General features: G+C 52.6%; 49 protein-coding genes and 1 pseudogene (2 of these 50 only partly in view). 19 read left to right on the forward strand and 31 right to left on the reverse strand.

The genetic code is table 11. The annotated features are described in order from the left end of the window. The 6 genes in view from lptD to apaH are tightly spaced (at most 53 nt apart) and all read left to right on the forward strand, a layout consistent with a single transcriptional unit that may run on beyond the window. Window positions 1–1972: the 3' portion of an LPS assembly protein LptD gene (lptD, locus tag OGY71_RS21460; RefSeq protein ID WP_003829601.1), read on the forward strand. It extends 386 nt beyond the left edge of the window; 1972 of the gene's 2358 nt are visible here — the last part of the coding sequence; its start codon lies beyond the left edge, outside the window; it ends in the stop codon at window positions 1970–1972. 53 nt (window positions 1973–2025) lie between these two features. After that, window positions 2026–3312 (forward strand): peptidylprolyl isomerase SurA, encoded by a 1287-nt coding sequence (gene surA / locus OGY71_RS21465; protein ID WP_003829603.1) that lies wholly within the window; start codon window positions 2026–2028, stop codon window positions 3310–3312. Further along, window positions 3312–4304 (forward strand): 4-hydroxythreonine-4-phosphate dehydrogenase PdxA, encoded by a 993-nt coding sequence (gene pdxA / locus OGY71_RS21470; protein WP_003829605.1) that lies wholly within the window; start codon window positions 3312–3314, stop codon window positions 4302–4304. The genes surA and pdxA overlap by 1 nt, the downstream gene beginning before the upstream one ends. Continuing rightward, entirely contained in the window at window positions 4297–5118 is an 822-nt protein-coding gene (rsmA, locus tag OGY71_RS21475) for a 16S rRNA (adenine(1518)-N(6)/adenine(1519)-N(6))-dimethyltransferase RsmA (RefSeq protein WP_003829609.1), read from the forward strand. Before pdxA ends, rsmA begins: the two co-directional genes overlap by 8 nt. Before the next feature lie 2 nt (window positions 5119–5120). Continuing rightward, window positions 5121–5498 carry a Co2+/Mg2+ efflux facilitator ApaG/CorD gene (gene apaG, locus OGY71_RS21480; protein WP_003018867.1) on the forward strand — a complete coding sequence of 126 codons (378 nt, stop codon included), beginning with the start codon at window positions 5121–5123 and terminating at the stop codon, window positions 5496–5498. A gap of 10 nt (window positions 5499–5508) precedes the next feature. After that, a complete protein-coding gene (apaH, locus tag OGY71_RS21485) occupies window positions 5509–6357 on the forward strand; it encodes a bis(5'-nucleosyl)-tetraphosphatase (symmetrical) ApaH (RefSeq protein WP_003829612.1) in 849 nt (282 codons plus the stop codon). Window positions 6358–6453: 96 nt separating this feature from the next. On the opposite strand, the gene folA is transcribed toward apaH, so the two are convergent. The 9 genes from folA to OGY71_RS21530 form a co-directional block, all read right to left on the reverse strand. Continuing rightward, complete coding sequence (gene folA / locus OGY71_RS21490; protein WP_003018873.1) at window positions 6454–6933, reverse strand: type 3 dihydrofolate reductase; 480 nt, start codon at window positions 6931–6933, stop codon at window positions 6454–6456. 198 nt (window positions 6934–7131) lie between these two features. Further along, window positions 7132–8994: a glutathione-regulated potassium-efflux system protein KefC gene (kefC, locus tag OGY71_RS21495; protein ID WP_267392159.1), complete on the reverse strand. Its 1863-nt coding sequence runs from the start codon at window positions 8992–8994 to the stop codon at window positions 7132–7134. Continuing rightward, on the reverse strand, window positions 8987–9517 hold the full coding sequence (gene kefF, locus OGY71_RS21500; protein ID WP_003829618.1) for a glutathione-regulated potassium-efflux system oxidoreductase KefF: 531 nt from the start codon (window positions 9515–9517) through the stop codon (window positions 8987–8989). The genes kefC and kefF overlap by 8 nt, the downstream gene beginning before the upstream one ends. A 211-nt stretch (window positions 9518–9728) precedes the next feature. Further along, the gene (locus tag OGY71_RS21505) at window positions 9729–9962 is read right to left on the reverse strand and encodes a YgdI/YgdR family lipoprotein (RefSeq protein ID WP_003018880.1); all 234 of its coding nucleotides are present in this window, start codon (window positions 9960–9962) and stop codon (window positions 9729–9731) included. A gap of 91 nt (window positions 9963–10053) precedes the next feature. Continuing rightward, the gene (locus OGY71_RS21510; protein ID WP_003829621.1) at window positions 10054–11397 is read right to left on the reverse strand and encodes an MFS transporter; all 1344 of its coding nucleotides are present in this window, start codon (window positions 11395–11397) and stop codon (window positions 10054–10056) included. Window positions 11398–11544: 147 nt separating this feature from the next. Next, window positions 11545–11832 carry a ferredoxin-like protein FixX gene (fixX, locus tag OGY71_RS21515; protein ID WP_000203736.1) on the reverse strand — a complete coding sequence of 96 codons (288 nt, stop codon included), beginning with the start codon at window positions 11830–11832 and terminating at the stop codon, window positions 11545–11547. Further along, a complete protein-coding gene (locus OGY71_RS21520) occupies window positions 11829–13115 on the reverse strand; it encodes an FAD-dependent oxidoreductase (RefSeq protein WP_191221843.1) in 1287 nt (428 codons plus the stop codon). Before OGY71_RS21520 ends, fixX begins: the two co-directional genes overlap by 4 nt. 48 nt (window positions 13116–13163) lie before the next feature. Then, window positions 13164–14105 (reverse strand): electron transfer flavoprotein subunit alpha/FixB family protein, encoded by a 942-nt coding sequence (locus OGY71_RS21525; protein WP_200920814.1) that lies wholly within the window; start codon window positions 14103–14105, stop codon window positions 13164–13166. A 15-nt stretch (window positions 14106–14120) separates the two neighbouring features. Continuing rightward, entirely contained in the window at window positions 14121–14891 is a 771-nt protein-coding gene (locus OGY71_RS21530) for an electron transfer flavoprotein FixA (RefSeq protein WP_149335411.1), read from the reverse strand. Between the two features lie 480 nt (window positions 14892–15371). On the opposite strand from OGY71_RS21530, the gene caiT reads away from it, so the two are divergent. The 6 genes from caiT (at window position 15372) to caiE (ending at window position 22514) form a co-directional block, all read left to right on the forward strand. Beyond that, the gene (gene caiT / locus OGY71_RS21535; RefSeq protein WP_003829695.1) at window positions 15372–16889 is read left to right on the forward strand and encodes an L-carnitine/gamma-butyrobetaine antiporter; all 1518 of its coding nucleotides are present in this window, start codon (window positions 15372–15374) and stop codon (window positions 16887–16889) included. A 34-nt stretch (window positions 16890–16923) separates the two neighbouring features. Next, a complete protein-coding gene (gene caiA, locus OGY71_RS21540; protein ID WP_063941089.1) occupies window positions 16924–18066 on the forward strand; it encodes a crotonobetainyl-CoA dehydrogenase in 1143 nt (380 codons plus the stop codon). A gap of 123 nt (window positions 18067–18189) precedes the next feature. Further along, the gene (gene caiB, locus OGY71_RS21545) at window positions 18190–19407 is read left to right on the forward strand and encodes an L-carnitine CoA-transferase (protein ID WP_286613782.1); all 1218 of its coding nucleotides are present in this window, start codon (window positions 18190–18192) and stop codon (window positions 19405–19407) included. Window positions 19408–19468: 61 nt separating this feature from the next. Beyond that, window positions 19469–21022, forward strand: coding sequence for a crotonobetaine/carnitine-CoA ligase (caiC, locus tag OGY71_RS21550; protein WP_197385298.1), 1554 nt, complete (start codon window positions 19469–19471; stop codon window positions 21020–21022). 54 nt (window positions 21023–21076) lie between these two features. After that, window positions 21077–21862: a crotonobetainyl-CoA hydratase gene (gene caiD / locus OGY71_RS21555; protein ID WP_063941087.1), complete on the forward strand. Its 786-nt coding sequence runs from the start codon at window positions 21077–21079 to the stop codon at window positions 21860–21862. A 55-nt stretch (window positions 21863–21917) separates the two neighbouring features. Continuing rightward, on the forward strand, window positions 21918–22514 hold the full coding sequence (gene caiE / locus OGY71_RS21560; RefSeq protein WP_063941086.1) for a carnitine operon protein CaiE: 597 nt from the start codon (window positions 21918–21920) through the stop codon (window positions 22512–22514). A 76-nt stretch (window positions 22515–22590) separates the two neighbouring features. Here caiE and caiF read toward each other — a convergent pair whose 3' ends face one another. The 5 genes from caiF to OGY71_RS21585 form a co-directional block, all read right to left on the reverse strand. Then, window positions 22591–22986 carry a carnitine metabolism transcriptional regulator CaiF gene (caiF, locus tag OGY71_RS21565; RefSeq protein WP_003829705.1) on the reverse strand — a complete coding sequence of 132 codons (396 nt, stop codon included), beginning with the start codon at window positions 22984–22986 and terminating at the stop codon, window positions 22591–22593. Window positions 22987–23263: 277 nt separating this feature from the next. Then, a complete protein-coding gene (gene carB, locus OGY71_RS21570) occupies window positions 23264–26488 on the reverse strand; it encodes a carbamoyl-phosphate synthase large subunit (RefSeq protein ID WP_003829707.1) in 3225 nt (1074 codons plus the stop codon). A gap of 17 nt (window positions 26489–26505) precedes the next feature. Then, window positions 26506–27654: a glutamine-hydrolyzing carbamoyl-phosphate synthase small subunit gene (gene carA, locus OGY71_RS21575; RefSeq protein WP_003018918.1), complete on the reverse strand. Its 1149-nt coding sequence runs from the start codon at window positions 27652–27654 to the stop codon at window positions 26506–26508. A 455-nt stretch (window positions 27655–28109) separates the two neighbouring features. Continuing rightward, window positions 28110–28931: a 4-hydroxy-tetrahydrodipicolinate reductase gene (dapB, locus tag OGY71_RS21580; protein ID WP_003829711.1), complete on the reverse strand. Its 822-nt coding sequence runs from the start codon at window positions 28929–28931 to the stop codon at window positions 28110–28112. Between the two features lie 268 nt (window positions 28932–29199). After that, complete coding sequence (locus OGY71_RS21585) at window positions 29200–29832, reverse strand: alanyl-tRNA editing protein (protein WP_063941085.1); 633 nt, start codon at window positions 29830–29832, stop codon at window positions 29200–29202. Window positions 29833–29924: 92 nt separating this feature from the next. Between OGY71_RS21585 and OGY71_RS21590 the strand changes: the two genes are divergently transcribed. After that, the gene (locus OGY71_RS21590; protein ID WP_032942336.1) at window positions 29925–30833 is read left to right on the forward strand and encodes a LysR family transcriptional regulator; all 909 of its coding nucleotides are present in this window, start codon (window positions 29925–29927) and stop codon (window positions 30831–30833) included. Here the strand turns inward: OGY71_RS21590 and rihC are convergent, their stop codons facing one another. The 7 genes and pseudogenes from rihC to OGY71_RS21625 all read right to left on the reverse strand — a co-directional run bounded on the left by rihC (window position 30834) and on the right by OGY71_RS21625 (window position 37846). Continuing rightward, complete coding sequence (gene rihC, locus OGY71_RS21595) at window positions 30834–31748, reverse strand: ribonucleoside hydrolase RihC (protein WP_126319298.1); 915 nt, start codon at window positions 31746–31748, stop codon at window positions 30834–30836. A gap of 66 nt (window positions 31749–31814) precedes the next feature. After that, on the reverse strand, window positions 31815–32765 hold the full coding sequence (ispH, locus tag OGY71_RS21600) for a 4-hydroxy-3-methylbut-2-enyl diphosphate reductase (RefSeq protein WP_003018925.1): 951 nt from the start codon (window positions 32763–32765) through the stop codon (window positions 31815–31817). 1 nt (window position 32766) lies between these two features. Continuing rightward, a complete protein-coding gene (gene fkpB / locus OGY71_RS21605; protein ID WP_003829721.1) occupies window positions 32767–33216 on the reverse strand; it encodes an FKBP-type peptidyl-prolyl cis-trans isomerase in 450 nt (149 codons plus the stop codon). A gap of 117 nt (window positions 33217–33333) precedes the next feature. Next, window positions 33334–33831 carry a signal peptidase II gene (lspA, locus tag OGY71_RS21610; protein WP_003018932.1) on the reverse strand — a complete coding sequence of 166 codons (498 nt, stop codon included), beginning with the start codon at window positions 33829–33831 and terminating at the stop codon, window positions 33334–33336. Further along, window positions 33831–36647 (reverse strand): isoleucine--tRNA ligase, encoded by a 2817-nt coding sequence (gene ileS / locus OGY71_RS21615; RefSeq protein ID WP_003829724.1) that lies wholly within the window; start codon window positions 36645–36647, stop codon window positions 33831–33833. The genes lspA and ileS overlap by 1 nt, the downstream gene beginning before the upstream one ends. 37 nt (window positions 36648–36684) lie before the next feature. Beyond that, a complete protein-coding gene (gene ribF, locus OGY71_RS21620) occupies window positions 36685–37623 on the reverse strand; it encodes a bifunctional riboflavin kinase/FAD synthetase (protein ID WP_003829725.1) in 939 nt (312 codons plus the stop codon). A 7-nt stretch (window positions 37624–37630) separates the two neighbouring features. Further along, a pseudogene (locus OGY71_RS21625) lies at window positions 37631–37846 on the reverse strand (DUF2575 domain-containing protein). A 105-nt stretch (window positions 37847–37951) separates the two neighbouring features. Between OGY71_RS21625 and rpsT the strand changes: the two are divergent. Beyond that, window positions 37952–38215, forward strand: a complete 264-nt coding sequence (rpsT, locus tag OGY71_RS21630; RefSeq protein WP_003018940.1) for a 30S ribosomal protein S20 — start codon at window positions 37952–37954, stop codon at window positions 38213–38215. A gap of 58 nt (window positions 38216–38273) precedes the next feature. Here the strand turns inward: rpsT and nhaR are convergent, their stop codons facing one another. Further along, window positions 38274–39173 carry a transcriptional activator NhaR gene (nhaR, locus tag OGY71_RS21635; protein ID WP_003829732.1) on the reverse strand — a complete coding sequence of 300 codons (900 nt, stop codon included), beginning with the start codon at window positions 39171–39173 and terminating at the stop codon, window positions 38274–38276. Window positions 39174–39211: 38 nt separating this feature from the next. After that, window positions 39212–40378 carry a Na+/H+ antiporter NhaA gene (nhaA, locus tag OGY71_RS21640; protein WP_003829733.1) on the reverse strand — a complete coding sequence of 389 codons (1167 nt, stop codon included), beginning with the start codon at window positions 40376–40378 and terminating at the stop codon, window positions 39212–39214. Between the two features lie 248 nt (window positions 40379–40626). On the opposite strand from nhaA, the gene OGY71_RS21645 reads away from it, so the two are divergent. After that, complete coding sequence (locus tag OGY71_RS21645; protein WP_218667641.1) at window positions 40627–43956, forward strand: DEAD/DEAH box helicase; 3330 nt, start codon at window positions 40627–40629, stop codon at window positions 43954–43956. 68 nt (window positions 43957–44024) lie between these two features. Here the strand turns inward: OGY71_RS21645 and dnaJ are convergent, their stop codons facing one another. Beyond that, window positions 44025–45158, reverse strand: coding sequence for a molecular chaperone DnaJ (gene dnaJ, locus OGY71_RS21650; RefSeq protein WP_003829737.1), 1134 nt, complete (start codon window positions 45156–45158; stop codon window positions 44025–44027). A gap of 85 nt (window positions 45159–45243) precedes the next feature. Next, the gene (dnaK, locus tag OGY71_RS21655; RefSeq protein ID WP_003829739.1) at window positions 45244–47166 is read right to left on the reverse strand and encodes a molecular chaperone DnaK; all 1923 of its coding nucleotides are present in this window, start codon (window positions 47164–47166) and stop codon (window positions 45244–45246) included. Window positions 47167–47549: 383 nt separating this feature from the next. Between dnaK and OGY71_RS21660 the strand changes: the two genes are divergently transcribed. Both OGY71_RS21660 and satP read left to right on the forward strand, forming a co-directional pair. Beyond that, complete coding sequence (locus OGY71_RS21660) at window positions 47550–47954, forward strand: DUF2541 family protein (protein ID WP_123268673.1); 405 nt, start codon at window positions 47550–47552, stop codon at window positions 47952–47954. A gap of 364 nt (window positions 47955–48318) precedes the next feature. Beyond that, entirely contained in the window at window positions 48319–48885 is a 567-nt protein-coding gene (satP, locus tag OGY71_RS21665) for an acetate uptake transporter (RefSeq protein WP_003829744.1), read from the forward strand. A 34-nt stretch (window positions 48886–48919) separates the two neighbouring features. Here satP and OGY71_RS21670 read toward each other — a convergent pair whose 3' ends face one another. The 3 genes from OGY71_RS21670 to tal all read right to left on the reverse strand — a co-directional run bounded on the left by OGY71_RS21670 (window position 48920) and on the right by tal (window position 52003). After that, window positions 48920–50227, reverse strand: coding sequence for an MFS transporter (locus tag OGY71_RS21670; protein ID WP_197385304.1), 1308 nt, complete (start codon window positions 50225–50227; stop codon window positions 48920–48922). Window positions 50228–50351: 124 nt separating this feature from the next. Beyond that, window positions 50352–50939 carry a molybdopterin adenylyltransferase gene (gene mog, locus OGY71_RS21675; protein ID WP_003829749.1) on the reverse strand — a complete coding sequence of 196 codons (588 nt, stop codon included), beginning with the start codon at window positions 50937–50939 and terminating at the stop codon, window positions 50352–50354. Window positions 50940–51049: 110 nt separating this feature from the next. After that, complete coding sequence (gene tal, locus OGY71_RS21680; RefSeq protein ID WP_003829752.1) at window positions 51050–52003, reverse strand: transaldolase; 954 nt, start codon at window positions 52001–52003, stop codon at window positions 51050–51052. 273 nt (window positions 52004–52276) lie between these two features. Between tal and OGY71_RS21685 the strand changes: the two genes are divergently transcribed. Next, a complete protein-coding gene (locus OGY71_RS21685; RefSeq protein WP_063941080.1) occupies window positions 52277–53707 on the forward strand; it encodes an alanine/glycine:cation symporter family protein in 1431 nt (476 codons plus the stop codon). 77 nt (window positions 53708–53784) lie between these two features. Then, window positions 53785–54558: a peroxide stress protein YaaA gene (yaaA, locus tag OGY71_RS21690; protein WP_286586521.1), complete on the forward strand. Its 774-nt coding sequence runs from the start codon at window positions 53785–53787 to the stop codon at window positions 54556–54558. Between the two features lie 84 nt (window positions 54559–54642). Here yaaA and thrC read toward each other — a convergent pair whose 3' ends face one another. The 3 genes in view from thrC to thrA are tightly spaced (at most 3 nt apart) and all read right to left on the reverse strand, a layout consistent with a single transcriptional unit that may run on beyond the window. Continuing rightward, window positions 54643–55929, reverse strand: coding sequence for a threonine synthase (gene thrC, locus OGY71_RS21695; protein WP_149281238.1), 1287 nt, complete (start codon window positions 55927–55929; stop codon window positions 54643–54645). A 3-nt stretch (window positions 55930–55932) separates the two neighbouring features. Beyond that, window positions 55933–56862: a homoserine kinase gene (thrB, locus tag OGY71_RS21700; RefSeq protein ID WP_008786144.1), complete on the reverse strand. Its 930-nt coding sequence runs from the start codon at window positions 56860–56862 to the stop codon at window positions 55933–55935. Window position 56863: 1 nt separating this feature from the next. After that, window positions 56864–57671 carry the final stretch of a bifunctional aspartate kinase/homoserine dehydrogenase I gene (gene thrA / locus OGY71_RS21705; protein ID WP_003829761.1) on the reverse strand. It continues 1655 nt past the right edge of the window, so only the last 808 of its 2463 coding nucleotides appear in the window; its start codon lies off the right edge, out of view — the gene reads right to left on this strand; its stop codon occupies window positions 56864–56866.

A 57671-nucleotide genomic window follows, 5' to 3' on the forward strand; every position in this document is an offset into this window, starting at 1 on the left:
TACCAAAGATACCAACATCTGGGAAGGTGATTACCAGATGGTCGGCCGCCAGGGGCGCGGGAAAGCAGACCTGATGAAACAGCGTGGGGAAAACCGTTATACTATTCTGGAAAACGGTAGCTTTACCTCCTGTCTGCCAGGTTCCGATACCTGGAGCGTCGTCGGTAGCGAAGTTATCCACGACCGTGAAGAACAGGTCGCGGAGATCTGGAACGCCCGTTTCAAACTGGGTCCGGTTCCGGTCTTTTACAGTCCTTATTTACAGTTACCCGTCGGCGATAAGCGCCGTTCCGGTTTCCTGATCCCGAACGCAAAATATTCCACCAATAACTATTTTGAGTTCTACCTCCCGTATTACTGGAACATTGCGCCCAATATGGACGCCACCATCACGCCGCACTATATGCACCGTCGCGGCGGGATCATGTGGGAGAACGAATTCCGCTACCTCACCCAGGCGGGTGCGGGCTTGATGGAGTTCGACTATCTGAATTCCGATAAAGTGTACGAGGACGAACATCCGAATGATGACAATTCACGTCGCTGGCTGTTCTACTGGCAGCACGCCGGTGTACTGGACCAGGTGTGGCGTTTCAACGTCGACTACACCAAGGTCAGCGACACCAGCTACTTTAACGATTTCGATAATAAATACGGTTCCAGTACCGACGGCTACGCCACGCAGAAATTCAGCGTCGGCTACGCGGTACAAAACTTTGACGCCACGGTATCGACCAAGCAGTTCCAGGTCTTCGACGCACAAAACAGTAATAGCTACTCTGCGCAGCCGCAGTTAGACGTCAACTACTACCAAAACGACGTCGGTCCGTTTGATACCCGGATTTATGGTCAGGCGGTCCATTTCGTCAATACCAATGACAACATGCCGGAAGCCACGCGTGTTCACCTTGAACCGACGATCAATCTGCCGTTGTCGAATAACTGGGGCAGTATCAATACCGAAGCGAAGCTGCTGGCAACGCACTATCAGCAGACCAATCTGGATTGGTATAACAGTAATCCGAAGAACACTAAGCTGGATGATTCCGCTAACCGCGTCATGCCGCAGTTTAAAGTCGACGGCAAGATGGTATTCGAGCGTGACATGCAAATGCTGGCGCCGGGTTATACCCAGACGCTGGAGCCGCGCGCGCAGTACCTGTACGTCCCATATCGCGACCAAAGTCATATCTATAACTATGACTCCTCCCTGCTGCAATCTGACTACACCGGCCTGTTCCGTGACCGTACTTATGGCGGCCTGGACCGCATTGCTTCTGCCAACCAGGTGACGACGGGGGTCACATCTCGCGTTTATGATGACGCGGCCGTTGAACGTTTTAATATTTCTGTGGGTCAAATCTACTATTTCACCGAGTCACGCACTGGCGATGACCATACAGAATGGGAGAATGACGACAAAACAGGTTCACTGGTATGGGCGGGCGATACCTACTGGCGCATCTCCGATCGTTGGGGTTTACGCAGTGGGATCCAGTACGACACGCGTCTGGATAGCATCGCAACCAGCAATAGCAGTATCGAATACCGACGCGACGAAAACCGTATGCTGCAGTTGAACTACCGTTATGCCAGCCCAGAGTATATTAAGGCCGCTGTACCTTCACGTGATGTAACTAACGCCCAGTATGAAAACGGGATTTCGCAGGTGGGTGCAGTGGCAAGCTTCCCGATCGCCGATCGTTGGTCGATTGTTGGTGCTTACTACTTCGATACCAACGTGAACAAAGAAGCAGATTCAATGTTGGGCTTACAGTACAACTCCTGCTGTTACGCCATTCGCTTTGGCTACGAGCGTAAGCTGAACGGTTGGGATGACAAAATGCAGCACGCGATTTATGACAACACGATCGGCTTTAATATCGAACTCCGTGGCCTGAGCTCAAACTACGGTCTCGGCACGACTCAAATGTTACGTTCGAACATTTTGCCGTATCAAAGCGCTTTATGATCTGATTGATTTACAACGTAATCCGCATTGCGGTTAATTGAAATGGAAAAAGTATGAAGAACTGGAAAACGCTGCTTCTCGGTATCGCCATGATCGCGAATACCAGTTTCGCTGCCCCACAGGTAGTCGATAAAGTCGCAGCCGTCGTCAATAACGGCGTCGTTCTGGAAAGCGACGTCGATGGCTTAATGCAGTCAGTAAAACTGAATGCAGGTCAGGCAGGTCAGCAATTACCGGATGACGCCACGCTGCGTCATCAGATCCTGGAACGTTTGATCATGGATCAAATCCTCCTGCAAATGGGTCAGAAAATGGGGGTGAAAATCTCTGACGAGCAGTTGGATCAGGCTATTGCCAACATCGCCAAGCAGAACAACATGACGCTGGATCAGATGCGCAGCCGTCTGGCACAGGATGGCTTAAGCTATTCAACCTATCGTAGCCAGATCCGCAAAGAGATGACCATCTCTGAAGTGCGTAACAACGAAGTTCGCCGTCGCGTCACTATCCTGCCTCAGGAAGTGGATGCCCTGGCGCAGCAGGTAGGCAACCAAAACGATGCCAGCACCGAGCTGAACCTGAGCCACATTCTGATCCCATTACCAGAAAACCCAACGTCCGACCAGGTTAACGCAGCTGAAAGCCAGGCGCGCTCTGTTGTTGATGAAGCGCGTAACGGTAGTGATTTCGGAAAACTGGCTATTACTTATTCCGCTGACCAGCAGGCGCTGAAAGGCGGTCAGATGGGTTGGGGACGTATTCAGGAGCTGCCGGGTATCTTTGCCCAGGCGTTAAGCACTGCGAAAAAAGGCGATATCATTGGCCCAATTCGTTCCGGTGTCGGCTTCCACATCCTGAAAGTCAACGATATGCGTGGCCAAAGCCAGAGCATCTCCGTGACTGAAGTTCATGCTCGCCACATTCTGCTTAAGCCGTCGCCGATCATGACCGATCAGCAGGCGCGTCTGAAGCTGGAACAAATCGCGGCAGATATTAAGAGCGGTAAAACTACCTTCGCGGCAGCCGCTAAAGAGTTTTCTCAGGATCCAGGCTCTGCCAACCAGGGCGGCGATCTGGGCTGGGCTGCAGCGGATATTTTCGACCCTGCTTTCCGCGATGCGCTGACCAAACTTAACAAAGGCCAGATGAGCGCCCCGGTGCACTCCTCTTTCGGTTGGCATCTGATCGAACTGCTGGATACGCGTAACGTTGATAAAACTGACGCAGCGCAGAAAGACAGAGCTTACCGTATGCTGATGAACCGTAAATTCTCGGAAGAAGCAGCAACCTGGATGCAGGAACAGCGCGCCAGCGCTTACGTTAAAGTTCTGAGCAACTAATGACTCGTGCTCAACGCGTTGTTATCACTCCCGGCGAACCCGCCGGGATTGGCCCGGACCTGGTGGTTCAACTCGCCCAGCGCGAGTGGCCTGTAGAACTTGTTGTCTGTGCGGATGCAGCACTCCTCAATGACCGGGCAGCGATGCTCGGTTTACCGCTTTCACTCCTCCCATACTCTCCAGATACCCCAGCCAAACCGCAATCAGCAGGCACATTGACGCTGTTACCGATTGCGCTGCGGGCACCTGTTGTCGCGGGTCAGTTGGCGGTAGAAAACGGGCAATATGTGGTGGATACGCTGGCTCGCGCCTGCGATGGTTGTCTGCAAGGTGAGTTTGCGGCGCTGATCACTGGCCCGGTTCACAAGGGCGTTATCAATGACGCTGGCGTCCCGTTTACCGGACATACCGAGTTTTTTGAAGAGCGCTCACAGGCAAAGAAAGTTGTTATGATGCTGGCGACCGAAGAGCTGCGCGTTGCCCTGGCAACCACGCATTTGCCGCTCAGAGCCGTTGCCGACGCCATTACGCCCGCCCTGCTTCAGGAAGTGATCGGCATTTTGCATCATGATTTACGCACCAAGTTCGGCATTGCCGATCCGCATATTCTGGTGTGTGGTCTAAACCCGCATGCTGGTGAAGGCGGACATATGGGAACGGAAGAGATAGACACCATCATTCCGGTACTCGATGAACTGCGTGCGCAGGGAATGAAATTAAACGGTCCGCTGCCCGCAGATACGCTGTTTCAGCCCAAATATCTCGACTACGCGGATGCCGTGCTGGCAATGTACCACGATCAGGGTCTCCCCGTGCTAAAATACCAGGGATTTGGTCGCGGTGTGAATATCACGCTGGGCCTGCCCTTTATTCGCACATCCGTCGATCACGGCACCGCACTTGAACTCGCGGGCCGTGGACAAGCAGATGTCGGCAGTTTTATTACGGCGCTTAATCTCGCCATCAAAATGATTGTTAATACCAATGAATAATCGAGTCCATCAGGGCCATTTAGCCCGTAAACGTTTCGGGCAGAACTTCCTCAACGATCAGTTTGTGATCGAAAGTATTGTCTCTGCTATCAACCCGCAGAAAGGTCAGGCTATGGTCGAAATCGGCCCGGGCCTGGCGGCATTGACCGAACCAGTAGGCGAACGTCTGGACAAGCTCACGGTCATTGAACTCGACCGCGATCTGGCAGCACGCCTACAGACACACCCGTTTTTAGGGCCTAAGCTGACGATTTATCAGCAAGATGCCATGACCATGAACTTCGGCGAACTGGCACAAACGATGGGACAGCCGCTGCGCGTATTCGGCAACCTGCCGTACAACATCTCCACTCCGCTCATGTTCCATCTTTTTTCCTATACTGATGCCATTGCCGACATGCATTTCATGTTGCAAAAAGAGGTGGTGAATCGTCTGGTTGCAGGGCCAAACAGTAAAGCGTATGGTCGATTAAGCGTCATGGCGCAGTATTACTGCAATGTGATCCCGGTACTTGAAGTACCGCCTTCCGCATTTACGCCAGCGCCTAAAGTTGATTCAGCCGTTGTGCGTCTGGTGCCTCATACGACGATGCCGTACCCGGTTAAAGATGTTCGTGTGCTGAGCCGTATTACCACCGAAGCGTTTAATCAGCGCCGTAAAACGGTACGTAACAGTCTCGGCAACCTGTTTAGCGTTGAAGTACTGACAGAGCTGGGCATTGATCCGGCGATGCGAGCGGAAAATATCTCTGTCGCGCAATACTGCCGGATGGCTAACTATCTGTCAGAAAACGCGCCATCGAAGGAGAGTTAAACATGATCAATTCGCCCCGAGTGTGCATTCAGGTACAAAGCGTCTACATTGAGGCGCAATCCTCACCTGATGATGAACGTTACGTTTTTGCTTACACCGTAACTATCCGCAATTTGGGGCGAGCGCCTGTGCAGCTGTTGGGGCGTTATTGGTTGATCACTAATGGTCATGGCCGCGAAACCGAAGTTCAGGGTGAAGGCGTGGTTGGCGTCCAGCCCCACATCGAACCCGGCGAAGAGTACCAGTACACCAGCGGTGCGGTGATTGAAACACCGCTGGGCACCATGCAGGGTCATTACGAAATGATCGATGAACAAGGCATCGCCTTTACCATCGATATTCCCGTATTCCGACTCGCCGTTCCAACACTCATTCATTAAAACAATAACTATGGCGACATACCTTATTGGCGACGTTCACGGTTGTTACGATGAACTGGTAGCCTTGCTGCATCAGGTAGACTTTAATTCCGAAAAAGACACCCTATGGCTCACCGGCGATCTGGTCGCTCGTGGACCGGGCTCGCTGGACGTTTTGCGCTACGTGAAATCACTGGGCGACAGCGTGCGGTTAGTATTGGGTAATCACGATTTACACCTGCTGGCCGTATTCGCCGGTATCAGTCGTAATAAACCTAAAGACAGGGTCACATCGCTGCTCGAAGCACCGGATGCCGACGAATTACTTAACTGGCTCCGCCGTCAACCGCTGTTGCAGGTAGACGAAGAGAAGAAGCTGGTGATGGCGCATGCCGGTATTACCCCACAGTGGGACCTGCAGACGGCAAAAGACTGTGCTCGCGATGTTGAAGCCGTGCTGTCGAGCGACTCGTATCCCTTCTTCCTTGATGCGATGTACGGCGACATGCCCAATAACTGGACCCCGGAACTGACCGGACTGGCGCGCCTGCGTTTTATTACCAACGCCTTTACCCGCATGCGTTACTGCTTCCCTAACGGTCAGTTGGATATGTACAGCAAAGAGTCACCGGAAGACGCTCCTGCCCCGCTGAAGCCGTGGTTTGCCATTCCTGGACCGGTCAGTGAAGCGTACAGCATTGCATTCGGGCACTGGGCATCGCTGGAGGGTAAAGGCACGCCAGAAGGCATTTACGCGCTGGATACGGGGTGTTGCTGGGGAGGCGATCTCACCTGTCTGCGCTGGGAAGACAAACAGTACTTCGTGCAGCCGTCAAATCGCCATCTGAACCTGGATCCTGGCGAAGCGGTCAACGCCTGATAGGTTTATGCCTGATGGCGCTACGCTTATCAGGCCTACATCTGGCACAAAAGTAGGCCGGATAAGGCGTTTCGCCGCCATCCGGCACTTACAGTATTAACGACGTTCCAGAATCTCGAAGCAGTAGCTGTGAGAGTTTTGCGCGTCGGCATCGTGGAATTCACTGAACACCGACTCCCAGTCATCCGGTTCGTAGTCCGGGAAATGCGTATCCCCTTCCACTTCCGCATCAATGTGCGTCAGATACAGTTTCTGCGCTTTTGGCAGGAACTGCTCATACACACGCCCACCGCCAATTACCATAATTTCAGGTTCATCGCCGCAGGCCGCAATTGCTTCATCCACAGACTTCACCCACTGCACGCGATCGTCGGTGCCAGGCTTACTGCTGATGACGATATTTTTACGCCCAGGTAACGGTCGCCCGATGGATTCCCAGGTATGGCGTCCCATGACAACCGGCTTGTTTAAGGTATTACGTTTAAACCAGGCGAGATCGGCAGGGAGGTTCCACGGCATGGCGTTCTCCATACCGATGACGCGATCTACCGCTAACGCCGCAATCAGACTGATCATTGAATATTTCCCGGATACAAAAAAATTGTCGCCACTATACGGAAAGCGCAATCTTTCGTCGACTGGCGGAAAGAGGATGAACAGGAAAATTTTCCGTTCTGCTGGCGAACCGACCTATTTAAGGTGGTACGCCAGCATTACAGTAGTTCAAAAACAGTCAATTAGCAGTAAAGTTTGCAGAACATCACATTTTTTACCCTATGCTGACGGTTTCACTTCCGGCTCATCGGCGACGTCGCCCGTATGCTTACCTTCATCCGTGCCTTGCCAGCCATGGCGTTGAATTAACGATAAGTGCTGACGATCTTCCGCAATAATTTCACTCAGCATTGCGCTGGTGCGTTTATAAACGGCCGCGCGGGAAGTCGCGTCATTTTCCCCTTTCACCATCTCCTCTACCATCATGGTATTGAATCGGCGGAATACGTCAGCCCGCTCACGTGCCTCATAGCGCCCAAGCCCGAGACCTTCCAGCGCCAGACGTCCGGTCTTCAATGCACCTTCAAAGGTTTCACGTTCCGGCATATCCACGCCTGCCTGGCGCAGGCGGATGTAATGATCCACGTCGCGCGCACGAGCAATAATTTGCAGATGCGGGAAATGCTCTTTCACCATTTCGGTTAATTGCAGACTGGTTTGCGGATCGTCAATGGCATTAATAATGACTTCAGCTTTCGCCGCCCCGGCAGACTCCAGCAGATCCATCCGGATCGCGTCGCCATAGAAAACCTTCATCCCGAATTTACGCAGCGTTTCGATATGGTCCGGGTCATGATCAAGAACCACCATTTTGACCCCGCTCGACAACAGCAAACGACCGGTTATCTGGCCAAATCGCCCAAACCCGGCGATGATCACCCGCGGTTGCTCCTCATCGATTTCATCGGCTTCGCGCTCTTCCTCAGTCGCCGATTTTTCCAGACGCGTCAAAATCACCAGCAAAATCGGCGTAGCCGCCATCGACAACGCCACCGCCAGCGTCAGCGATTTCGCCCAGTCAGGATCGAGCACATTTGCCATTTGCGCCGCGCCAAACACCACAAAGGCAAACTCACTGCCCTGCCCTAATAATACGGCAAACCAGCGACGCTGCTTGTTCGGCACCTGCAACGGTTTCGCTATCAACCACAGCATGACGGTTTTGATAACCAGGAAACCGACCAGTAGAATGATAATGCGCAAGGGATTATCAATCAGCGTACCAAAGTCGATAGACATCCCTACACCGATGAAAAACAGCCCCAGCAGCAGTCCTTTAAATGGTTCAATGTCGCTTTCCAACGCGTGGCGATACTCAGAGCTTGCCAGCAGCACCCCAGCTAGGAATGCCCCCATCGCCATCGACAATCCAACCTCTTCCAACAGCAGACCGAAGCCAAACACGAGGAACAGCGCAACGGCACTGAACACTTCCCGCAGGCCCGAACGGGCGACAAAACGCAAGGCAGGACGTGTGACATAACGACCTAACAGCACCACCAGCACCAGTGCGCCCGCTACCTTAAGGGCAGACAATGCAAACGCCCCAAGCGTTGTTGATGCGCCACTCGCTGCCAGTAATGGGATCATCGCCACCAGTGGAATAGCAGCGATATCCTGGAACAGCAGCACGGCAAAGGCGCTGCGACCCATTTGCGAAACCATCAGGTTGCGTTCATTCATTGCCTGCATAGCGATAGCCGTAGAGGAAAGCGCCAGTGTCATGCCGATCAGCTCCGCTACCTGCCAGCGCAGACCGAGGAACATACAGAACACACCAATCAGGCCTCCGCAAACCACCATTTGCAATGCGCCGCCGCCGAACACCGAGGCTCGCAGTTTCCACAAACGTTGCGGATCCAGTTCAAGGCCGATAACAAACAGCATCAGCACCACACCGATCTCCGCAAAATGCAGGATGGATTCGGCGTCCGTTACCAGCCTCAGGCCCCATGGGCCGATAATGCACCCGGCGATAAGATACCCCAGTACAGACCCGAGTCCCAGCCGTACGGCGATGGGGACAATTAGTGCCGCCGATCCGAGATAAATCAGCGCCTGTATCAGCGTATGGCTATCCATGGTGTGCCTCCTGCCATTCCATCAGACGCTGTTTGTAGTGACGCGCCTGCGCTTGCAGGGTTTCATCATCACAGATAAACGTACAGTGCATCGCAAACGGCGGTAGCCATTTGAGGCCACAATAAAGTGCCGTCGCCTGTAAGGGTTGAGAAAGCACATCAAATCCGGGATGGGAGCCAATATCGAAGTGGTTTTCACCGCCGCCGGTCGTCACTGCCCACAGCAGATGTTTACCGTGCAGCGCAGTACCGCCATGGCCATACGCCCAGCCGTGCGAAAGGACTTTATCCATCCACAGCTTGAGTAATGGAGGTGTGCTGTACCACTGCATCGGATGCTGCCAGATGATCAAATCAGCGCGTGCCAGCGCATCCTGTTCAGCGGCAATATCGATATTGAAGTCGGGGTAGAGCTGGTAGAGCGAGCGGATCTCCACGCCCTCCAGCGTCCTTGCCTGTTCAAGCATCCGCTTATTCGCATGCGAGTGCTGCGGATAGGGATGCGCATAAATGATGAGGATCATGATTAGCCTGTTTCACTGCATTATTGTAATAACAGTGAGTTTAGTCAGTTAATCCACAGGCTAACAGCCAATATTATTGAGGCCTATACACAAAATCATTCATGTTGCATCAAGGCGGCAAGGGAATGAATCCCCAGAAGCTTACTAAAGTAAGTGACTGGGGTGAATGAGCGCAGCCAACACTGAGGCAACTTGAAGGATGAAGTGTATATTAGTTGTCCAGCTCACTCATATCCTTAACCTGATCGCGGTTAATCTGTTCCGTCTTACCCGTTTGCGCATTTTTATACGACACCAGGCCAGTATCATCATCGACTTGCGGTTTGCCGTCAGTGACGATTGTTTTGCCATCGGTGGTTTTAACCGCCTGGTTTGAGGAACAACCGGCTACGGTAAATAGTGCTGCTGCGGTAAAAATTGAGGTGATCAGGATATGTTTTTGCATGGTGTTCTCCCTGCTTTTCAGTTGTTTTCAGTGATATACCCAGTTAACTGTAGGCTAACTGACTGAGTTGCAGGGAAAATACAGAACACTCCTAATAACTCGCCCTGGTCACGGGCTTACTGCGAATCGTCATTTGACTGGTTTGCGCCAGCGTCAGACCTCGCGTTTCCGGGGCGAAAGCGATGGACACCAGCAGGCCAATCAGCGAAATTCCTGCGCCCATCAGCATGACATTGCTGATCCCGTATTTGGTAATGAACACCGGCAGCGCCCAGGTTGAAACAATGGTGCCAATGCGGCTTAAGGACATAATCACCCCGACGGCAGATGCGCGAATGTCGGTAGGGAACAGTTCATTTGGGTACAGCCACTGAAGATTTCCCGGTCCCCCCGAGAAAAAGGCGTACACGGCAAACGCCAGCACCACCAGCCACGCTCCCATATCAGGAATTAACCCCAGCACGGCCAGCGCCAGCGTCATCATAATAAAGCTGCCAATTAACAATGGCCGACGGCCCGCGCTATTGAGCCAGAACATGGGCGGAATGCACCCCAGCATAAAGCACAGGCTTATCACCACATTGCCCAACGCCGCGCTTTTCCCGGCACCAAGCCCCAACAGTCCAACAATCTGCGGACCAAAGGTATAAATGGCGAACATCGGGATCACCTGACAGGTCCAGATAGCGGCAACAAACAGGACAAACGGGAAATGACGGCGGTTAAACAGCTGCAGGAAGCGCGTCTCCTGCGGCGCCTCTTCGTCGAACACCACCGGTTCGCCGAACAGTTTGATCATCATCGCTTCACACTCTTTCACCCGACCTTTACGCAACAGCCAGCGCGGCGATTCAGGAAGATCGAAGCGCCCAATCAGGATCAAAATACAGGGGATCACCGCGCTGCCCAGCATCCAGCGCCATCCGCCCTCAACATCATACAGCCAGTAACCGACCAGATCGGCACAGGTGGCGCCGACATACCACATCGCGGCGATAAAACCGATGGAGAAAGCGCGCTGGCGGGTATTGGAGAACTCGGTAATCATCGATGTAGCAATTGGATAATCGGCACCAATCACAATGCCGATCAGCACACGCATCACCAACAGTTCAACGGGTGAGGAAACAAACATGGTTGCCGCCGATATCACGCCAATGGCGATAATATCGATGATGAACATTTTTCGCCGCCCGACCTTATCGGAAATGTAGCCAAACAGCGACGTTCCCACAAACAGACCGGCGAGCGTGCCGGCCCCCAGCAGACCAATCCACTGTGCGTCCAGTTTCAACGCTGGCGTGAGCTGTTCCAGCGCCACGCCAATCATCACCAGCACATAACCATCCAGAAATGGCCCACCGCTTCCCCACAGCATTATCCGGCGGTGAATAGAGGTAAATTTGATGTCATCAAAGTTCCTGGGCTGCTGCATAGCGACTTCCTGTTTCAACACGGGCAAAGCGTCATCTGTAGGCCGGATAAGGCGTTTACGCCGCCATCCGGCATTGGCGCCACATGATTGCCGGATGGCGACGCTACCGCGTCTTATCCGACCTACGGGTGCACAACCTCGCACTTATTAGCCGTAGCGAAACTCCACGCCAAATGTCCCGCGCGGGTATTCCCATTTTTCCAACGCTGTATCAAGGCCGAGAATGCGGCACGTTCCGCACTCCAGGCATCCGGCGTAATCAAAACGAACGCTGCCGTCGTCCTGCTTTTTATACAGTCCGGCTGGACAAGCCTTAATCAGTACTTCCAGCGCCTGTTTATCAGGATCGGTTTTGAGAATGATGTGCGGGCTGTCTTCATCCACATTGAACTTATTGACGCCCAGTTTGACGTCCACATTGACGGGAGATGTCATAATACGGTCACTCCTTTCAGGCCATCTTTCATCAGGTTGATGAAGCCCACTTTCTTCGCATGACGCAGGATTTTTTTGCGCATTGGCACCGGAGCGGAACCATCCACGGTGAACAGGTCGCGCGCGATACTGACCGCCATTTCGGGATAGGCGGTAAACATGCGTGGGTTATCAAGGAAAGCGGGAAGCTTCTGATACATGCGCATATCGCGCATTGGACCATCATCGAGATGCTGATGGTATTCGCCCAGCGACTGCTTGCTGAAGTCGTCGCGCTTCATCGCGGAAAGCACCGTTTTCGCCGCCGCTTCGCCTGCAGATATGGCGAGATCCATACCGCGGATAGTAAAGCCGAGGTTCATACACATTCCGGCAGCATCACCGGCAATCAGTACTCCGTCACCCACCAGTTCAGGCTGCATATTCATACCGGCCTCCGGTACGACGTGCGCGGCATATTCCACCAGCTTGCCACCGGCGATAAGTGGGGCAACCGCTGGATGCTGTTTGAAATCTTCCAGCATTTGCGGGACCGATTTTTTAGCATCTTTCAGATGATGAAGCCCGCAGACCAGCCCCAGAGAAAGGGTCGTTTCATTCGTATAGAGGAAGCCCCCGCCCATCAGACCATCGGTCGGTGAACCGGCAAACAGGCAGGCTGCGCCTTCGTTCCCCTGTAACTGGAAACGATCTTCAATTACCGATTTCGGCAATTCGATCAGCTCTTTTACGCCAACGGCAACATGTGATGCCTCAACGCGCCTGGCCATGCCCAGTTTTTCTGCCAACAAAGAATTCACCCCGTCAGCGAGGATCACCACTTTGGCTTCCAGAATATCGCCGTCGGCTTCCACGCCCACGACTTTGCCTTCTCGCTGCACAACGTTATCCACGCGAATACCGGTGATAAGCTGGGCTCCCGCCTCCTCGGCCTGCTCCATCAGCCAGGCGTCAAATTTGCTACGTAAGACGGAATAAGAAACCTGCGACGATACGGCCTCTTCACCATTGCAATAGTCGATGGTCATCGCCCCTTTGTCGGTCATAAAGGCGAGTTTTTCGTGGGTGATGATGCGTTCAATGGGGGCCTGCTCAGCAAAGCCGGGAATGATGCGTTCCAGGCTATGGGCATACATGCGCCCACCGGTGACATTCTTCGCGCCAGCAGAATTGCCGCGCTCGATGACCAGCACCTGTGCACCTTCCCGAGCCAGCACCAGCGCCGCAACCGAACCGGCCAGACCTGCACCCACGATGATGGCATCAAAGATATCTTCGGACATACGTACTCCTGTCAGTGGCAGGATACTTTCGCACCCTGCCCGAATGGTTTAACGCGCCAGAGCCGCCGTCAGCGCAGGCAGGATCTTCAGCGCATCGCCAACGATGCCAAAATCTGCGTACTGGAAGATCGGCGCATTTTTATCTTTGTTGATGGCGAAAATCGTCTGCGCGCCGTTGGCGCCGACCATATGTTGGATCTGTCCGGAGATCCCCACGGCCAGGTACAGTTCTGGTTTGAGCATCAGGTTGGAAATGCCGACGTAGCGTTCGTGCTCCATCCACTTCTCGTTTTCCGCCACTGGACGGGAACAGGCCAGCTCAGCGCCAATCGCCTGGCACAGCGCTTCGGCCAGCGAGATATTTTCTTTGCTACCAATACCGCGTCCCACGCTGACCACCAGACGGGCTTTGTCGAGATCGACGCTGTTGCTCTGACGCGCCTGCGTTGCCGTACGGGTCACGGCGATAGTCGGAGCCTGCCACTGAACGGTGTGCACCTCGCCGCTGCGGGCGGTATCCGGTTGCTGCGCGTCAAACGTTCCGCTGCTGAGTGTGATCACGGCAAACGGTGAAGCGATTGTTTCTGCTCCCATCGCCAGGCCGCCGTAGACCATATGTTTGACCGCCGCTTTTCCGTCCTGTACTTCGACTGCGCTGGCGTCGTTTGAGACTGCAGCCGACAAGCGAAAGCCCAGCTTTGCCGCTAACAGCTTGCCCCGACGCGTATTCGGCAGCAGCACCGCGCCGCCCTCGCTGTGCTGACGAATGGTTTCGACCATCGCATCGGCGTAGTCTTCAACCATACGGTCTTCTGGTTTGCCGCTGAGCAGCCAGACATGATCCGCCCCTAAATGGCATGCCGCCGCGCTGTCCTCATCGCTGAGCACAAACGTGTTAACGTTTTCACCTAAAGCCTGCGCACCATTCATCAGTTCCGGCAGACGAGAAGGGGTATCGCTGAATACCCAGACACTGGAAAATTTGTTCATAACATCCCCTGATAATTAAATGATTTTGCGAAGATTCTCGACAAACGCAGCAATCTGTTCTTCACCGTCACCTTCAATCACAACGCGCTGACGCTCGCGCTGCTTCGGTGCGGCAACCTGTTGTTCGGAATACGCTTGCGCGCCGTTCATCCCAATGTCCTCAGACGACCAGACCTGAACCGGTTTTTTCGCCGCGCCAAGAATGGCTTTCATGGAAGGGATTTGAGGGGTGTTGATGTCGGTAGAGACCGCGATCACCGCAGGAAGCGGAATACTCAGGGTTTCAACTTCATCTTCCAGTTCACGCTCTACCGTCAGCGTGCTGTCGGTAAGAGAGAGGATTTTACTCACGCCGTTAATCGCCGGCACGTTCAGCATTTCGCCCACCAGCAGACCAACCTGCTGAGCATAAAGATCGGAAGAACCGTCGCCGCAAATAAGCAGATCAAAACCTGATTTTTGTGCGGCGGCAGCCAGCGCAGTGGCGGTTTGTTGCGGCAGCGCCTGTTCAAATTGATCGTCAATGACAACAATCAGTTCATCAGGGCCACGGGAGAGCACATCTTTGCGCCCTTTTGCATTGGTCAGCGCTTTGCCGCCGACGCTCATGGCCACAACCTGAGCCTCTCCCACCTGCTGTTTTAACTGGCAAGCCGCTTCGATCGCATTCAGATCATATTGGCTGATTTTGCCATCCGCTTTGCTGAAATCGAGAGTTCCATCAGCATTATTAATCGCAATATCCTGCTCATCAGGTACGCATTTGTAGCAAGTAATTATCTTCATTGCATCTCCAGAAATCATGAAGGAAACGTATTTATATCGGCGGTGTTAAATACAGATATCACGCTCTTTAATTCGGAAATAAAACATTAATCACCAATATTGAAAATGTCACACATTGATATTCGTAACTTTCAATAGTGTTATGCACCTCACCAATATTGAAAGAAACATGTCAATTACGAAAATTTTCAATATTGTTTGCTGGTTCAACAATATTGAACGCCAGTCACTTAAAAAAGTTAAAAAATCAACATTAATATTATGATTAATAAAAGAATTATTTGGATTTTCAGACAAAATAACCAGCATAAAAAAGTGTGACACAGATAACAGAATAGCCGGAAGTGAATACCCATTATGAGTTACTCACTGAGGCGCCCCAGAGGTTAAAAAGTTATCAACAAATCATTAATAACAAATAAACAAACAATCACATACGGGCACGCTAAATAAATTTCGTTTTCACACTGGAATTCACTTATGAAAAATGAAAAGAGAAAGTCGGGAATTGAACCGAAGGTTTTTTTTCCGCCATTAATAATTGTTGGGATACTTTGTTGGCTAACAGTAAGAGATCTTGATGCCGCTAACGTCGTTATTAATGCGGTATTCAGTTATGTCACCAACGTCTGGGGTTGGGCATTCGAATGGTATATGGTCGTCATGCTCTTCGGTTGGTTCTGGTTGGTCTTTGGCCCATATTCGAAAAAGAAATTAGGCGACGAAAAACCCGAGTTTAGTACCGCCAGCTGGATTTTTATGATGTTCGCTTCCTGTACATCCGCCGCGGTGCTGTTCTGGGGTTCCATCGAGATCTACTACTATATCTCTACCCCGCCTTTTGCTCTCGCCCCCAACTCCGTTGGCGCAAAAGAGATAGCTCTGGCGTACAGCTTGTTCCACTGGGGACCGCTGCCGTGGGCAACCTACAGCTTCCTTTCAGTCGCGTTCGCCTACTTCTTCTTTGTACGCAAAATGGACGTTATCCGCCCCAGTTCCACACTGGTGCCGTTAGTTGGCGAGAAGCATGCTAAGGGCTTGTTCGGCACCATCGTCGATAACTTCTATCTGGTGGCGCTGATCTTCGCGATGGGCACCAGCCTCGGTCTCGCTACCCCGCTGGTAACCGAGTGTATGCAATGGCTGTTCGGTATTCCGCATACGCTGCAACTCGACGCCATCATCATTACCTGCTGGATCATATTGAATGCCATTTGCGTGGCCTGCGGCCTGCAAAAAGGGGTCAAGATCGCCAGCGACGTACGTAGTTATCTAAGCTTCCTGATGCTCGGCTGGGTGTTTATCGTCAGTGGCGCCAGCTTCATCATGAACTACTTCACCGACTCGGTCGGCATGCTGCTGATGCATCTGCCGCGCATGCTGTTCTATACCGATGCCATCGGCAAAGGCGGCTTCCCGCAGGGCTGGACTGTTTTCTACTGGGCGTGGTGGGTTATTTACGCTATCCAGATGAGTATCTTCCTGGCACGTATTTCTCGCGGTCGTACCGTACGTGAACTGTGTTTCGGGATGGTACTGGGCCTGACCGCATCCACCTGGATCCTGTGGACCGTCCTTGGCAGCAACACGCTGCTGCTGATGGATAAAAACATTCTCAACATCCCGCAGCTAATTGAACAACACGGCGTGGCGCGCGCCATTATCGAAACCTGGGCTGCTTTACCGCTCAGCACCGCCACCATGTGGGGATTCTTTATCCTCTGCTTTATTGCCACCGTCACGCTGATTAACGCCTGCTCCTACACCCTGGCGATGTCCACCTGTCGCGAAGTTCGTGATGGTGAAGAACCGCCGCTGTTGGTGCGTATCGGTTGGTCCGTTCTGGTCGGCGTCATCGGCATCGTTCTGCTGGCGCTGGGTGGGCTGAAGCCCATTCAGACCGCAATTATCGCCGGGGGATGTCCGCTGTTCTTCGTCAACATCATGGTGACGCTGTCCTTTATTAAAGACGCCAAAGTGCACTGGAAAGACAAGTAATTCTTATTAACCCAATTGATCAAGAGGCTGAAAGATGGATTTCAACTTAAATGACGAGCAGGAACTGTTTGTCGCCGGTATTCGTGAACTGATGGCCAGTGAGAACTGGGAAGCTTATTTTGCCGAGTGCGATCGCGACAGCGTCTACCCTGAGCGTTTTGTAAAAGCGCTGGCGGATATGGGCATCGATAGCCTGTTGATCCCGGAAGAACATGGCGGACTTGAAGCCGGTTTTGTCACCGTTGCCGCTGTTTGGATGGAACTCGGACGTCTTGGTGCACCGACTTACGTGTTGTACCAATTACCAGGCGGTTTTAACACTTTTCTGCGTGAAGGTACCCAAGAGCAAATTGATAAAATCATGGCGTTCCAGGGGACCGGTAAGCAGATGTGGAACTCTGCTATCACCGAACCGGGAGCGGGATCGGATGTTGGCAGTCTGAAAACCACTTATACACGCAAAGATGGTAAGGTTTATCTTAATGGCAGTAAGTGCTTTATCACCAGTAGCGCCTATACCCCGTACATCGTGGTGATGGCGAGAGATGGTGCATCGCCGGATAAACCTGTTTATACCGAGTGGTTTGTTGACATGAGCAAGGCGGGTATCAAGGTCAACAAACTGGAGAAACTCGGTCTGCGCATGGATAGCTGCTGTGAAATCACCTTTGACGACGTTGAACTGGACGAGAAAGACATGTTCGGTCGGGAAGGGAATGGTTTCAACCGTGTGAAAGAAGAGTTTGACCATGAACGCTTCCTCGTCGCGCTGACCAACTACGGTACGGCAATGTGCGCTTTTGAAGACGCCGCGCGTTACGCCAACCAACGCGTACAGTTTGGCGAAACGATCGGCCGTTTCCAGCTGATCCAGGAGAAGTTTGCACACATGGCGATCAAACTGAATTCCATGAAAAACATGCTGCTGGAAGCCGCATGGAAAGCGGATAACGGCACCATTACTTCGGGTGACGCGGCAATGTGTAAATACTTCTGCGCCAATGCCGCGTTCGAGGTGGTAGACACCGCCATGCAGGTACTGGGAGGTGTTGGTATCGCGGGCAACCACCGCATCACGCGTTTCTGGCGTGACCTGCGCGTTGACCGTGTTTCTGGTGGTTCTGACGAAATGCAGATCCTGACGTTGGGTCGTGCGGTACTCAAGCAATACCGATAGAACGACGCAACCTGTAGGCCTGATAAGACGCCTTAGCGTCGCCATCAGGCACTCAATGCCGGATGGCGGCGCGAGCGCCTTATCCGGCCTACATGGACACCCATAAATGCCAGGAGAAAAATGATGAATCATTTACCAATGCCAGCCTTCGGCCCGCTTTCCGGGATACGCGTTGTCTTTTCAGGGATCGAAATTGCCGGTCCTTTCGCCGGACAGATGTTCGCCGAATGGGGCGCCGAGGTTATCTGGATTGAAAACGTCGCATGGGCCGATACCATCCGCGTGCAGCCTAACTACCCGCAGCTCTCACGCCGTAACCTGCACGCCCTGTCGCTGAATATTTTCAAAGATGAAGGCCGGGAAGCGTTTCTGAAGCTGATGGAAACCACCGATATTTTCATTGAAGCCAGTAAAGGCCCAGCCTTTGCCCGCCGCGGTATTACCGATGAAGTGCTGTGGGAACATAACCCGAAACTGGTTATCGCCCACCTTTCCGGCTTCGGCCAGTTTGGAACCGAGGAGTACACCAATCTTCCGGCGTATAACACCATCGCACAGGCGTTCAGCGGCTATCTGATCCAAAACGGCGACGTGGATCAGCCAATGCCCGCCTTCCCGTACACCGCCGATTACTTCTCCGGGATGACCGCAACGACAGCAGCGCTGGCAGCCCTGCACAAAGTGCGCGAAACGGGTAAAGGTGAAAGCATCGATATCGCTATGTACGAAGTGATGCTGCGCATGGGTCAGTATTTCATGATGGATTACTTCAACGGCGGCGAAATTTGCCCACGCATGACCAAAGGCAAAGACCCGTATTACGCTGGCTGCGGCCTGTATAAATGCGCCGATGGCTATATCGTCATGGAGCTGGTCGGCATCACGCAAATCAACGAATGCTTCAAGGATATTGGCCTCGCCCACATTCTTGGCACACCGGAAGTCCCGGAAGGCACCCAGCTTATCCATCGTGTGGAATGCCCTTACGGCCCGCTTGTGGAAGAAAAACTGGACGCCTGGCTGGCAACGCACACCATCGCCGAAGTCCAGGCGCGCTTTGCTGAGCTGAACATCGCCTGCGCGAAGGTGCTGACTATTCCTGAACTGGAAGGCAACCCGCAGTACGTTGCCCGTGAATCTATTACTCAGTGGCAAACAATGGATGGCCGCACCTGCAAAGGGCCAAACATCATGCCGAAATTTAAAAACAACCCGGGGAAAATCTGGCGCGGCATGCCGTCACATGGCATGGATACTGCCGCCATTCTGAAAAATATTGGTTATAGCGAAGCAGACATAAATGAGCTGGTCGGCAAAGGCCTGGCCAGAGTTGAGGAATAAACGCGACGCGCTGACCCCTCGATGGTTAGCGCTCACGCCTGATTTCAGTGGATAAAGCAATATGGATATCGTTGGCGGACAAAACTTACGTCAGATGTGGGACGACCTGGCCGGGGTGTACGGAGATAAAACGGCGTTAATTTTCGAATCCTGCGAAGGAGTCGTTCGGCAGTTTAGCTATGCCTCGCTCAATGAAGAGATTAACCGCACCGCAAACCTGTTCCATTCCTTAGGGATCCGCAAGAGCGATAAGGTCGCATTGCATCTGGATAACTGTCCGGAATTCATTTTTTGCTGGTTTGGGCTGGCAAAAATTGGCGCCATCATGGTACCGATTAATGCCCGCTTGCTGGGTGAAGAAAGTGCCTGGATCCTGCAAAACAGCCAGGTAAGTCTGCTGGTCACCAGCGCCCAGTTTTATCCTATGTACCGCCAGATACGGCTGGAAAATAGCACCCCGCTTAATCATATCTGTCTGATTGGCGAACAGCTTCCGGCTGACGACGGCGTGAGTCACTTTACCCAACTGCAATCCCGCCAGTCCGCCACGCTGTGCTATATGCCCGCGTTATCCATTGACGATACGGCGGAAATTCTGTTTACCTCAGGCACCACCTCTCGACCTAAAGGGGTGGTAATTACCCACTACAACCTGCGTTTTGCGGGCTATTACTCTGCCTGGCAAATTGCTCTGCGTAATGATGACGTCTACATGACGGTGATGCCCGCTTTTCATATCGACTGTCAGTGTACCGCCGCAATGCCCGCATTCTCCGCAGGCAGCACCTTTGTGCTGCTAGAGAAGTACAGTGCCAGGGCGTTCTGGAATCAGGTGCATAGATATAAGGCGACAGTTACCGAATGCATTCCGATGATGATCAGAACGCTAATGGTGCAGCCCGCTGCACCAACCGACAAACAGCATCACCTGCGCGAAGTGATGTTCTATCTCAATTTATCCGAGCAGGAAAAAGACGATTTTACCGAACGCTTTGGCGTCAGGCTGCTGACCTCCTACGGTATGACTGAAACCATCGTCGGTATTATCGGCGACCGTCCCGGAGACAAACGACGCTGGCCCTCCATTGGCCGCGTGGGATTTAGCTATGAAGCCGAAATCCGTGACGATCACAACCGTCCCCTGCCCGCCGGAGAAATTGGCGAAATCTGTATTAAAGGCGTGCCGGGCAAAACCATCTTCAAAGAGTACTACGCGCAGCCGGAGGCTACCGCCAAAGCGCTGGAGCCCGGGGGCTGGTTACATACCGGTGATTCGGGCTATCAGGATGAGGATGGCTATTTTTATTTCGTCGACAGACGCTGCAACATGATTAAACGCGGCGGGGAAAATGTCTCCTGCGTCGAGTTGGAAAATATTATTTCTGCGCATCCGAAAATTCAGGACATTGTGGTTGTCGGTATTAAAGATTCAATCCGTGATGAAGCCATTAAAGCGTTTATCGTCCTTAATGAAGGTGAAACATTAAGCGAAGCCGAGTTCTTCAGCTTCTGCGAAAACAATATGGCGAAATTCAAGGTTCCCTCTTTTATGGAGATAAGAGCCGACCTGCCGCGCAATTGTTCAGGAAAAATAATCAAAAAAAATCTGAAATAACCCTTCCGACAGGAACTCCTCCTGCCGGGAAATCTATTTATCTGGAGATGAGCTATGAGTGAATCATTACATCTGACCCGTAACGGCCCGATCCTGGAAATTACCCTCGACCGACCTAAAGCCAATGCCATTGACGCCAAAACCAGCTTTGCCATGGGTGAAGCGTTTCTTAATTTTCGTGACGACCCGGAATTACGCGTAGCGATTATCACCGGCGGCGGTGAGAAATTCTTTTCTGCGGGCTGGGACTTAAAAGCGGCGGCTGAAGGTGAAGCGCCGGATGCCGATTTTGGCCCAGGTGGCTTTGCCGGTTTAACCGAAATTTTCGACCTCGATAAACCGGTCATCGCTGCGGTAAACGGCTATGCGTTTGGCGGTGGTTTTGAATTGGCGCTGGCAGCGGATTTTATCGTCTGCGCGGATAACGCCAGCTTCGCACTACCGGAAGCCAAGCTCGGGATCGTGCCAGACAGCGGTGGCGTACTGCGTCTGCCTAAGCTGCTGCCACCGGCAATCGTCAACGAAATGGTGATGACCGGCAGACGAATGAGCGCCGAAGAAGCGCTGCGCTGGGGCATCGTCAACCGCGTTGTCAGCCAGAGCGAACTGATGGATAGCGCGCGTGAACTGGCACAGCAGTTGGTGAATAGCGCCCCGCTCGCGATCGCCGCACTGAAAGAGATTTACCGCACCACCAGCGAAATGCCGGTGGAAGAAGGCTACCGCTACATCCGCAGCGGCGTGCTGAAGCACTATCCATCTGTACTGCATTCGGAAGATGCGCTTGAAGGTCCGCAGGCGTTTGCCGAAAAACGCGACCCGGTGTGGAAAGGTCGTTAATGAGCCGATGCCGGATAGCGATTCGCTGATCCGGCAATAAAACCGAGATAAAACGATGAGCTACTACGCCTTTGAGGAACTGATTCCGGTGGTACATCCGGATGCCTTTGTCCATCCCAGCGCCGTGCTGATTGGCGATGTCATAGTGGGTGCCGGAGTTTATATTGGCCCCCACGCGTCATTGCGCGGTGACTATGGTCGCTTGATCCTGGAGGCTGGTTCTAATTTGCAGGATGGCTGCATCATGCACGGCTACTGTGACACCGATACCATTGTGCATGAGAACGGACACATCGGCCATGGCGCAATCCTGCACGGTTGCGTGGTGGGCAGAGATGCGCTGATCGGCATGAACAGCGTCATTATGGACGGCGCAGTGATTGGCGAAGAGAGCATTGTCGCCGCCATGAGCTTTGTCAAAGCCGGATTTCAGGGAGAGGCAAGGCAGATGCTGGTTGGCTCACCCGCTCGCGTATTGCGTGAAGTCACGGACCAGGAACTGCACTGGAAACGGCTAAACACCAAAGAGTATCAGGATCTTGCAATCCGCTGCCACACAGGTCTACACGAAACACTGCCCTTAACGCGGGTCGAAGAAAACCGGCCACGCCTGAAAGGCACAACGGACGTAAAACCCAAATCAGCACAGTAATTGATGCCGGATGCGCTCACGCTTATCCGGCCTACGCGTCAATCACCGTTTATGCCGCCATCAGGCAAACTGATTATTAGCGACGCATACTCTTGGAGAGCATCATCTGCCATTTCTGCTCACGGTTGAGCTCTGTTGGAGGAACGGCAGACAGGCGTGGCGTTTTCGCCATGCTCACCTTTTTCTCCTGCAAATTGTGATTCAGTCGGCTGTAGAGATGAGAGTCAATACTCACGACTTTCACCAGACGCTGGCACTGACAACCCCGACCGGCAATCTGATTAGGGATCATCTTAACTTCACAAACAATTTCTCCCACTTCCGACAGAATATAAGAGAGCGTATTAATTGCTTTGCAGTGCTCGATATCAAAATGGCGGGAAATTTCCTTTGCGGTGATCCAACGATCCTCGGCCATCATCCAGTCAGCAATTAACAAATAAAGCGGTCTTTCAACATATTTTTCACACATAAGCACACCATTTTCACAAATTAAAAATCTGGCTACGGCCTGTCCAAATTAATAAAAACTAAGCCATATTAAAATTGTGGATATAAAGGATAGTATGCGACTTGAATGTTGATTAGTGTGAGCAATATCGTGCTTATTACATTGAAAATGTGGTTACGGAAACGGACTTGTCCAGGAATGACCTTACGCAAGACAAAAAAAGGGTTTCTTTACAGAAACCCTTTCAAAATTATATTACAGGTCTGGTTAGAGCAATATTCACCGGACCTTTTGTTTATTACTTTTTGATCTGCGCGTGCATTTCCTGCACCGATGTTACCTTCTCGGTGGCATCGGCATTCAACGCCATCGCTGTGGCGAAACCGCCGTTCAGCGTAGTGTCATAATGCACTTTGTACTGCAGCGCGCTGCGGCGAATCAGCTTGGAGTCTTCAATCGCCTGACGACCTTCGGTGGTGTTGATGATATAGGTGTACTCGCCATTCTTGATACGGTCCTGAATGTGCGGACGACCTTCATGCACCTTGTTCACCAGACGTGGATTGATACCCGCTTCACCCAGCACAATCGCGGTCCCGTGCGTCGCATCCAGCTCGAAGCCAAACTTCAGCAGTTTCGCTGCCAGGTCCACCACGCGCTCTTTATCGCCTTCGCGAACGGAGAGCAGCGCACGCCCCTGTTTTTTCATGGTGGAGCTGCTGCCCAACTGTGCCTTGGCGAACGCTTCTGCGAAGGTACGGCCCACGCCCATCACTTCCCCGGTAGAGCGCATTTCTGGCCCTAACAGCGGGTCAACGCCCGGGAATTTGTTGAACGGCAGCACCACTTCTTTTACCGAGTAGTACGGAGGGATAACTTCTTTGGTTACGCCCTGCTGTGCCAGCGTTTTCCCGGCCATCACGCGCGCCGCGACTTTCGCCAGCGGTACACCAGTTGCCTTGGAGACGAACGGAACGGTACGTGCCGCACGCGGGTTCACTTCAATCAGGTAAACTTCGTTATTCTTCACCGCAAACTGGACGTTCATCAGACCGCGAACCTGCAGTTCGAAGGCCAGTTTCTGCACCTGTTGGCGCATCACATCCTGAATTTCCTGGCTCAGGGTGTACGCAGGCAGAGAACATGCGGAGTCACCGGAGTGTACGCCCGCCTGTTCGATATGCTCCATGATGCCGCCAATCAGCACCATTTCACCGTCGCAGATAGCGTCCACGTCCACTTCAACCGCGTCATCAAGGAAACGGTCCAGCAGTACCGGCGCATCGTTAGAAACGCTGACTGCGGTCTGGAAGTAGCGACGCAGGTCGGCTTCGTCGTAGACGATTTCCATCGCGCGACCACCGAGAACATACGACGGACGCACTACCAGCGGGTAGCCAATCTCTTTCGCCTTCTCAACAGCCTGTTCGATAGCCGTTACGGTAGCATTCGCCGGTTGTTTCAGCTTCAGACGGTCAACCGCCTGCTGGAAACGCTCGCGGTCTTCCGCGCGGTCGATGGCATCCGGGCTGGTACCGATAACCGGTACACCTGCCGCTTCCAGCGCACGCGCCAGCTTCAGCGGGGTCTGTCCGCCGTACTGTACGATGACGCCTTTCGGCTTCTCGATACGAACGATTTCCAGTACGTCTTCCAGCGTGACCGGTTCGAAGTACAGGCGGTCAGAGGTGTCGTAATCAGTTGAAACGGTTTCCGGGTTACAGTTGACCATGATGGTCTCGTAACCGTCTTCGCGCAGCGCCAGCGAGGCGTGTACGCAGCAGTAGTCAAACTCAATACCCTGACCGATACGGTTTGGACCACCGCCCAGCACCATGATTTTATCGCGGTCAACGGACGGGTTCGCTTCGCACTCATCTTCATAGGTGGAGTACATGTAAGCGGTGTCGGTGGCAAATTCTGCCGCACAGGTATCCACGCGTTTGTAGACCGGGTGCAGATTGTACTGGTCGCGCAGTTTGCGGATTTCCGCTTCGCGAACGCCGGCCAGTTTCGCCAGACGCGCATCGGCGAAGCCTTTGCGCTTCAGTACGCGCAGGAAGTCAGCGTCGAGGCCGTTGATGCCAAGGTCGGTGACTTTTTCTTCCAGACGTACCAGCTCTTCAATCTGCACCAGGAACCAGCGGTCGATGTTAGTCAGGTTGAACACGCCATCGACGGACAGGCCAGCACGGAAGGCATCGGCGATGTACCAGATACGCTCAGCGCCAGCGTCTTTCAGCTCGCGACGGATTTTAGTCAGTGCTTCCGGGTCGTCCAGGCTTACTTTCGGGTCGAAGCCGGTCGCGCCCACTTCCAGACCGCGCAGCGCTTTCTGCAACGATTCCTGCTGGGTACGGCCAATCGCCATCACTTCACCGACAGATTTCATCTGCGTGGTCAGGCGGTCGTTAGCACCAACGAATTTCTCGAAGTTGAAGCGTGGTATTTTCGTCACAACGTAGTCGATGGACGGTTCAAACGAGGCCGGAGTACGGCCACCGGTGATGTCGTTCATCAGTTCGTCGAGGGTGTAACCTACGGCCAGCTTGGCGGCAACTTTCGCAATCGGGAAGCCGGTAGCTTTGGACGCCAGCGCCGAGGAGCGGGACACACGCGGGTTCATCTCGATGACAATCAGGCGACCGTTTTTCGGGTTTACCGCAAACTGGACGTTAGAGCCGCCGGTTTCTACGCCGATTTCACGCAGTACCGCCATCGAGGCGTTACGCATGATTTGATATTCTTTGTCGGTCAGCGTCTGGGCAGGTGCTACGGTGATGGAGTCACCGGTATGGATGCCCATCGCATCGAAGTTTTCGATGGAGCAGACGATGATGCAGTTGTCGTTTTTATCACGCACCACTTCCATCTCGTACTCTTTCCAGCCAATCAGTGATTCATCAATCAGCAGCTCGTTGGTTGGGGAAAGATCCAGACCGCGTTCGCAGATTTCTTCGAACTCTTCGCGGTTGTAGGCGATACCGCCACCGGTGCCGCCCATGGTGAAGCTAGGCCGGATAATGCACGGGAAGCCAACGTCAGCGGCAACCGCCAGCGCTTCTTCCATGGTGTGAGCGATGCCTGAACGTGCGGTGTCGAGACCAATCTTCTTCATCGCGATATCGAAGCGACGACGGTCTTCCGCTTTATCAATGGCATCCGCCGTTGCGCCAATCATGGTCACGCCGAACTCAGCCAGTACGCCCTGGCGTTCCAGTTCCAGCGCACAGTTCAGCGCTGTCTGACCGCCCATGGTTGGCAGCACCGCATCCGGGCGTTCTTTCTCAATAATTTTGCGTACCACTTCCCAGTGAATCGGCTCGATGTAAGTGGCATCGGCCATTTCCGGGTCGGTCATGATGGTTGCCGGGTTGGAGTTCACCAGAATAACGCGGTAACCCTCTTCACGCAGGGCTTTACACGCCTGCGCGCCGGAATAGTCAAACTCACACGCCTGACCGATAACAATCGGACCCGCGCCCAGAATCAGGATACTTTTTATGTCTGTACGTTTTGGCATGGCTCTTTTACTCCTGATTATTTCGCGGACTGACGGTATTGCTCAATTAACTCGATAAAGTGGTCGAACAACGGTGCAGCGTCGTGCGGACCCGGACTCGCTTCAGGGTGCCCCTGGAAGCTAAACGCCGGTTTATCGGTACGATGAATCCCCTGCAAGGTGCCGTCGAACAGTGACTTGTGGGTCACGCGCAGGTTGGCAGGCATGGAGGCTTCATCTACAGCAAAACCGTGGTTCTGTGCGGTGATCATCACGGTATTGTTATCAATATCTTTTACCGGATGGTTGCCGCCGTGGTGGCCAAACTTCATCTTAATGGTCTTCGCGCCGCTCGCCAGCGCCAGCAGCTGATGGCCGAGGCAGATGCCAAATACCGGAATATCGGTTTCGAGGAATTTCTGAATCGCGGTAATCGCGTAGTCGCACGGCGCCGGGTCGCCAGGGCCGTTGGACAGGAAGATACCGTCCGGATTCATCTTCAGAACGTCTTCTGCTGAGGTTTTCGCCGGTACAACCGTCAGGCGGCAGCCGCGGTCCGCTAACATACGCAGAATGTTACGTTTGGCGCCGAAATCGTAAGCCACAACGTGGAAAGGCAGTTCATCGGCAGATTTCGCTTCCGGCAGGTCACCGGCCAGCGTCCAGCTCCCCTGCGTCCAACTATAAGGCTCCGCGGTGGTTACCTCTTTCGCCAGATCCATACCGTTCAGGCCTGGGAAAGCTTTTGCTTTTTCCAGTGCCAGCGCCGCATCCGGGTTATCGCCCGCGATGATGCAGCCGTTCTGTGCACCCTTTTCACGCAGCAAACGCGTCAGCTTACGGGTATCGATATCAGCAATCGCCACAATGTTATGGCGCTTGAGGTAAGAAGAGAGGTCTTCAGTATCGCGGAAGTTGCTGGCAATCAGCGGCAGGTCGCGGATGACCAGGCCTTGCGCATGTACCTGAGAAGATTCTGCATCGGCTTCATTGGTGCCGACATTACCGATATGAGGATAAGTAAGAGTGACGATTTGGCGGGAATAGGAAGGATCAGTGAGGATTTCTTGATAACCGGTCATTGAAGTATTGAAAACGACTTCCCCAACCGCCGAACCTGTTGCCCCTATGGCCCGACCGTGAAACTGGGTTCCGTCTTCCAGAACCAATAGCGCTGACTTAATCAAAACACCCTCCAGAGAATATTCACTCACTTTATTTGCATATTAATTCATTAACACCTCATGAATCAATGCAAATTTGCTTACCTATGGATTTCTGGCAAACGGCGGCATTCTAGAGATAGCCCACGTAAAAGTCTACCCAAAAGGGCAATTTTTATTATTATTTTGCGCCACTGGGATAAATCACACGATTTAACAGGCAAAAAGATCAGCTAACTCGGGGTGGAAAACGCTTGCGGCAGGCAAAGAGTGTAAAAACAGAATGCGGGAGAGAAAAAAGTGGACCATTTGGTCAAAATTTACATTGAGATAACAGGATCACCCAACAAAATACGGAAAAATAACCAATAAAAAGAAAAAACACATTCAGAAGCTAAAAATAAAAGGGCAATAAAATATTGCCCTATGTAATCAAACAATTATGATTACAATAACCACATCACGAAGGGTAATTAAAGCTATAAATTGCGTAAATCAAGCACATCTTTCATATCAAAAAGACCATTTGACTTTGATTTTAGCCAAATTGCCGAACGCACTGCGCCATTGGCAAAAGTCATGCGGCTGGACGCTTTATGCGTGATCTCAATACGCTCGCCAATATCAGCAAACATCGCGGTGTGCTCACCGACGATATCCCCCGCCCGCACCGTGGCAAAACCGATCGTGCCCGGTACGCGCTCGCCGGTGTAACCCTCACGCGAATAGACGGCACACTCTTTTAAATCTTTATCCAGCGCCCCGGCAATCGCCTCGCCCATCGCCAGCGCAGTGCCTGACGGCGCATCAACTTTATGGCGGTGGTGAGCTTCAATAATCTCAATATCGGTGTAATCGCCCATCACTTTCGCCGCCTTCTCCAGCAGCTTAAGCATAACGTTCACGCCGACGCTAAAGTTCGCGGCGAAAACGATCGCAATCTCCTGCGCGGCATCACGAATAGCCTGTTTGCCGGCATCGTCAAAGCCGGTGGTGCCAATCACCATCCCTTTACCGTGCTGGCGGCAAAACGCCAGATGCGCCAGCGTGCCTTCCGGGCGGGTAAAATCGATGAAAACATCGAAATCATCTTTCACCGCGTCAAGGCTGCTTTGCACGGTAACGCCCGTTTTTCCGGCCCCCGCTAATTCTCCGGCATCGCTTCCCAGTAAGGACGAGCCTTCGCGCTCTAACGCGGCACCCAATTGAACACCTTCCATCGCCATGGCGGCCTGGATTAACTGCCGTCCCATGCGGCCACCGGCGCCGGCAATGGCGACACGGATTTGTGCTTCATGCATAGCTATTCTCTTTTATAAAAATTGCGTAAACCGTTTTCAGAGTAACCAGCGCGCCCGGAGGCCGCTAGCTGAAAACACCCATAATTAGAATTTAATGATAAACAGAGGGGAATATCAGTAAAAGACATGATTCATCCCGCAGGATGAATCATTGCTGGAGTACAGGAAAGAAGTCAAACTTACTCAGTATGGCGCAAAATGATGGGAAAACGACGGAAATACGAGCACAAACCAGCCAGTCTGCGTAGATATTTTCGCGAGTGTGGTTTTATGGCACGAGCGTGTAGTTGACGATCATTTGCCCTTTTTTCATCTTCACCTGAGTAATCGTCACCGGTCCAATCTCAGAGAGATGGGCAACATGCGTCCCTCCGCAGGGATAAGCGAGGAGATGACCAAATCCAACCTGCCGCAACCCGTCGGTGAATGTCACTTGTCTGGAGAGATTGTCTGCCTGCCAGGCGTTGATTTTCTCCTGCAGCGATAGCGTATCCGGTAACGTACCGTTTTCACCGGCGGCGAAAGTAATGCGCCCCTCATTGGGCCAATGGTGTGCTTTCACCGGGAGCCAGCCGAACGCTGTACCCGCCAGGCCGATAAGATGTCCTGCCGAGTGCAGGCGGGCGTGCAGTTGACGCAGCGCGGCATCCACACGCAGGTTCACGATGCCGGGGAGGAGCGGTTTTGCCAGGATGTGCACCACATCGTCACCGCGCGCGAGGACTGTTTCAACCCGCTCATCATCAATCCAGCCCGCATCCGCAGGCTGCCCGCCTCCCTGCGGGTGAAAAAGGGTTCTATCCAGTACCACCGAGTACCGTCCATCCGGTTCAGCCGAGCAACTCAGTAAGTTAGCCTGGCCTTCAGTGTTATCGCTGGTGTAATAAAGACGTTCAGTCATGATTGCTCTCCTCTTGATGGGAAGAGTATATTCACTTTACTGACGGCGATAATCCTGCGCTGGTTCAATGCATCTTTGCCTGGTACGCACAAATGAATCCTAACCTTCTTCCCGACCTTGCCACCTTTGTGTTGATTATCGACCAGGGGAGCTTCTCCGCTGCCGCCAAAGCCTCGGGGGCTACGCCTTCCGCTATTAGCCGCAGCGCTTCACGCCTCGAGAAGGCGTTGGGCAGTAAGCTGCTGCACCGTACGACGCGCAAGCTGGCGCTCAGCGAAACGGGCAAAATTGTGTATGCACACGCGCAGGAAATGCTGCATGCGGCGCAAATGGCCGTCGACTCAGGCAGCAGTCGACAAACCATCGCGCAAGGGCAACTGACCCTCAGCGTGCCGAAAGCGGTGGGGCGATTTGTCATTCATCCACTGATGGCCGAATTCTTTACGCGCTACCCGCAAGTGGACGTCTGCCTTCGGCTGGAAGACCGGTATATGGATTTAATCGACGACGGCGTCGACCTTGCACTGCGCATCAGTCAGTCGCCCTCCCCGGGCCTGTACGGGAAACCGCTGATGCCGGTCAGCCATGTGATATGCGCAACCCCCGAATACTTACGCAAGCACGGTACGCCCGAGCACCCGCAGGCACTGCGAGAGCATAGCTGTATCAGTCTTGGCGAGACACCTGCGGATTCACGCTGGAAGTTTCGACGCGGTGAGCGCATGGAGACCATTCAGACTCATGGCCGCTACGCCGCCAACCACACAGGTGTACGTCTGGACGCGGTAAAAAAGGATCTGGGAATCGGCAGCCTGCCACTGTTCACCGCCAGCGAGGCACTCGCCAATGGCGAGATTGTCCAGGTACTGCCAGAATGGGAATTTATCAGCGACTACAGCGGGGAACTGTGGCTGCTATGGACGCGCAATCAACATATGCCCGCCAGAATGCGGGCGATGATTGATTATCTCAGTGAGAAGGTGCCGTTGCACAACACCTGATTACAGCGCGCGGGCAAATACCTCTGCCACCCACTGCTGGAAACCTTCAACGTTCAGGCCCAGCGCAACCTGCGCATTTGCCGGATGCCCCAGGCGCCCTTCGATGTCCACCACCGTCGTACCCGAGGTATATTCGCCCTGGGTTTCAACCGCCACGAAACACGACTGCAGGGTAAACAGTTCCGGGCGCACCAGCCAGGCAATAGCGCACAGATCGTGCATTCGCAGCCCCGTATTCATACTGCCGCTACGGTAATGGCTAAACAGCGCATGCAGCATTTTCCCCGTCTGGTTAAGCTGGGGGAGCGTCGCCAGATAGTCCGGGGCGAGCATAGCCTGATTAGTGACATCCAGCCCACACATCACAATCTCCAGCCCACTCTGGAAGACTTTCGCGGCGGCCTCGGGATCGATAGCAATATTAAACTCGGCGTTGGGTGTGAAGTTCCCGCGTCCGGCAGAGCCGCCCATAATCACCAGACGCTGAATGTTGAATACGCATTCAGGATAATGGGTCAGCAGCAGCGCAATGTTGGTCAGCGGGCCAATTGCCACCAGCGTCACGGGCTGCGGGGCATGCATCAGCGCATCGCGAATCGCCTGGAAGGCGGGTTTTGCCATCGCCTGGCGGTCGTGTTCGACAAATTCATACCCTTCCATACCGGACTCGCCGTGCACGGAAGCGGCATCACGCAGCGGCCGTACCAGCGGCATTGATGCCCCCTGCGCCAGCGGAACATCCGCATTCCAGAAGTGCAGCAGTTGCAACGCATTACGGGTGGTTTTTTCCACCGACACATTGCCTGCTACCGTGGTCATCAGTTGCAGATCCAGCTCAGGGGCAAACAGCGCGGCGGCAATGGCGGCGGCATCATCAATGCCGGGATCGGTATCAAGAATGATCGGTAAGCGCATGGTTTCTCCATAAAAAAATGCCAGACGTTAAGTCTGGCATCTTCTCATAATCGTAACCGAAAAGACTTACTCTACTTCACGAACATCCACACGCAGCTCTTTCGGCACTTCGAAAACGATGTTCTCTTCGCGGCCTTCCAGTGGGATCGCTTCCCCACCGCCAAGCTCTTGCAGGCGAGCAATCACATTTTGCACCAGGATATCCGGCGCCGAGGCTCCGGCCGTCACGCCCACACACTTCGCTTCTTTCACCCACGCTTCCTGGATGTCGGTCGCATCGTCAATCAAATACGCAGCTTTCCCCATGCGCTGGGCCAGTTCAGCCAGACGGTTGGAGTTAGAGGAGTTCTTCGAGCCGACCACCAGCACAACATCAGCCTGTTCCGCCAGCGCGCGAACCGCTTCCTGACGGTTGGTGGTGGCATAACAGATATCGTCTTTGCGCGGCCCGACAATTTTCGGGAAGCGTTGACGCAGCGCATCAATAACGTCAGAAGTGTCGTCAACGGAAAGCGTTGTCTGCGTCATGAAGGATAATTTGCCTTCATTTTTCACATTCAGTTTCAGCACATCATCCGGTGATTCAACCAGATACATTCCCCCTTGCGGGTTGCTGTACTGACCCATTGTGCCTTCAACTTCCGGGTGCCCGGCGTGACCAATCAGAATGGATTCTTCGCCACGACGGCTGGCGCGGGCAACTTCCATATGCACTTTCGTTACCAACGGACAGGTTGCATCAAAAACCGTGAGGTCGCGGCCTTTGGCTTCGTTACGCACCGCCTGAGACACGCCGTGAGCGGAAAAAATCAGGATCGCGCCATCCGGCACTTCGCTGATTTGCTCAATAAAAATAGCGCCGCGCTCGCGCAGGCTATCCACCACATAGCGGTTATGCACCACCTCGTGACGGACATAAATCGGCGCGCCATAAATAGCCAGCGCGTTTTCCACAATGCTGATAGCGCGGTCTACGCCAGCGCAAAAACCGCGCGGGTTGGCCAACAGGATCTGCATTTTACGCCTCCAGTGCCGGTTCGATTTCCAGCACTTCAATATCAAAATGAACGGTATGCCCGGCCAGCGGATGGTTGAAATCAACCGTGATCGAGTCACCGTTGATTTCGCGGATCACACCAGGCATCTCACTGCCGTCCATTGCGGTAAAGAGCATGATAGCGCCAATTTCTGGCTCGCCCGCGTCCATAAATTCCCGACGCGAGAAATACTGAATTAAGTCCGGGCTTGACACGCCAAAGGCGGCATCCGGTTCCAGAGCAAAAGTGGTTTTATCACCTTCTTTTAGCCCCAGCAGGTGTTGTTCCAGTCCTTCAGACAGAGAACCGTCACCCAGGCGAAACAGCGCAGGCTTGCCGTTATTGCGGGTTGACTCTGCGGTTGAGCCATCGTCGAGCTTAAGGGTGAAGTGCACCAGCACCGCACTGTTACTCTGTACTGATTTAGACATGCAGGTTGCTCTTTAAAATTGCTGCCGCCTGTTTGCCCGGTGGCGCTACGCTTACCGGGCAAACAAGGATCGCAGTATATTGTAGGCCGGATTAGCATAGCGCCATCCGGCATTTTTTTATGCGGCTTTTTTCTCTTTCGACGGCAGGAAGCCTTCGAGCACAATCAATGCCGCGCCGATACAGATAGCAGTATCGGCCAGATTGAAGGTCGCGAAATGCCAGTCGCCGACGTAAAAGTCAATCATATCAACCACGAAGCCGTGCCACAGGCGGTCGAACAAGTTGCCCAGCGCACCGCCAATGATTAACGCATACGCGATGTTGTTCAGCTTCTGCGTCGCCTTCGAGCGATACATCATCACCATCAGGATGACGCAAATACCGATGGCGATGCCGGCAAAGAACCAACGTTGCCAGCCGCCGCTGTCAGCTAAGAAGCTAAACGCCGCACCGTAGTTACGCGCGTAGTGCAGATTAAGCGACGGAAACAGCGACACCGTATCCCCCAGAGCAAAGTTCTGGAGGATCAGGTATTTGCTGCCTAAATCGATAATCAGCACGACTACCACCAGCCACAGCCAGCGTAGTCCTGTTGAACAAAGAGGCTTACTCATCAGGCAAACTTACGTTGTTCGCCATCACCGGCGATGTTGCTGACACAGCGTCCGCAGATATCTGCATGTTCCGCCACCTGGCCGACGTCGGTAGTGTAATGCCAGCAGCGCGGGCATTTCTCACCTTCGGCTTTGCTCAGTACGATTTTCAGACCTTTGAGCAGTTCGCTCTGCTGAGCATCAGCAGGAGCCGCTGCATAATCCGCAACCGTCGCACCAGAGGTCAGCAGTACAAAACGCAACTCTTCGCCCAGCGCGGTCAGTTTCGCCGCCAGCTCAGGTTCAGCGTACAGGGTCACTGCCGCTTCCAGAGAACCACCGACTTTCTTATCCGCACGTGCCTGTTCGATGACTTTGTTCACTTCGCCACGCACTTTCAGCAGCTCGTCCCAGAAGGCATCGTTCATCGCCTCGGTTTCGCCTAGGCCAAACAGACCTTCGTACCATTCACCGGTAAAGACATACTTCTCACGATCGCCCGGCAGGTAGCCCCAGATTTCATCGGCGGTGAAGGACATGATCGGCGCCATCCAACGAACCAGCGCTTCAGCGATATGGAACAGCGCAGTCTGGCAGCTACGACGCGCCACGCTGTCCGCTTTCGCGGTGTACTGACGGTCTTTGATGATGTCGAGGTAGAACGAACCCATTTCGACGGAGCAGAAGCGCATCAGGCGCTGTACCACCTCGTGGAAGTCATAGGCTTCATAGGCTTTCAGGATTTCGTCCTGCGCCGCTTGCGCACAACCTACCGCCCACCTGTCCAGAACCACCATCTCTTCCGGTTTCACCATGTCTTTAACCGGATCAAACCCATTCAGGTTCGCCAGCAGGAAGCGCGCGGTGTTACGGATACGACGATAGCTGTCGGCAGCACGTTTCAGAATTTCGTCAGAAACGGCCATTTCACCGGTATAGTCGGTTGAAGCCACCCACAGACGCAGAATATCCGCGCCCAGTTTGTTCATCACATCCTGCGGAGAAACGGTGTTACCGATAGACTTGGACATCTTACGGCCCTGACCATCAACAGTGAAACCGTGGGTCAGTACCTGGCGATAAGGTGCTTTGCCTTTCATGGCGGTGGAGATCATCAGAGATGACATGAACCAGCCACGGTGCTGGTCAGAGCCTTCCAGATACATATCTGCCGCATGGCCCGCAAACTCAGGACGCACGTCCACGACGGAGGAGTGGGTTGAACCAGAGTCGAACCACACGTCCAGCGTATCCGGGACTTTGACATACTGGTCAGCTTCGTCGCCGAGGATATCTTTCGGATCGAGATCCCACCACGCCTGGATGCCGTCAACTTCAACGCGTTTAGCCACTTCTTCCATCAGTTCGATAGCGCGCGGATGCAGCTCTTCGGTGTCTTTGTGAACAAACAGAGACATCGGCACACCCCACGTACGCTGACGAGAGATACACCAGTCAGGACGGTTAGCAACCATCGATTCAATACGCGCCTGGCCCCAGTCCGGGATCCACTGCACGCCTTTGATCTCTTTCAGCGACTGCGCGCGCAGGCCTTTCTGATCCATACTGACGAACCACTGTGGGGTCGCGCGGAAGATGATCGGTGACTTGTGACGCCAGCAGCATGGGTAGCTGTGCTGCATCTTCTCAACGTGCAGCAGCGCACCTTTTTCGCTCAGCAGCGCAACGATTTTGTCGTTGGCTTTAAAGACGTTCACGCCGTCCAGATCCGGATAGGTACCCGCCAGGTATGCGCCGTCCGGGCCAACCGGGTTAGCGATTTCCAGACCGTATTTCTGGCTGATGACGTAGTCATCCGGACCGTGACCGCCAGCGGTATGAACCGCACCGGTACCCGCATCCAGCGTAACGTGATCGCCAAGGATAGCCGGTACATCGAAGCCCATAAACGGATGGGTAAAGCGCAGCAGTTCCAGCTCAGCGCCTTTAACGGTGCCGAGAATGGTGTATTCAGCCGCGCCAATACGCTGCATAACGCTTTCAACCAGATCTTTCGCCAGAATCACAGCCTGGCCGTCAATCTGCACCAGCGCATAGTCAAAATCAGGTGCCAGAGAGATTGCGCGGTTCGCCGGTAACGTCCACGGGGTAGTGGTCCAGATAACCAGAGAGATCGGGCCGTTGACGTCAGAAACGCCAAATTTCGCTTTCACCGCATCCTGATCGGCAGCGTGGAACGCTACGTCGATGGACGGGGAGGTTTTGTCATAATACTCAACTTCCGCTTCCGCCAGCGCGGAACGGCAGTCAACGCACCAGTGCACCGGCTTCGCACCTTTGTGCAGGTGACCGTTACCGATGATTTTACCCAGCGCACGAATGATGTTGGCTTCGGTTTTGAAGTCCATGGTCAGGTACGGATGCGACCAGTCGCCCAGTACGCCAAGACGGATAAAGTCTTTACGCTGACCGTCAACCTGGGTCGCTGCGTATTCGCGGCACTTGGCACGGAACTCAGCGGCGGTAAACTTCTCGCCCGGTTTGCCGTATTCCTGCTCTACTTTCAGCTCGATCGGCAGACCGTGGCAGTCCCAGCCCGGAACGTAAGGCGAGTCATAACCCGTGAGTCCTTTGGACTTCACGATAATGTCTTTCAGAATCTTGTTAACCGAGTGACCAATATGAATGCTGCCATTCGCATAAGGAGGGCCATCATGCAGAATGAAGGTTTTTTTGCCTTTTTTGGCCGCACGAATGATGCCGTACAGGTCATCATCAGTCCAACGCGCCAGCATTCCCGGTTCGCGCTTGGCGAGATCGCCGCGCATCGGGAACCCTGTTTCCGGCAAATTCAGGGTTGATTTATAGTCACTCATCAGATTCTCGGTTCCGTATTTAAAACTCGTATAGGCATTAAGCCGGTTTTGTTAGCCCAAAAAATTCACGGGCAGTCAACTCATCACGCGCAATCTGCGCTTTTAGCTCATCCAGCGAGGCAAATCGCTGTTCGCTGCGTATTTTTTTACGCAGTACTACATCTATATGGCGACCATACAGGTCCATTACAACGTCCAATAGATGCACTTCCAACTGTTGGCGTACGCCTGCTACCGTCGGGCGGGTGCCGATGTTGGCGACGCCGGGTAAAGGTTTGTCACCCAGTCCCATCACTTCAACTGCATAAACCCCTTTCACCGGGGAAACCTGGCGACGCAGCGGTAAGTTTGCCGTCGGAAAACCGATGGTGCGCCCTAATTCATCACCGTGAACGACACGTCCTGAGATAGTAAAAGGATGCCCAAGCAGGCTTTCGGCCAGTTGCAGGTTATCTTCTGCCAGCGCCTGACGTACCGCGGTGCTGCTAATGCGCACACCGCCTTCGCAGAAGGTTTGGGTGCTGGTGATATCAAAACCATACTCAGCGCCCGCTTCCTGTAATAACAAGAAATCGCCCGCACGGCTAGCGCCAAAGCGGAAATCATCACCAACGGCAAGAAATTGTACACCAAGGCGCTTAACCAGCAGATCGCTGATGAAGGTCTGCGCCGTTAATGCCGCAAAGCGCCTGTCAAAACGCACGCACAGCACGTAGTCCACGCCGCATTCCGCCAGATAACGCAGTTTTTCGCGCAGGCGAGTGAGGCGCGCAGGTGACTTGTCGGTCGCAAACAGCTCTAGCGGCTGCGGCTCGAAAATCATCACCATCACCGGTAAATTGCGTTTGCGCCCTTCTTCCCGTAAACCCTGCAGCAACGCACGGTGACCACGGTGCACGCCGTCGAAATTACCAATAGTCAGCACACACCCATGCGGGGCCTGACTGAGATTATGTATGCCTCGTATCAGCTTCATGTCTGGCTCAAAACAGTGAAAATCGTGAAAGTATACCCTGTACCGCGGTCAACGTTAACCGGCGATTGTTTCTACGAAACAGAAAGAGGATTGTTTTCATTGTTATGAAACAAATTGCAGACCTTCACGGGCACGCCAATGCAATTTTTCTCGTGGAAAAGCTGTATTCACGCCACGCAAGCTGGTAGAATCCTGCGCCATCACTACGCAACGAGTGCTGCAATTTAAACGGCGCTTATTTGCACAAATCCATTGACAAAAGAAGGCTAAAAGGGCATATTCCTCGGCCTTTGAATTGTCCATATAGAACACATTTGGGAGTTGGACCTTGGCTAATATCAAATCAGCTAAGAAGCGCGCCGTTCAGTCTGAAAAGGCCCGCAAGCACAACGCTAGCCGTCGCTCTATGATGCGTACTTTCATCAAGAAAGTATACGCAGCTATCGAAGCTGGCGACAAAGCTACTGCACTGAAAGCATTTAACGAAATGCAACCAATCGTGGACCGTCAGGCTGCTAAAGGTCTGATCCACAAAAACAAAGCTGCACGTCATAAAGCAAACCTGACTGCACAGATCAACAAACTGGCTTAATCGCCTGCTTGTTGTCGCTTTGTGAAAAAACCCGCGCAAGCGGGTTTTTTTATGTCTGTCATTTGTTCGTTGGCGTAAAGAGCGCCGAGTAGTCCGCATTGCAGATACGCTGCACCGCCGGATGCTGGATCATCCTTTCCGCAAATATGGCGTGATACTCTTCCATCACATTTTCTACGCGGCCAATTTCAACAATAGAATCATCGGCATAGAAATTGTGCGAATACAGCGTAGGTGCAACAAAAATAGCATTATGCGTTGCCCCAAACGCTTTCATCAGCGCAGCGTCATCAAACTCACCGAGGATTTCGACATTCAATCCTTGTGAGTTGATCCAGTTCAGCAGCTTACGTCCGAGCATCGAACGGCGCCCTGGGATCAGCAACCGACGCTCCTCAAGGCAGGCCGGGAATGGTTTTTCAGGCAGCGGTTTGGTGCACCAAAAACTCACGCTGCACTCGCCTATCCGCACTGAGAACAACCCTTCCTGCTGCGTAGAATCGATCGGGCAGTCGGAGATGATCATATCCAGCTTATGTTGGCTGAGTTGATCCAACAGCATCTCATGCGTTGATTCAAAACAACGCAGATGGATTTGTTCATCTTCAACCACAGCGGCATCCAGCACGCTGCTGACCAGCTGCTTCGATAGCGCATCCGCCACGCCGACATCGAACAGCAAATTAGACTCTTTGCGGTAGTTCACGATATCCAGCATTTCCTGGCTTAAGGTAAACATCTTATCCGCGTAACGAAAAACCAATTCGCCTAACTCACTGGGCTCCAGCCCACGCCCCTTCCGCTTAAACAATTTTCCCTGTAAGCGTTCCTCAAGCGCTTTAATCTGCCCGGTAATGGTCTGCGGTGTCAGATAAAGCGCTTCTGCTGCACCAACCACTGACCCTTCTTTATAGACATGCCAAAAGTAGTACAGATGGTTGTAATTTATATGAGACATACTCTCTCCCTGAAAATTGTCACGAAAGGGTTATCCCGTCAGGCTGATGCGTTCAACCGGGCACGTAACCAGCAGTAACCTATCACTGCCGACAACAAGGAGCCGATCAGGATCCCCAGTTTTGCCCAGTTAATCAGCTCAGGATCGACGTTGCCAAACGCCAGGCTGGCAATAAAAATCGACATCGTAAAGCCAATGCCGCAAAGAATACCGACCGCCATAATCTGCTGGAAATTCGTTCCTTCCGGCAATTGCGCCACCTTGAGGCGTAACGCCAGCCAGCAAAACAGACTGATACCCAACGGTTTGCCGATCAACAGGCCGGCAATGATCCCCAGCGGTAATATCGAGGTCAGTCCATCAATAGTGACGCCCTGCAGTGAAACGCCTGCGTTAGCGAAGGCAAACAGTGGCAGGATCAGGTATGCCACCCATGGATGCAGAACATGCTCCAGTCGCTTCGCCGGTGAACGTCCGTGTTTTTCCTTCAATGGAATGAAGAAGCCCACGATCACGCCCGCCAGTGTTGCATGCACGCCAGACTTCAGTACGGCAGTCCACAGCACTACGCCGACCAGAATATAAATACCGGTGCGTCTCACTCCGCACAGATTCAATGCCGCCAGAACGAGGATCGCGCACGCGGCAACGCCCAGCGACAGCAGCGAGAGATCGCTGGTATAGAACAGTGCGATGATGACGATAGCGCCGAGGTCATCAATAATCGCCAGCGCCATCAGGAAGATTTTCAACGCCAGTGGTACACGACTGCCCAACAACGCCAGCACACCTAACGCAAAAGCGATATCCGTTGCCGCCGGGATCGCCCACCCTTCACGGGTGATGGGATCGGCATAGTTGAATGCCAGGTACAGCAGCGCCGGGACAATCATGCCCCCGATAGCAGCAATGATCGGGAACGCCGCCTGACGCAGACTGGCCAGCGAACCTTGCATTAACTCGCGCTTTACTTCCAGACCAATCAACAGGAAGAACACCGCCATCAACGCGTCGTTGATCCACAGCAGCATATTTTTGTTGATCTCAAGCGCGCCAACCCGCAGTTGAACGGGCGTTTCCAAAAAGGCGTGGTACCATCCACTGGTAACCCCGATATTTGCCATCAGCATAGCGACCACGGCTGCGATGATCAGAATGATGCCCCCCGAGGCGTCACTACTAAAAAAACGATGCAGATGTTTCACTTTTATTCTCTCTATTGGGTGAATACTTCGTAAATACTATCTTACACCCTCAAAAAGCTCGTTAAAATTAGATTATTCATTATGGATAGATCGGATTTTACGAGTAAAAATTTCAGCAATCATCAAGATGTTCTGCCTGTGCCATTACCGCCAGAGAGAATGATTCCTCCTCTCAGATCTTCAAAAATTCTTGGATCAGAGTATTCTCGTATTCATTGATATATTGGGATAATAATCAAAGAGCTAAGATGGACTCGACACCTCTCCCGCAAGAAATATTGAGAACCTGGCAACGCATAGAATTTTTTCAGCCTTATACGCTTGAAAGAAAAGATAAAAGCCTGCTGATCCCACTAAAAAAACTCATTACATTAGGTGATGCTTCACTTCCGTGGCATTCAGAGAAATTACGCCAGCAATATGACATTCCGCCGAAGGCATCATTTATTGTTCACGTAGGGCTATTTGAGAAAAATATCGTCAGCCGTATTAGTCAGGAGGTTCTTGGAACAAATGAGGAAAATGACGACGAATGCGAACAGCGCTTGGATCAGGAAGGGACAACCTGTTTTGCTAAGATGCAGTTGAACGGAGAAGGTGTACCCACGAGAGATAAACTGTCGGTAAGTTCGCTACCCTGGGCGTTGGGCCATCTTAAAAAACGTCAATTCCACAAACTCGACTCATCAGTCTTCGCGGTCGATTGTATGCATCTTGCCGATACATTCAATGATTTCTGCGTTACGTTAGAGCCCGTAAGGGAAAAAGGCCCGGGAGTATTGCGCGCAAGCAATATTCTCACGCTGCTCGACACTCATTTAACATCATGGGCGGACTTTGCACCTGAATGGCAATATGCAATACAAATTGACTGGTTTAACGGCATCAATGAGAGCCAGGACACGGAACAAGAAGAAGCTAGCGAAACGGAAGACCTCATAAGCGACAATGAAAAGGCATTAGTACTTCCCATCTTAAATAGCTTCTTTTTTGAGGATATTGAAGATGCAATGTCATCATTGGAAGACACTCGATGCCGAACACTCAATACTTACCTCACTCACCTTGTTCACAGAAACCCGGATCTCTATTCTCAGAAAGGACTAACAGCCATTATCGATAAGCTGCATCCGACTAAAATGCCTCTGGGGCGTTGGCCTTCAGAGCCAGAGCACGCGATGTCATTAATGCAGCAGTTTGCAATTAACACGGCGGTAGAAGAGCTTGCTGAAGGTGGATTACTATCAGTAAATGGGCCTCCGGGAACGGGGAAAACGACGTTGCTGCGTGATTTAGTTGCGCATAATGTCGTTGAACGAGCGAGAGTCCTTGCGGGCTTCAGTAATGTGGAAGATACGCTGACCCATGAAGGCTTTATCGTCCCGGAGCTGACCGGTTTCGAAATGATTGTGGCCTCATCCAATAATGCAGCCGTAGAAAATATCTCTAACGAATTACCGCAAAAGAAATCGCTGGCCGAAGAATTTCGTTCTCTTGACTATTTGTCACCGACCGCAAATCAAGTTGCAGCAAAATCCCTGCCCAAATCTGCGCATAAAAGAGATAAAGATGGAAAAGGAACTGAGCGTAATTACCATCTCTTTCGTCCTCTTGCGACAGAAAAACAGTGTTGGGGATTAATTTCAGTAGCTCTTGGAAGAAAAACAAATCGTACAAAATTCGCCCAAAGACTACTGTTTGATGAGCATTTTTTACGCGACACATCAGTCGAAATGGCTAGACCGGACAACGAAAACTTTCTCAGCCTTTGGCGCTGGAAGTCTTGCCACAATAAACTCTCTTTTACCGCAGCAAAGCAGCATTTCATTCACTGCCTGAAAACAACAGAAGAGCTGCAAAAACAGTTAGCAGAATTAGCCGAACTGCTGGCAAAAAAACCTTACTGTTCATCTGATGTTTTGTCTTCGGACATGGCAAAAGCGGCAGTGCGATGTCAAGAGCGGCTTAGCGCACTTAAGGAATTTGAAGCTGAGCAGGACGTAATTGAAAAACAGATTCAGCATGCCAAGCAACAGCAAAAAATAGAAGAAGCCGATGCACCGGGCCTGCTGACTCGTTTGCTCAATCGTAAAAAGGTACAGACTTACCAGACATCATTACGTAACACACAACAGCATCTTTTAACGCTTAGCGCATCATTAATACACAAAACACAGCTCATTTCTGAACAGCGTAAACAACTGAATGAGGCAGACGCCCAAAAACGCCGCTTACAGCAAGAAATAGACAGGATTGCCCTGCTGCGCGAGGAAATAGAACAAAAATTGCGGGGCCTGAAGGATAAGTTTTCAGGAATAGCTCTACCTGATAGCCATAAACCCATCGATAATGCTGGCTTACAGCGCACCGCATTCTGGCAAAACGCTCAGATCAACCGCCAACGCTCACTGTTGTTTATGGCTGCGATGGATCTTCATCAAGCCTGGCTTTACGAGGCAATGGGGAGCGTTGATCGCTTTAGAGAAATGTTCCTGCTCCGCCTGAGGAATTTTTTAAATTCCCCTCATCTTGAGCCCACGCCACTCCCCTGGTGGCAAACGTTATGCATGTTTGTCCCGGTACTCTCTACAACCTTTGCCTCAGTGGGACGTATGCTGCATGGAGTAAAAGGCGGCGAGCTTGGCTGGGTAATGATCGATGAAGCTGGCCAGGCATCACCTCAACAGGCCGTCGGCGCTATATGGCGCGCCAAACGCGTACTCGTTGTGGGCGATCCGTTACAGATTGAGCCTGTATTCACCACCTCTCCATCACTGGTTAGGCACCTTTGTCAGGACCTTCTACACGAGCATGCTGAAAAGTGGAATCCAGAAAAGCTCTCAGTCCAACAGGTTGCCGATCGCGTCAATCATTGGGGCTGCAAATTAGAGATGATGAACAATAACATCTGGATTGGGATCCCATTATGGGTACATCGCCGTTGTATCGAACCCATGTTCAGTATTGCTAATAAACTGGCATACAATAACCGGATGATTCACGGGCTTGATACAGACAAAATCTGTAGCCGTCTTGTCAATGGCGAACTTGAAAACCACTGGTTGGTTTCAAGAGGCGGTTTGGGAGACAAGCAGTACCGAGATAGTCACGGTCAAAGCCTGATTACACTGCTGGACCGTCTACTCACGGAAAATATAGATCTGGGGTCTATTTACGTTATTACTCCATTCAAGGCTGTTAAATATGCTTTGTTGGAACTGATTGAACAAAGAGAGCTGGCCAGCTGGCAACAATACTCACCGCGACTAAAACATAAAGAAATTAAAGAGTGGCAAAAAAGCTGTGTTGGTACAGTCCATACTTTTCAGGGGAAAGAAAACGACATCGTTATTTTTGTTCTTGGATGTGATGTACACAATCGCGGCGGCGCAGAATGGGCTTCGAGCAAACCTAATCTTCTGAACGTGGCCCTTACCCGTGCTAAAAAACACATTTTTGTTATTGGAGACCCATTGGTATGGAAGACATTACCCGGATTTGCAAGTGTCGCACATACCTTGCCGGAGAAAGCAGAGACAAATATCGTTGTTGAACAGGTAAGCCTGGAGTGGAAGTGAGAACAGAACCAAAAATAAAAGCCTGAGATTTTCCAATTTCAGGCTTTTTAGAATATACGGCAGTAAGCTTAGCGCGTCAGATCGTCAAAGAACTTCTTCACACCGTCGAAGAAGCTTTTGGAGCGCGGACTGTTTTGTTCGCCGGTCGGGCCGCCAAAGCTGTCCTGCAGATCTTTGAGCAGTTGCTTCTGCTTGTCGTTCAGGCCCACAGGGGTTTCAACCACCACGCGGCACAGCAGGTCGCCCTGAGCGCCACCGCGTACAGACTTGACGCCCTTTCCACGCATGCGGAAAAGTTTGCCAGTTTGCGTTTCGCCCGGAATTTTTAGCTTCACGCGACCGTCCAGCGTTGGGACTTCAATCTCGCCGCCCAGCGCTGCCATCGCAAAGTTAATCGGTACTTCGCAGTACAGGTTATTGCCTTCACGTTCGAAAATTGGGTGCTGTTTTACCTGCACCTGAACGTACAAATCACCTGCTGGTGCACCATGTTCACCGGCTTCACCTTCGCCCGCTAAACGAATACGGTCGCCGGTATCAACCCCTGCCGGGATCTTAACGGACAGCGTTTTGCTTTTCTCAACACGACCATGACCGTGGCATTTGTTGCACGGATCTTTGATCAGCGTACCGCGACCCTGGCAGTGTGGACAGGTCTGCTGTACGGCAAAAAAGCCCTGACGCATCTGTACCTGACCAGAACCATGACAGGTTGGACAGGTCTGCGGCTGAGTACCTGCCTTCGCACCGCTACCGTGGCAGACGTCACACTCTTCCAGAGTCGGAATACGGATCTCTTTGGTGACGCCACGCACGGCTTCTTCCAGAGTGAGATCCATGTTGTAACGTAAATCAGCACCACGTGAGGCGCGCTGACGACCACGACCGCCGCCAAAAATATCGCCAAACACGTCACCAAAGATATCGCTGAAGTCAGCCCCGCCGCCAAAACCGCCGCCACCGCCCATGCCGCCTTGCTCAAACGCAGCATGACCGTACTGATCGTAAGCCGCACGTTTTTGCGCATCGGTCAGGATTTCGTACGCTTCTTTGATCTCTTTAAACTTGGCTTCGGCCTCTTTATCACCCTGGTTGCGGTCCGGGTGAAATTTCATGGCCAGGCGCTTGTAGGCCTTTTTGATTTCACGCTCTTCCGCTGATTTGGAAACGCCTAAAATCTCGTAATAGTCTTGCTTAGCCATCTCTTTTTATCTGCCCCTAACATGCGTGCACGGGCGGAGAGGAAACCTCTTCGCCCGTGCCAGTAATTACCCGTTCAAAGGGCGATTATTTTTTGTCTTTCACTTCTTCAAACTCGGCGTCGACAACGTCGTCATCTTTCGCGTTGTTTGCAGAAGCATCAGCGCCTGCTGCGCCAGCCTGCTGCTGTGCGTGCTGCTGCTGAGCGATTTCCATCAGTTTCTGGGAAACCTGTGCCAGCGCCTGCATTTTCGCTTCGATATCCGCTTTGTCTTCGCCTTTCAGAGAAGTTTCCAGCGCGGTCAGTGCAGACTCGATGGCAGTTTTGTCATCAGCTGGCAGTTTGTCGCCTGCTTCTTCAACCTGCTTACGAGTGCTGTGCAGCAGATGGTCACCCTGGTTACGAGTCTGAACCAGCTCTTCAAACTTACGGTCAGATTCTGCGTTCGCTTCTGCTTCGCGAACCATTTTCTGAATTTCTTCTTCGTTCAGACCAGAAGAAGCCTTGATGGTGATCTTCTGCTCTTTACCGCTGTTTTTGTCTTTCGCGGAAACGTGCAGGATACCGTCGGCATCGATGTCAAAAGTAACTTCGATCTGCGGCATACCGCGCGGAGCCGGGCTGATACCATCCAGGTTAAACTGACCCAGATCTTTGTTATCAGCGGCGCGTTTACGTTCACCCTGCAGCACGTGGATGGTTACCGCAGACTGGTTGTCTTCAGCGGTAGAGAACACCTGGCTGTGCTTGGTCGGGATAGTGGTGTTTTTCGCGATCAGTGGAGTCATCACGCCACCCATGGTTTCGATACCCAGAGACAGCGGGGTAACGTCCAGCAGCAGCACGTCTTTCACATCACCGGTCAATACACCACCCTGAACGGCAGCACCGATTGCCACTGCTTCGTCCGGGTTAACGTCTTTACGCGGCTCTTTACCGAAGAACTCAGCAACTTTCTTCTGTACCATCGGCATACGAGTCTGACCACCGACCAGGATAACGTCCTGAACGTCGGAAACAGACAGACCAGCATCCTGCAGAGCAACTTTCAGCGGCTCGATAGAACGGTTAACCAGGTCTTCAACCAGGCTTTCCAGTTTCGCACGGGTCACTTTAATGTTCATGTGTTTCGGACCAGTCGCGTCTGCAGTAATGTACGGCAGGTTCACGTCGGTCTGCTGAGCGGAAGACAGTTCGATCTTCGCTTTCTCAGCGGCTTCTTTCAGACGCTGCATCGCCAGCGGATCATTACGCAGATCGATACCCTGATCTTTCTTAAATTCGTCAACCAGGTAGTTGATCATACGGCTGTCGAAGTCTTCACCACCCAGGTGGGTATCACCGTTGGTTGCCAGAACTTCGAAGGTTTTTTCGCCGTCAACTTCGTCGATTTCGATAATAGAGATATCGAAAGTACCACCACCGAGGTCATAAACCGCGATAGTACGGTTGCCAACTTCTTTATCCAGACCGTAAGCCAGTGCCGCTGCGGTCGGTTCGTTGATGATACGTTTTACTTCCAGACCTGCGATACGGCCAGCATCTTTGGTTGCCTGACGCTGAGCATCGTTGAAGTATGCAGGTACGGTGATAACCGCTTCAGTTACCGGTTCGCCCAGGTAATCTTCAGCCGTTTTCTTCATTTTTTTCAGCACTTCAGCAGAAATCTGCGGCGGTGCCATTTTCTGACCTTTTACATCAATCCATGCATCACCGTTGTCAGCACCGATGATTTTGTACGGCATGATGGCTTCATCACGCTGTACTTCTTCGTCCTGGAAGCGGCGGCCAATCAGGCGTTTAATCGCAAACAGGGTGTTTTGCGGGTTTGTCACTGCCTGACGTTTAGCCGGCTGACCAACCAGAGTTTCACCATCCTGGGTATAAGCAATGATAGAAGGCGTGGTGCGATCGCCCTCGGCGTTCTCCAGCACACGTGCAGTAGTGCCATCCATAATCGCTACACAAGAGTTGGTAGTACCCAGGTCGATACCAATAATTTTACCCATCTAAACGTCTCCACTAAAAATTCGGTCATCATGTGGTTGTGAATCTGTAATAAGGGCGAAACGTGCGGTTTCAACTACCCTGAATCGTTTTTTTTCAGACTCACCACTGCGGTTGTCTACAAGATGGGGCCGTAACCCACGTCATCAAGGGGGGCATGAAAATTTTTTTTAGCCTTGTGGCAATAAAATCACAGAAAAAAGGCTAAAAGATTAAAAAATGAATAGTTGCCAACCAGGATTAATTCGCACCACCAATTAAATAAATAAAGCCATTCATATAAAAATTGTAATAAAAAGAAAAGATTACGAGCATGAATCGTTTCTCCGACGGCGGTAAGATGGTCTGAAGTTACGCACTTTTGCAGCCGTCAAAGAGAAATTCCATGAAATCCGTGTTAACCCTTTCCACCAGCCTGCTTATGGGCCTGCTGCTGAGCAGCGCCGCGCACGCTAACGATCATAAAGTTCTGGGTATGATTGCGATGCCCCGCAACGCAACCAACGATCTCACGCTGAGAATTCCCGTTTGCCGGGTTGTAAAACGCATTCAGCTCACCGCCGATCGCGGCGATATTAAACTTAACGGCGCATCCGTCTACTTCAAAGCCGTACGCACTTCCAGCCAAAGCCTGAACGTCCCGTCATCCATTAAAGAGGGACAAACGACCAACTGGATCAATATTAATAGCGATAACGACAATAAACGCTGCGTGTCCAAAATCACCTTCTCAGGCCAGTCGGTAAACTCCTCTGACATGGCAACGCTGAAAGTTATTGGCGACGACTAATTCCGCACATTTTGATTCAGAAGCCATAGAAAACATGCGGGGCAGATACGCGGTTGATGCGAAAGCCTTTGAACTGGAATAACCACTGCCGCGCCCATGAAGCAGCGCCATCTGGCTATGGGTATTTCTCACCAGATCGTCCACCAAATCCCTCAGTTCCCGGTGGTACTTCAAATCGTCTGTCTTAGCAAAATGATCAACCATGCGTAAGCGTGATGCCCATCACAGGGAAAATAATTCATTTTCCCTTCGTTAGATCATAGACAGTGCCCTCTCCCCTGATTATCATGCCGCGCCCCGAAGACAGTGATCGTTATTTGGGGAAACTATTTCACCATTCAATCAATGATGATTTTGAGGAATTATGGGCAACACTAAGTTGGCTAATCCGGCACCGCTGGGCCTGATGGGCTTTGGCATGACCACCATTCTGCTTAACCTGCACAACGCGGGTTTCTTCGCCTTTGACGTTATTATTCTGGCGATGGGCATTTTCTACGGCGGTATCGCGCAAATATTTGCCGGTCTGCTGGAATATAAAAAAGGCAACACCTTCGGTTTAACCGCCTTTACCTCCTACGGTTCGTTCTGGCTGACGCTGGTTGCAATCCTGATCATGCCGAAAATGGGCCTGGCGGATGCAACCAATGGTCAGTTCCTGGGCGTGTACCTGGGTCTGTGGGGCGTGTTCACACTGTTCATGTTCTTTGGCACGCTGAAAGCTAACCGCGCGTTGCAGTTTGTCTTCCTGAGCCTGACAGTGCTGTTCGCACTGCTGGCGGTTGGCAACATTGCAGGTAACGAAGCGATCATTCACGTTGCTGGCTGGATTGGCTTAGTGTGTGGCGCAAGCGCCATTTACCTGGCGATGGGTGAAGTGCTGAACGAACAGTTTGGCCGTACCATCCTGCCGATCGGTGAAGCGCACTAAACTGACGCTATCCCCCCGAACGGGGGGATATTCCTTACAAGCGCTGTAACTCTCCCTGTACGCTCGTATCGCGATGATAAATATCCTGTCGCAGCCAAATCCCCAGACCTAACCCCACCAGCGATAACGCCAGCACATACCAGGCCGGAGCCATTGGCGACACGCTCATTAACATCGTCACGGCGATTGGCGTCAGACCACCAAAAATGGCGTACGACACGTTGTAAGAAAAGGAAATTCCGGTAAAGCGGACCTCTGCCGGAAACGCCCGCACCATCACATAAGGCACTGCTCCCACCACACCAACGCACACCCCTACCAGCCCGTATAACAAGAACAAGTGCTGAGGATGGCTGCCGGTCAGGTGATAGAAAAACCAGCTTGAACAGGCCAGCAGCAGGCTGCCGACAATAAAGGTTTTGCTGGCGCCGACCCGGTCGACAATAAACCCGGCCAGCAGACACCCGACGCACAGCATAATGGTGGCGACACTGTTGGCCTGTAACGTTAGCGCGGGTGCAAAACCATACTGCTTCTGCAACCAGACTGGCGACATCAGGATCACCACCACAATCCCGGCCGATAACAGCCAGGTCAGCAGCATGGAAATGACCACCGCTTTTTTATGTTTGCTCACCACCGACTTCACCGGTAGCTCTTGCGCCAGCGCTTTACGCTGCTGCATTTCGAGGAAGATGGGCGTTTCCTGCAACCAACGACGCAGGTACATCGCCACCAGCCCAAACACGCCCCCCAGCAGGAACGGGATACGCCAGCCGTAGTCATGCACCGCCTGCTGCGTCAGGCTGGTATTCACCAGAGTTGCGACCACCGATCCCAGCAGAATCCCCACCGTCAGCCCGGCGGTCAGCGTGCCACAGGCAATGCCGATGCGGCGCTCCGGTACGTGCTCCGCCACGAACACCCACGCGCCCGGCACTTCTCCGCCGATGGCAGCACCTTGCAAAATACGCATCATCAGTAACAGCAGCGGTGCGAGGATCCCCATTGAGGCGTAGGTAGGCAAAAGACCAATCGCCAGCGTCGGTATCGCCATCAGCAAAATGCTCAGGGTGAACATTTTCTTACGCCCGACCAGATCGCCAAAGTGCGCCATGATGATGCCACCCAGCGGACGCGCCAGATATCCGGCGGCAAAAATGCCAAAGGTTTGCACCTGACGTAGCCATTCAGGAATGTCTGCCGGGAAGAAGAGTTCGCCAACAACAGCGGCAAAGAAGACGAAGATAATGAAATCATAAAACTCAAGCGCACCGCCGAGGGCAGCAAGCGTAAGAGTTTTATAATCCTGGCGATTCAGCGGTCGAGTGTGTTGTGACATAGCAAACCATGAGTCAGTGGAGTTATTGAATCTGTCTGTCGATATATGTAAAGCAAAAATTACTATATCGTAAACAATTCAATACTCCACTGTCATTGGCACTTATGTCACGATCGGGCTACTTTCAGGCGTTTATATCGCGGATTGCGCTTTTAGGACGAAAAGATGCTACAACAGCCGGTGCAGTTTCCACATACGGCCCATCCAGCAACTGTATACAATACGGTACACTTGCAAATATACCCGGCACGATAACCTTACCGTCGGCATCTTTCACGCCTTCCAGCGTTTCTTTGATCGATTTCGGCTGCCCTGGCAGATTCAGAATCAACGCCTGTTTACGAATCACACCAACCTGGCGGGAGAGAATAGCCGTTGGCACAAAGTGCAGGCTTATCTGGCGCATCTGCTCGCCAAAGCCCGGCATCTGGCGGTCGGCTACGGCCAGCGTGGCATCAGGCGTTACATCGCGGCGGGCCGGACCCGTTCCGCCGGTAGTCAGCACCAGATGACAGCTCATTTCATCCACCAGCTCACATAAGGTCTGTTCGATGATCGCCTGTTCATCCGGGATCAGTCGCGTTTGCAGCTCAAAAGGAGTGGTAAGGGCAGATGCCAGCCACTCTTCAAGGGCCGGGATACCTTTATCCTGGTAAACGCCGCTGGAAGCACGGTCAGAAATGGAAACCAGGCCAATGCGTAAAGTATTCATGATTATTCCGTTTAAACAGTCTCGTTAAACAGAATGATACACTGCGAAGGGAAGGACAGACAGGTTTCAGAAGAGGTAGCGTGACCCCTGTCAGGGCCACGCGTTAATGATTACAGCAGATCGCCGATCATTTTTTCCAGTTTACCCTGGTCTACAGCAAACTTACGGATACCGTCCGCCAGTTTGTCTACAGCCATCGGATCCTGGTTGTGCTGCCACAGGAACTCAGCTTCAGTGATACGTGCAGGGCGCGCTTTCACTTCGCCGGAGAAGGACAGTTTACGTTCGATAGTGCCTTCGCTTTCCGCCAGCTCTTTCAGCAGTGCCGGAGCAATCGTCAGACGATCGCAGCCTGCCAGCTCAATGATTTCGCCGACGTTACGGAAGCTCGCACCCATCACCACGGTTTCGTAACCGTGCTGTTTGTAGTACTCGTAGATTTCCGTTACGGAAACCACACCCGGATCTTCTGCCGGTGCATACTCTTTCTTGTCAGTGTTGGCTTTGTACCAGTCCAGAATACGACCAACAAACGGAGAAATCAGGTATACGCCAGCTTCTGCACATGCGCGCGCCTGCGCGAAGGAGAACAGCAGAGTCAGGTTACAGTTGATACCTTCTTTTTCCAGCTGCTCAGCGGCACGGATGCCCTGCCAGGTTGAAGCCAGTTTGATCAGAATGCGATCGTTGCTGATGCCAGCATCGTTGTACATTTTGATCAGACGTTTTGCTTTCGCGATGGACGCGTCGGTGTCGTAGGACAGACGAGCGTCAACTTCAGTAGAAATACGACCCGGGACCAGTTTCAGGATCTCCAGACCGATATTTACTGCCAGTTTGTCGGTCGCGTCGACGATCTGCTGTGCGCGGTCGTTGCTCTGCTGCTTAGCCCAGGCTACAGCATCATCAATCAGCTTGCGGTATTCTGGGATCTGCGCTGCGTTAAGAATGAGAGAAGGGTTAGTTGTGGCATCCTGAGGCTGATACAGCTTCATTGCCGCGATGTCTCCGGTGTCGGCCACTACTGTGGTGAACTGACGAAGGGAGGTCAATTTGTCCGTCATGATAGCGATTCTCTTTAAACAGCTTGTTAGGGGGATGTAACCGATCTTCCCTGATGATAGCACGACGCACTCTCAGCGCAACCGCCTGGATTGTCCGACCCGCTGCTCAGCCCTGATTACGCATCTCACAGCCCGTGATGCGCAATTAAAGATATACCCATTGTTATGGTAAACTCCCGCAATCAATCACCTTATAAGGTATATACTGGTCGATAATTGGTAGCGCTTACACGGGATTATTCGCGCTTACCGGCATCAACAAGAGGGATGTTAATGCCTGATTTTTTCTCATTTATTAATGAAATACTCTGGGGATCGGTGATGATCTACCTCCTGCTTGGCGCAGGATGTTGGTTCACCTGGCGTACAGGGTTCGTGCAGTTCCGCTATATTCGCCAGTTTGGCAAAAGTCTTAAAAACAGCATCAGCCCGCAGCCGGGCGGTTTAACTTCCTTTCAGGCATTGTGCACCAGTCTTGCCGCGCGCGTCGGTAGCGGAAATCTGGCGGGTGTGGCGTTGGCGATCGCCGCCGGCGGCGCGGGAGCCATTTTCTGGATGTGGGTCTCGGCGGTCATTGGTATGGCAACCTCATTCGCTGAGTGCTCACTTGCCCAACTGTATAAAGAGCGCGACAGCAAGGGACAGTTTCGCGGCGGTCCTGCATGGTATATGGCCCGTGGGCTGGGCATGCGCTGGATGGGCGTGCTGTTTGCCATCTTTTTACTCATTGCCTATGGCCTGATTTTTAACAGCGTTCAGGCGAACTCAGTCTCTCGTGCGCTGGATTTTGCTTTTGATATCCCTCCCCTCTTCTCCGGTATCGCACTGGCAATCGCGTCATTAGTGGTCATCGTCGGCGGCATTAAAGGCGTCGCACGCCTGATGCAATGGTTTGTTCCGATGATGGCGCTGCTGTGGATCGGTTGTAGCCTCGTCATCTGCCTTTGGCATTTCGGACAGCTCCCCGGCATTATCATGACCATCATAAAAAGCGCCTTTGGCTGGCAGGAGGCCGCGGCCGGTGCCGCCGGGTATACGCTGAGCCAGGCTATTGCCAGCGGCTTTCAACGCGGTATGTTCTCTAATGAAGCCGGAATGGGCTCAACCCCGAACGCAGCTGCCTCGGCAGCATCCTGGCCGCCACACCCTGCAGCACAAGGCATTGTGCAAATGATTGGTGTATTGGGCGATACGCTAATTCTTTGTACGGCCAGCGCAATGATCATTTTACTGGCGGGTAATGGCACCACTTATGTGCCAATGGAAGGCATCCAGTTGCTGCAAAGAGCCATGGTCTCGCTGACGGGTGAATGGGGAGCCGGATTCGTGGCTTTTATTGTGATTCTGTTTGCCTTTAGCTCTATCGTCGCCAACTACATTTATGCGGAAAACAACCTCGTTTTCCTGAAGCTGGACAACATCCGCGTCATCTGGCTATTACGTATCGCTACCGTGAGTACCGTTGTTGGGGGAACGTTAGTCAGCTTCCCACTCGTCTGGCAGTTGGCCGACATCATTATGGCTTGTATGGCCATCACTAACCTGACGGCGATTCTGCTGCTTTCTCCGGTTGTCCATACCATCGCCAGCGACTATCTGCGCCAGCGTAAACTCGGGGTGCGCCCGGAATTCGATCCTCGCCGTTATCCTGATATCAGACAACAGCTTGCGCCCGATAGCTGGGATGAAACGCCGCGCGAATAGCGCGGCAATCGCAACCATCGATCAATTCAGTCGTTTTTTTTGCTAAAGTCGCAGTAAATTTCCTGCAAGGACTGGATATGCTGATTCTGATTTCACCTGCAAAAACGCTCGACTACCAAAGCCCGCTGGCAACGACACGTCATACGCTGCCCGAGTTGCTGGATCACTCTCAGCAGCTTATTCACGTGGCACGCCAGCTCTCTGCACCTCAGATTGGCAAGCTGATGGGGATTAGCGACAAGCTGGCGGATCTGAACGCCACCCGTTTCCATGACTGGCAGCCTGACTTCACGCCGGACAATGCACGTCAGGCCATCCTGGCGTTTAAAGGCGACGTCTATACAGGGTTGCAGGCTGAAACCTTCAGCGAGGCGGATTTCGACTTCGCTCAACAGCATTTACGGATGCTGTCCGGGCTATACGGCGTTTTACGTCCGTTGGATTTGATGCAGCCTTACCGTCTGGAGATGGGCATTCGTCTGACCAATGCGAAGGGTAAAGATCTCTACCAGTTCTGGGGAGATACCATCACCGATAAACTTAACGAAGCGCTGGAAGCGCAAGGCGACAGCGTGGTGATCAACCTCGCCTCGGATGAGTATTTTAAATCCGTGAAGCCGAAAAAACTCAACGCTGAGCTTATCAAACCAGTCTTCCTCGACGAGAAAAACGGCAAGTTCAAAGTCATCAGTTTCTATGCCAAAAAAGCGCGCGGCCTGATGAGTCGCTACATTATTGAGAACCGCTTAACACAGCCGGAACAGCTGACCGCATTTAACAGTGAAGGTTATTTCTTTGATGAAGAAGCATCAGGAAACAGCGAACTGGTATTTAAACGCCACGAGCAATAGTAAAAAGGCCGGATGACGGCTAACGCCTTATCCGGCCTACAGATTTTGTCGGCCCGCTAAGCAAAGCGCCAGCGGGCACAACCATTACCCGCGGGTCATCATCAGCTTACGCAGTTCAGCAAAATCAGCAGGCAGGTGATGAGAAAGCAGCGGCAGATCCGCGCGTTCCGCCAGTTCTTTTGGCAACGCCAGCGTCAGGTCAAGAATCTCTTCAACGCTTTCTTTAAACTTCGCCGGATGCGCAGTACCGAGGAACAGGCCATACTCGCCAGGGTTTAGCTGGTCACGCAGCGCGCGGTAAGCCACCGCCGCATGCGGTTCTGAGGTGTAGCCCATCTCATGTAACTCACGCATCGTGTCCTGAGTCGTGGCATCGTCAACGGCGGCATAACCCAACTCATTCAGACGCCAGATTTTACGGCGGAACAGTTCTTCCACGCGCGGCCAGTTGTTCGGCTGGCTGACATCCATCGCATTCGACAACGTCGCCTGAGTCGCTTTCGGTGCCCACTCACCTTCTGCAAGGAAGCGCGGAACCGTATCATTAACGTTAGTCGCCGCGATAAAACGCTTCACCGGCAAGCCCAGTGATTTCGCCAGCAGCCCGGCAGTCAGATCGCCAAAGTTACCGCTGGGAACGGAAATCACCAGTTGATTACGCGCCTCTTGCGGCAGTTGAGCCACAGCCTCAAAGTAGTAACAGATTTGCGCCAGCAGACGGCTAATGTTAATTGAGTTAGCCGAGTTCAGTCCCAGAGCCACCTTCAGCTCTTCGTCATCAAACGCCTGTTTCACCAGCGCCTGGCAGGCATCAAAATCGCCATCAATAGCCACAGTTTCAATGTTACCGCCCAGCGTACAGAACAGTTTTTCCTGTAATGGGCTGATCTTGCCGTTCGGGTAGAGGATCACCACGCGCACATTTTTCAGGCCATAAAAGGCATGCGCAACGGCCGCCCCGGTATCTCCGGAGGTCGCCGTCAGAATCGTTACCGGTTTGTCGCCACTAATGTGCGTCAGCATCTGCGCCATAAAGCGCCCGCCAAAGTCTTTAAATGCAAGCGTTGGGCCGTGGAACAGTTCCAGACAGCCGACATCCGCGGCAACCTGAGCAACCGGTGCCGGAAAGGCAAATGCCGCACGCACGCGCTCTTCCAGAATTTCCTGAGGGATCTCATCACCAATAAATGCGGACAGGATCTTCGCACTGCGGCTAACGAAGTCCTGCTTCAGCATCTCATCCACTTCTGTCAGATTGAATTCCGGTAGATCGTGCGGAAAAAACAATCCCTGATTCTTGCCCAGTCCTTGCGTAACAGCCTGTGCAAAGCTGACCTGTTCGTTGTGATCTTTCAGATTATACAGTTTCATTGATTATCCCAGTACCCGTGCGCCCGCCGTGTCCAGCCGGCAAATATGAACAAAGCCTTCCTGATTTTGCAGGTAATTTTTACCCAGCCAATCTGCTACGCGCTGTGCCGTATCCGGCTTATCGCACAAGGCGAACAGCGTCGGCCCAGACCCAGATATACCGCTGGCCAGTGCGCCAATTTCGGCTACCGCCTGACGCGCCTGGCTAAAGCCTGGCAGCAAGCGGGTACGATACGGCTCAGCAATGACATCTTTCATCAGCTTCGCGGCCAGAAGAGGCTGACGGGAATAGCAGGCATGGATGAATCCCGCCAGATGCCGCCCGTGAGCGATACAGTCCTGACGGCGATACTGCGCTGGGAGAATCGCCCGCGCTTCAGCCGTCGACACTTTAATCCCTGGATACGCCAGTACCCACAGCCACTCATCAAAGCCTGGCACCTGCTGGCTAATAATGCCGTTTTCTTCAATCATTAACTGCATACCGCCCAAAAAGCACGGGGCGACGTTATCGTAATGAATACTGCCGGAGATACGTCCTTCAAGTTCGCCCATTATCGCTAACAGGCGCGTATCGTTGAGCGGCTTACCGCAATGTTCGTTCATAGCGACTAACGCCGCCACGACGGAACAGGCGCTGGAGCCTAACCCGGAGCCAATCGGCATATTTTTTTCCAGCGTCATCGCCACCGGAACGGTTTTACCCAGCTCCTGGCAGAATCGCTCCCAACACTGGTAGACAATATTTTCACGTGGCTCGGACGGCAGCTTATTGGCAAAGCGCCCAAGGTTGTTCAGGCTAAACTGGTCAGCCGCCTCAACGGACACCACATCACCCAACAGCGAACCATCCACCGGAGTTACCGCCGCACCGAGGACATCAAACCCGACGCTCATATTGGCACTGGAAGCCGGGGCATAAACTCTCACCATGTCAGACTCCTAACTTCCATGAAAGGGTGCGTAGCAGGTCGGCAAAGACGCCCGCCGCCGTCACATCGTTACCCGCGCCATATCCGCGCAGAACCAACGGTAACGGCTGATAATAGTGGCTATAGAACGCCAGCGCGTTTTCACCGTTTTTCACTTTAAACAGCGGATCGTTGCCGTCTACTGCATCAATTTTCACGCGACAAACGCCGTCCTCTTCGATATTGCCAACATAGCGCAATACTTTTCCCTCATCACGGGCTTTCGCCACGCGCGCGGCAAAGACGTCATCCAGCTGCGACAATTTCGCCATAAACGCGGAAACATCACCGGAGTCATCAAACTCTTTTGGCAGGACCGGCTCAATGACAATGTCAGAAAGCTCCAGCTCACGACCGGTTTCACGGGCCAGGATCAGCAGCTTACGCGCCACGTCCGTACCGGAAAGATCGTCACGCGGATCGGGTTCGGTATAGCCCATTTCACGCGCCAGGGTGGTGGCCTGCGAGAAGCTCATGCCTTCATCCAGCTTGCCGAAAATAAACGACAGTGAGCCAGAAAGGATGCCTGAAAAACGTTGCAGTTCATCACCTGCGCTGAGCAGATTTTGCAGGTTTTCAATAACCGGCAAACCCGCGCCCACGTTGGTGTCGTACAGGAATTTACGACGGGACTTCGCGGCGGCAAAACGCAGCTGATGATAGTAATCCATCGACGACGTGTTGGCCTTTTTATTCGGTGTAACCACGTGGAACCCTTCACGCAAGAAGTCGGCATACTGGTCTGCTACCGCCTGGCTTGACGTACAGTCG

The sequence above is a fragment of the Citrobacter sp. Cpo109 genome (genome assembly GCF_030332565.1).
Taxonomy (GTDB): domain Bacteria; phylum Pseudomonadota; class Gammaproteobacteria; order Enterobacterales; family Enterobacteriaceae; genus Citrobacter; species Citrobacter portucalensis.

Bases quoted from the DNA above. Each gene is read 5' to 3' on its own strand.
- kefC (WP_267392159.1), bottom strand. From the start codon at position 8,994: ATGGATAGCCATACGCTGATACAGGCGCTGATTTATCTCGGATCGGCG.
- mog (WP_003829749.1), bottom strand. From the start codon at position 50,939: ATGAATACTTTACGCATTGGCCTGGTTTCCATTTCTGACCGTGCTTCC.
- fixX (WP_000203736.1), bottom strand. From the start codon at position 11,832: ATGACATCTCCCGTCAATGTGGACGTCAAACTGGGCGTCAATAAGTTC.
- dnaK (WP_003829739.1), bottom strand. From the start codon at position 47,166: ATGGGTAAAATTATTGGTATCGACCTGGGTACTACCAACTCTTGTGTA.
- caiA (WP_063941089.1), top strand. From the start codon at position 16,924: ATGGATTTCAACTTAAATGACGAGCAGGAACTGTTTGTCGCCGGTATT.
- caiB (WP_286613782.1), top strand. From the start codon at position 18,190: ATGAATCATTTACCAATGCCAGCCTTCGGCCCGCTTTCCGGGATACGC.
- OGY71_RS21585 (WP_063941085.1), bottom strand. From the start codon at position 29,832: ATGACTGAACGTCTTTATTACACCAGCGATAACACTGAAGGCCAGGCT.
- lspA (WP_003018932.1), bottom strand. From the start codon at position 33,831: ATGAGTAAGCCTCTTTGTTCAACAGGACTACGCTGGCTGTGGCTGGTG.
- dapB (WP_003829711.1), bottom strand. From the start codon at position 28,931: ATGCATGAAGCACAAATCCGTGTCGCCATTGCCGGCGCCGGTGGCCGC.
- ribF (WP_003829725.1), bottom strand. From the start codon at position 37,623: ATGAAGCTGATACGAGGCATACATAATCTCAGTCAGGCCCCGCATGGG.
- caiC (WP_197385298.1), top strand. From the start codon at position 19,469: ATGGATATCGTTGGCGGACAAAACTTACGTCAGATGTGGGACGACCTG.
- kefF (WP_003829618.1), bottom strand. From the start codon at position 9,517: ATGATCCTCATCATTTATGCGCATCCCTATCCGCAGCACTCGCATGCG.
- OGY71_RS21685 (WP_063941080.1), top strand. From the start codon at position 52,277: ATGCCTGATTTTTTCTCATTTATTAATGAAATACTCTGGGGATCGGTG.
- apaG (WP_003018867.1), top strand. From the start codon at position 5,121: ATGATCAATTCGCCCCGAGTGTGCATTCAGGTACAAAGCGTCTACATT.
- apaH (WP_003829612.1), top strand. From the start codon at position 5,509: ATGGCGACATACCTTATTGGCGACGTTCACGGTTGTTACGATGAACTG.
- dnaJ (WP_003829737.1), bottom strand. From the start codon at position 45,158: ATGGCTAAGCAAGACTATTACGAGATTTTAGGCGTTTCCAAATCAGCG.
- caiF (WP_003829705.1), bottom strand. From the start codon at position 22,986: ATGTGTGAAAAATATGTTGAAAGACCGCTTTATTTGTTAATTGCTGAC.
- surA (WP_003829603.1), top strand. From the start codon at position 2,026: ATGAAGAACTGGAAAACGCTGCTTCTCGGTATCGCCATGATCGCGAAT.
- yaaA (WP_286586521.1), top strand. From the start codon at position 53,785: ATGCTGATTCTGATTTCACCTGCAAAAACGCTCGACTACCAAAGCCCG.
- caiD (WP_063941087.1), top strand. From the start codon at position 21,077: ATGAGTGAATCATTACATCTGACCCGTAACGGCCCGATCCTGGAAATT.
- thrB (WP_008786144.1), bottom strand. From the start codon at position 56,862: ATGGTGAGAGTTTATGCCCCGGCTTCCAGTGCCAATATGAGCGTCGGG.
- caiT (WP_003829695.1), top strand. From the start codon at position 15,372: ATGAAAAATGAAAAGAGAAAGTCGGGAATTGAACCGAAGGTTTTTTTT.
- OGY71_RS21530 (WP_149335411.1), bottom strand. From the start codon at position 14,891: ATGAAGATAATTACTTGCTACAAATGCGTACCTGATGAGCAGGATATT.
- thrC (WP_149281238.1), bottom strand. From the start codon at position 55,929: ATGAAACTGTATAATCTGAAAGATCACAACGAACAGGTCAGCTTTGCA.
- ispH (WP_003018925.1), bottom strand. From the start codon at position 32,765: ATGCAGATCCTGTTGGCCAACCCGCGCGGTTTTTGCGCTGGCGTAGAC.
- rsmA (WP_003829609.1), top strand. From the start codon at position 4,297: ATGAATAATCGAGTCCATCAGGGCCATTTAGCCCGTAAACGTTTCGGG.
- OGY71_RS21670 (WP_197385304.1), bottom strand. From the start codon at position 50,227: ATGTCACAACACACTCGACCGCTGAATCGCCAGGATTATAAAACTCTT.
- rihC (WP_126319298.1), bottom strand. From the start codon at position 31,748: ATGCGCTTACCGATCATTCTTGATACCGATCCCGGCATTGATGATGCC.
- OGY71_RS21660 (WP_123268673.1), top strand. From the start codon at position 47,550: ATGAAATCCGTGTTAACCCTTTCCACCAGCCTGCTTATGGGCCTGCTG.
- OGY71_RS21510 (WP_003829621.1), bottom strand. From the start codon at position 11,397: ATGCAGCAGCCCAGGAACTTTGATGACATCAAATTTACCTCTATTCAC.
- caiE (WP_063941086.1), top strand. From the start codon at position 21,918: ATGAGCTACTACGCCTTTGAGGAACTGATTCCGGTGGTACATCCGGAT.
- fkpB (WP_003829721.1), bottom strand. From the start codon at position 33,216: ATGTCTAAATCAGTACAGAGTAACAGTGCGGTGCTGGTGCACTTCACC.
- OGY71_RS21590 (WP_032942336.1), top strand. From the start codon at position 29,925: ATGAATCCTAACCTTCTTCCCGACCTTGCCACCTTTGTGTTGATTATC.
- folA (WP_003018873.1), bottom strand. From the start codon at position 6,933: ATGATCAGTCTGATTGCGGCGTTAGCGGTAGATCGCGTCATCGGTATG.
- nhaR (WP_003829732.1), bottom strand. From the start codon at position 39,173: ATGTCTCATATAAATTACAACCATCTGTACTACTTTTGGCATGTCTAT.
- OGY71_RS21505 (WP_003018880.1), bottom strand. From the start codon at position 9,962: ATGCAAAAACATATCCTGATCACCTCAATTTTTACCGCAGCAGCACTA.
- OGY71_RS21525 (WP_200920814.1), bottom strand. From the start codon at position 14,105: ATGAACAAATTTTCCAGTGTCTGGGTATTCAGCGATACCCCTTCTCGT.
- OGY71_RS21645 (WP_218667641.1), top strand. From the start codon at position 40,627: ATGGACTCGACACCTCTCCCGCAAGAAATATTGAGAACCTGGCAACGC.
- pdxA (WP_003829605.1), top strand. From the start codon at position 3,312: ATGACTCGTGCTCAACGCGTTGTTATCACTCCCGGCGAACCCGCCGGG.
- ileS (WP_003829724.1), bottom strand. From the start codon at position 36,647: ATGAGTGACTATAAATCAACCCTGAATTTGCCGGAAACAGGGTTCCCG.
- satP (WP_003829744.1), top strand. From the start codon at position 48,319: ATGGGCAACACTAAGTTGGCTAATCCGGCACCGCTGGGCCTGATGGGC.
- carB (WP_003829707.1), bottom strand. From the start codon at position 26,488: ATGCCAAAACGTACAGACATAAAAAGTATCCTGATTCTGGGCGCGGGT.
- OGY71_RS21520 (WP_191221843.1), bottom strand. From the start codon at position 13,115: ATGTCCGAAGATATCTTTGATGCCATCATCGTGGGTGCAGGTCTGGCC.
- tal (WP_003829752.1), bottom strand. From the start codon at position 52,003: ATGACGGACAAATTGACCTCCCTTCGTCAGTTCACCACAGTAGTGGCC.